The organism is Rhizobacter sp. (assembly GCF_032229685.1).
Lineage (GTDB): Bacteria > Pseudomonadota > Gammaproteobacteria > Burkholderiales > Burkholderiaceae_C > LMDS01.
The window spans coordinates 1-53929 of the sequence record NZ_JAVTWP010000038.1; the positions used below are offsets into that span (position 1 = coordinate 1).

Sequence of the window (53929 nt, forward strand, 5' to 3'; positions counted from 1 at the left end):
TGCCGCGGATCAGCTGGCACAGGTTGGTCTTGCGCGACAGGCAGAACTTGCACTGCCGGCACTCGGGTGTGTAGAGCGGGATGACGTGGTCGTCTTTCTTGAGCGTGGTCACGCCGGGGCCGACGTCGACCACGATGCCTGCGCCTTCGTGGCCCAGGATCGCGGGGAAAAGGCCTTCGGGGTCGGCGCCCGAGAGCGTGTAGTAGTCGGTGTGGCAGATGCCGGTGGCCTTCACTTCGATCAACACCTCGCCGGCGCGCGGGCCGGCCAGGTCGACGGTTTCAATGCTCAGCGGCTGGCCGGCTTTCCAGGCGACGGCGGCTTTGGTTTTCATGGGCTTGTTCTCACTGCTTGCTGCGGGATGCAGTGATTCTGGCGGAAGTGGGCCTGGGTCCCGTTTAGTGCGTGCTTTTCAACGGGTTGTGGCGTCGCGGCGTGCGGCACCCGTGGTGGTTTTAGACGAGCAAGCTCAGACGTGCCAGCAAAGGCGCGTGCGGGCAGGCTGGAGCGCGCCTCTGGGGCGCCGAGCAGCACAGGGCTCGTGGCCGCGCGCGCAGCGCGCATCAACAACTGATTTGTCGCCGCCTGTTTGAACGCAGCGAACGCAGTGAGCGAAGTGAGTTCGGCGACGGGCCACGAGACCGGGCAGCGCAGGGAAGTCGACGCGCAGCGGCGACCGCTCCAGCGAAGCGCGTAAGCCTGCCCGCCCGTGCCTTTGCCGCCACCAAGGGAGGCAGGACGCGAGGCAACTCAAGCCGAAGAACGAACCAGATCCGCCGCCTTCTCCGCAATCGCAATCACCGGCGCATTCGTGTTTCCACCGACAATGCTCGGCATGATCGACGCATCGACCACGCGCAGCGCCTGCACGCCGTGCACTCGCAACTGCGCATCCACCACGTCCATCGCGCCCGAGCCCATGCGGCAGCTGCCCACCGGGTGGTAGATCGTGTCGGCATGGCCGCGGATGAAAGCCTCGATCTGAGCGTCGGTTTGCGCCACCGCAGAGGCCGGCAGCTCGCGCCCGCGGTAGCCTGCCAGCGCCGGTTGCTGCAACACGCCCCGCATCAGCTTGAAGCCGCGCAGCAGGCGGGCCATGTCGTCGGGCTCGGCGAAGAAGTTCGGGTCGATCAGCGGCGCGGCCATCGGGTCGTTACTCGCCAGCTTCACACTGCCGCGGCTCTTCGGCCGCAGCAGGCACACGTGGCATGAATAGCCGTGGCCGAAGACGGTCTTGCGGCCGTGGTCGACCAGCTTGCCGATCACGAAGTGCAATTGCAGGTCAGGCAGCGTTTCGTTCGGTGAACTCTTGATGAACCCGCCGGCCTCGGCGAAGTTCGTCGTCAGCAGGCCGCTGCGCGCGCGCCGCCATTCGAAGATGCCCTTGATCGCGTTCAGCGCACCCGCGAGCGACAGGCCGAACAGGTCTTTCAGCTGCGGCGTGTCGACCACCTGCACCACGTCGACGTGGTCGTGCAGGTTCGCGCCCACGCCGGGCAGGTCGTGCACGGTCGTGATGCCGAGCGGCTGCAACTGCGCGCCCGGGCCGATGCCCGACAGCATCAACAGCTGCGGCGACTGCAAGGCGCCGGCGCAGAGCAGCACTTCGCGCTTGGCCTTCAACTGCTTGAGTTCACCACCGACCCGCACTTCGACACCGACCGCACGCCGGCCTTCGAGCAGGATGCGCGTGGTGTGTGCGCCCGTCATCACCGTGAGGTTCTGGCGCCCGAGGTTCGGCGTGAGATACGCCTTCGCGGCACTGAAACGCTCGCCGTTCTTGTGCGTGACCTGGTACATGCCCACGCCTTCCTGGCGCGCACCGTTGAAGTCGGGGTTGAGCGGGTAACCCGCCTGGCGCGCGGCTTCCACGAACACCGGGCCGAAACGGTTCGGGCTGCGCAGGTCCATCACGTTGAGCGGGCCGCCGGTGCCGTGGAAAGCATCGGCTCCACGTTCGTTGTGCTCAGCGCGCTTGAAGTAGGGCAGCAGGTCGTCGAAGCCCCAGCCTGCGTTGCCTTCGGCGGCCCAGCCGTCGTAGTCTTCACGCAGGCCGCGCAGGTAGATCATCGCGTTGATCGAGCTCGAGCCGCCCAGCACCTTGCCACGCGGCTGGTAACCACGGCGGCCGTTCAAGCCGGGCTGGGGCACCGTTTCGAAAGCCCAGTTGGCCTGGCTGCTCTGCGCCAGCAAGGCCAGGCCGGCGGGGCAGTGGATCAACACGCTCTTGTCGGCCGGACCGGCTTCGAGCAGGCACACGCTCACGGCCGGGTCTTCACTCAGGCGCGCCGCGAGCACACAACCGGCCGAGCCGCCGCCGATGACGATGTAGTCGAACAAATGCAGTCTCCGCAAACCAGCCGGGCGCAGGGCACGCTCACAGCGGGGCGGATCATATCGACGCGCAGGCGCCGAACTTAGGGCCGAACGCCTAAGTACACCCCGGGGAAACGCGGGTGCGCCGGCGGGGTGTTCAGCGCGTGAAGGCCTTGCGCGAGCCGTCTTCGAACAGCGCTTCGTCGCGCAGCACGCGGCCGGTCTCGTCGAGCTCACGCTCGCGGTTCACCCGCCCGCGCTCGTCGTGGAAACGCTCGAAGCGCAGGCGGCCCTGCTCGTCGAAGCCCTTCTGCGTGCCGGTGGCCTGCATGTCGTAGCGGCCTTTCACGAACGACACACCTTCGAGCGACACGCGGCCGTTGTCGTGAAAGCGCGTCTCGCGCCTTGCCGGCTGGCCGTCCTGCTGAAAGTATTCGAACTTCTCGCGTGGCTGGCCGTTCAGGTACCAATGCTGTTCGAGCTGCAACTCGCTGCCACGCTCGGTGGGCACCCAGCGGCGCTCGTGCACCAGCGTGCCGCTTTCGTGAAACTCCTGTTCGAGCGTGGTGACGCGGGTGCTGCGGCCGTTGGCCGTTTGCGTGACCCAGACCCGCTCGAGGCGCTTCACGCCTTCGGCCGAAAACCGGCGTTCGTTGCCGCCGGCGGGCTCGATGATCGACTCGTCGCGCAGCCGGCCGTTGTCCCACAGCGTTTCAATCTTGCGGCGCTCGCCGCGCTCGTGGGTGAGTCGCGAGCGCAGCGTGCCGTTCGTGGCGAAGAGTTCGACCGTGACCGGGCCCTTGCCGCGGTGGCCGCACCAGGTGGCGTCGTCGGCGTCGGGTGCGAGCAGCGGCTGCGGGCCGCAGCGCAAGTCGGCCAGCTTCGATTGCGGCGTGAATTCGGCCACCGCCTGTTCGCGGCCGTCGTCGCCGTGAAAGCTCACGCGCTTGAGCGTGCCGCTCGGCAGCCAGGTGCGCGCCAGGCCCACGGTCGTGCCGTTGCGAAGTGTCTCGTCGCGCAGCACGGGGTTGGTGGCGCCGGGCGTGGCGGCGAACTCGCGCGCGCGGCCTTCGCGGTTGCCTTTGTCGTTGGTGCTGTATTCACGTTCCAGCACCCCATCGCGAAAGCGCCGCACCAGGCCCATGAACTTGCCGTTCTGCAACTCTTCTTCGCGCATGAGCGGCCCGCCTTCGCCATCGCGGCAGCGCATCAGGCCGGTCTTGCCGGCCGTGGTGTTGCCGTTGTTCGGGTTGACCGACTGGCCGGCGATATCGCAGGCCTGAACGGCGTGGCTGAGGGCGGGCGCTGCGACGAGTGAGCACAGCAGACCGAAGCGGCAGAAAAGCGTCAGACCCATTGTTTGCATCCAGGCCATTGATCCCGCCGTATGCTTGGCAACAGCAGACATTTCGGCCGCTGCACTCGGCAAGCCCGGTTCACAGGAATTGAACATGAAAAAAGTCCTCATCTCCGCGTTCGCGGCCCTGGCGATGTCGTCGCCCGCGTGGGCGGCACTCGATGTCGGAGAAAAAGCGCCCGACTTTACAACCTCGGCCGCGCTCGCTGGCAAGGCCTTCCAGTTCTCGCTGGCCGAGACGCTGGCCAAGGGGCCGGTGGTGTTGTACTTCTTCCCGGCGGCGTTTTCGGTGGGCTGCACGGCCGAGGCGCACGAGTTCGCCGAAGCCACCGCCAAGTTCGAGGCGCTGGGTGCCACCGTGGTCGGTGTGTCGACCGACGACATCGACACGCAGATCAAGTTCTCGGCCCAGGCCTGCCAGGGCAAGTTCGCGGTCGCTTCCGATTCGACCAAGGCCGTGGTCAAGTCCTACGACGCGGCGATGATGATCCTGCCCGACTACGCGAACCGCATTTCCTACGTGATCGCGCCCGACCGTTCCATCATCTACAACTACCAGAGCCTGAACCCGAGCAAGCACGTCACGAACACGCTGACGGCTCTGCAGGAGTGGAAGAAGCTCAAGAAGTAGGCCGCGGCAGCCGCACCTCGACTTCGAGGCCCGGCGCGGCGTTGCGAACGATCAATGTGCCGCCGTGCGCTTCGGCGACGAGCCGGCACAGGTACAGACCCAGGCCCACGCCGCCGGTGCTGCGGGCGCGTGCTGCGTCGGTGCGGTAGAAGGCGCTGCCGAGTTGCTGCGCCTGCGCCTCGGTCACGCCTGGGCCGTGGTCGCGCACGCTGATCTGCAAACCAGTGTCGTTCCGTGTGGTGGTGACGGTGGGTGCCGCGCTCGCCCCGGCGCCGTGGCGCACGGCGTTGTCGAGCAGGTTGCGCAACAGCAGCCTGATGCGCGCCGGGTCGAGCGGCCACGGCGGCAGATCGGCGGCCAGCGCGAGGGTGATGCCGCGCCCGCCGAACTGCGTTTGCACCACCTCGCGCACCAGCGCGTTCAGGTCGGTCGGCTCGGTCTGCAGCGCCTGGTGCCCGCCGGCCAGGCGCTCGCTTTCCAGCAGGTCGGTGATCAGGTCGCGCATCTCAGACAGGTCGTGCAGCAGCGCGCTGCGGGCCTCGCTTTCGTCGACCAGTTCGGCATTCAGGCGCGCGCGTGTGAGCGGCGAACGCAGCTCGTGGCTGATGGCCAGCAGCAGCTGGCGCTTGGCGTCGAGCAGGTGGTGCAGGCCGTCGGCCATGCCGTTGATCTGCGCGGCCAGGTCGCCGAGCTCGTCGGCGCGGCGGGTCGGGATGGGCTGCGTGAAGTCGCCGTTGCCGTAGCGCAGCGCGCCGGCGCGGATGTCGTTCAGCGGCCGCAGCAGCCGCCGCACCGTGAGGTAGGCGAGGGCGGTCAGCACCAGCAGCACGGCCAGCGTGGCCCAGCCGATGAGGCGCGGTTCGTCTTCGGGCGAGTCGTCGTCGCGTGCCAGGTTGGCCAGACCGAAACTGATGCGGTGGCCGTCGGCCAGCAGGCGCACCGGCCGCCACGGGCTGTCTCTGCGCTCGCGATCGGGGCGCCCGAAACGGCGCTGGCCATCGTGCCGGTCGTTCGCTTGCGACGACCAGTTGACCACCGGGCCCTCGATGCGGATGCGCAGCGGCAGCCGCGCGGCGATGGCGCGGGCCTTGTCCACGTCGGGCGGCGTGCCGATCTGCACCACGAGCGAATCGACGTAGTCGTTGACCAGCGGCTGCGCGTAGTCGTGCCAGCCGGAGCGCAAGGCCGACTGCATGCCCGACAGAAAGGTGACCGTGACGGCGAGCGCGAACAGCAGGAACAGCATCACCATGCGCGCGCCCAGCGAATGGCGGGCGCGCCGCCAGCGCTGCCGCAGTGAAGGCCGCATCACTGCCGCGCCCCGGCAAAGGTGTAGCCGGCGTTGCGCAGCGTCTTGATGCAATCGAGCGGTTCGAGCTTCTTGCGCAGCCGACTCACCAGGATGTCGACGGCGCGGGTGTGCAGCTCGGCTTCGTGGCCGCGCAGCTTGTTCAGGATCTGGTCGCGGTCGAACACCTTGTGCGGCTCGCTGGCCAGCAGCACCAGCAACTCGTACTCGGTGCTGGTGAGCTCGACCTTGTTCCCGGCGCATTGCACCTGGCGGCGTTCGAGATCGATCGTCAGGCCGTCGAAGGCCAGGCGTTTGAGGTTGGTGGCCGGCGCACGGGCGCGCCGCAGCACGGTCTGCAGACGCGCCAGCAGTTCGCGCGGCTCGAAAGGTTTGGGCACATAGTCGTCGGCGCCGATTTCCAGGCCGACGACGCGGTCCATCACGTCGCCACGCGCGGTGAGCATGATGACCGGCAGGTCGCTCTCGCGGCGGATCTGGCGGCACAGCTCGAAGCCGTCGATCTCGGGCAGCATCACATCGAGGATCGCGGCGTCGAAGTGTTCGGCGCGCAGCTTGGCGAGGCCGGCGCTCGGCAGCGTGGCGCTGTCGAGGTCGAAGTCGAAGCGACGAAAGAACGCCGCCAGTGGCGGCGCCAGCAGCTCGTCGTCGTCGATCAGCAGGATGCGGCGCATGGCTCGATTGTCGCCAACGCGCCGCAGCCTCGCGAGCCGAACTCAGCCGCGATGGCCCCAGCCACGGCGCTTGGCCATGAACTCGCGCACCTTCTGCTGCTGCTCGGGCTTCAGGCTGTCGTAGAAGTCGGCCGCCGCGGCGATCACTTCGGGGCTCTTCGCCTTCACGGCCACGGTCTTGGCGTCGACGAAGGCCGTGGCCTTCTCGCGATCGAACTTGGCGCCAGAGACGAGTGCCTGCATCTCGGCGCGCGGGTCGCTGCCCTGTGGCAAGAGCGCCTTGCGCTGCTCGCCGAGCTTGTCGGCCAGCGTGGCCAGGCGAGCCTTCTGGGCTTCGTCGAGGTTCAGTTCCTTGGCCGTGCGCTCGAGCATGCGGGTGCGCATCTTGGTCGAGTCTTCTTCGCTCATCGAGTGCATGCCGCCGCGATGGTGGCCGCAAGCGCTCAAGCCGCCGACCAGGACGGTGGCGCTGAAGAGGCCGATGAGGGTTCGTTTGATCCAGGGTCGCATGGGGTTTCCTTTGAGTGGGGTGATGACGGAATGTGTTTTCAGCACGGAAGTCATCGTGCCCATGCGGGGCGCGGGTGTCCTTTCGCCGGGGTATCGGCGTGTTTCGTTTTATGTCATGCGGGCGAAGGCTTGTGCTTCGGCCACGCGCCGGTCACGCGTTCACGACGATGGTGAAGCGCGCCTGCAGGCCGTCGGCCGCGGGCTGGAAAGGCACGGTGATCGCCGCGCGGTCGGCCGCCCCCAGGCGGCGCCACAGTCCATCGCGTTCGTTGCCGGGGTCGCCTTCGACGTACAACTGCGTCGTCAGCAATTCGCGCTCGGCGAGCTTGACCTTGACGTGGATGTGGGGCGTGCGCCCGGTGTACGCCACGGGGCGGATGGTGCGAAAGCGATAGCTGCCGTCGCTGCCGGCCACGACGCGGCCGAAACCCTGGAAGGCCGGGTCGGCGCGGCCGCCGTCGCCGGGGTGGTGGTAGTGGCCTTGCTCGTCGCATTGCCAGATCTCGACGACGGCGCCGCGCAGTGGGCGGCCGCTCGTGTCGGTCACCGTGCCGGTGAGCGAGGTGGCGTTGCCGCGCGTGTAGCGCAGCCTGCCCTGGGCGAGCAGGTCGAAATCGGTGTCGTCGGGCAGCGTGACCGGGTAGAACGGGCCTTCGGTCTGCGAAGGTGTGGGCCGCAAGCTCATTTGCGCGAGCGCGTCGCGGATGAAGACCGGCAGCGCGAGTGTCGCGGCCAAGCCACCGACGATGCGGCGGCGCGAACGAAGGGCAGGGGCGAGAGAGGCGGGTGGAGCAGGTGGCGTCATGCGCAGAGTCTGCGCTCCGCGGCCGCTCAGCGCATCAGGATGCCGTAAGACCCGATCGCGTACAGGTTGTGGCGGCCGGAATCGATCTGGCGCATGCGGCGCTCGAGGTCGTAAATGTCGGAAGAGGCGGCCAGGTACTGCTCGTCGCGGTCTTGCTCCACCGAGGGAGTGACGCTGAACAGGCTCTTGATCGACTTCAGGATGGAAAACATGGAAAGATGCGTTTGGTGAGGAAGGCTGAAGAATAAGGGAAAACCCTAGACCCTGGTGCCTAACGTGGGCATCGGCGGTGCGACTTTGTTGTCGCCAGCACGTTTTTGGTGCAAATAGCGCCAGAAACAGGCGCCGTTCGACCCGGCCGGCGCCCCATCCACCCCCTGAACCCGACCACCCGAGGAGCCCCGCGCTTGTTCGCCCCGTTTGAAAAACTGCTGAACCCGTTCCCTGAAGAAACCCCTGCTGTGCCGCCGCGCGGTTTCGTCGCGTTCATGTGGGCCTGCACACGCGGCCTGCGCCACTACATGCTGTGGATGACCTTGTGCACGGCCGTGATCGGCGCGTTCGAGGCCTTGTTGTTCGCGTTCCTGGGCACCATCGTCGACGGCCTCGGCAAGGCTTCGCCGGAACGGCTCTGGGCCGATGAAGGCCACAAACTGCTGTGGCTGGGCGGCGTGCTGGCCGCCAGCGTGGCGCTGATCGCGCTGCAGTCGCTGCTCAAGCAGCAGACGCTCGCGGGCAACTTCCCGATGCTGCTGCGCTGGAACTTCCACCGCCTGATGCTCGCGCAGAGCATGCACTTCTACCAGGACGAGTTCGCCGGCCGCATCGCCACCAAGGTGATGCAGACCGCGCTGGCGGTGCGCGACACGGTGATGGTCATCACCGACATCCTGGTCTTCGTGCTCATCTACTTCGTCACCATGGTGGCGGTGGTGGGCGCTTTCGACGTCTGGATGCTCGCGCCCTTCGTCGGCTGGGTGGCGCTGTACGTCATCGCGCTCGTGTACTTCGTGCCGCGCCTGGGCAAGGTGGCGAAGGCGCAGGCCGACGCGCGCTCGCTGATGACCGGGCGCATCACCGACGCCTACACCAACATCGCGACCGTGAAGCTGTTTTCGCACGCGCGCCGCGAGGCCACTTTCGCGCGCGGCGCGATGCAGGAATTCCTCGGCACCGTGCAGCGCCAGATGCGCCTCGTCACCGCGTTCGAGATCGTGAACCACGCGCTCAGCATGGCGCTGATCGCCAGCACCGCCGGCGTGGCGCTGTGGTTGTGGATGCACGGCGCCGTGGGCGTGGGGGCGCTTGCCGCGGCCACCGCGATGGCCTTGCGCCTGAACGGCATCTCGCACTGGATGATGTGGGAGATGGCGGCGCTGTTCGAGCACATCGGCACGGTGCAGGACGGCATCAACACGCTGAGCCGCCCGCGCACCGTGCTCGATGCGCCCGACGCACTGCCGCTCGAGGTGACGCGCGGCGACGTGCGTTTCGAGCAGGTGAGCTTCGCCTACGGTGGCACGCGGCGGGTGGTCGACGGCCTGTCGCTGCACATCCGCCCCGGTGAGAAGGTCGGCCTGGTCGGGCGCTCGGGCGCCGGCAAGAGCACGATCGTGAACCTGCTGCTGCGCCTGTACGACGTGGAAGGCGGGCGGGTATTGATCGACGGCCAGGACATCGCCCATGTGACGCAGGACAGCCTGCGCGCGCAGGTCGGCATGGTCACGCAAGACACCTCTTTGCTGCACCGCTCGGTGCGCGACAACATCCTCTACGGCCGGCCCGACGCCGACGATGCGGCGATGATCCACGCGGCCACACGGGCCGAGGCTTTCGACTTCATTCAGGGCCTGACCGACCCGGCCGGGCGCCAGGCTTTCGACGCGCATGTGGGCGAACGTGGCGTGAAGTTGTCGGGCGGGCAACGCCAGCGCATCGCGATCGCACGCGTGATGCTGAAAGACGCGCCGATCCTGCTGCTCGACGAAGCGACGAGTGCGCTCGACTCCGAAGTCGAGGCCGCGATCCAGGCCAGCCTGTACCGGCTGATGGAAGGAAAGACCGTGGTGGCGATCGCGCACCGCCTGTCGACCATCGCCGCGATGGACCGGCTGGTCGTGCTCGACAAGGGCCGCGTGGTTGAGCAGGGCGACCACCGCAGCCTGCTCGCGCAGGGCGGGCTCTACGCGCGGCTGTGGGCGCACCAGAGCGGCGGCTTCCTCGGTGAAGAGGCGGAAGACGACAACGAATCGGGGCGGCTGCAGGTGGTGCGCTGAGACTGCGAGGCTGCGCAAACAGAGCGTGATGTCACATGCTCTTGCATGGTGAAGCGCCTCGGCGGGCCAACAATCGCGCATCGCCCGAACGGGCCCGAAGGACTCTGCTTGTGAACCAACCCGATCGGCGCGCTGCGCTCGCCACGCTGTCTGCACTCTGGCTCGCCGCCTGCGGTGGCGGGGGCGGCGACGGCGCGACGGCCACGTCGCCCGCACCGGCGCCCGTGCCCACGCCAGCGCCAGCCCCCACTCCGACCCCTGCACCTGCGCCAGCGCCGACCCCCGCGCCATCGCCATCGCCGGCCCCGGCGCCCGCACCCACACCGGCGCCTCCACCCCCACCGCCACCGGCTCCCGCGCCAGCTTCCACCACCTACGGCAATTTCTCCGGGGCTTCGCTCGGCATCGGCGCGGCGCTCAACGGTGCGCTGTCGTTCCCGGCGAACAACGCCTGGAACACCGACGTGTCGAGCGCCCCGGTCGACCCCAACTCCGACGCGCTGATCGCCAGCATCGGCCTCACGACCGGCCTGCACGCCGACTTCGGCTCGGGCACCTACCTCGGCGCGAAGATCGGCATCCCCTACGTGGTGGTCTCGGGCACGCAAGCGCCGGTGGCGATCAACTTCACCGACTACCCGCGCGAAAGCGACGCCGGGCCCTACCCGGTGCCCGCCAACGCGCTGGTCGAAGGTGCGCCCGACACCAGCGGCGACCGCCACGTGATCGTGATCGACCGCGACAACAACCGCCTGTACGAGCTGTACCGCGCGTTCCTGAACACCAACGGTTCATGGAGCGCCGGCTGCGGCGCGGTCTTTCACCTCGACAGCAACACCGTGCGCCCGACCGCGCAGGCCGGCTGGACCAGCGCCGACGCCGCCGGGCTGCCGATCTTCCCAGGCCTGGCGCGCTACGAAGAGGCGGCCCTCGGGCCGGGTGGCATTCGCCACGCGCTGCGTTTCACGGTGTCGCGCTCGCGCGGTGCCTATGTGCCGCCGGCTTCGCACTCGGCGTCGTCGAGCACCAGCGCCAACCTGCCGCCGATGGGCATGCGCGTGCGCCTGAAGGCGGGCTACGTGATCCCGGCGAGCTTCAGCACCGAGACTCGTGCGCTGCTCACGGCCATGAAGACCTACGGAATGATCGTGGCCGACAACGGCAGCAACTGGTACGTGACCGGCGCGCCCGACGATCGCTGGAGCAACGACGCGCTCTCGCGCGAACTCGGCCAGGTGCAGGGTAGCAACTTCGAGGTGCTGCGCATGGACGGCCTCGTCGTCGGCTGAACGTCGGCTGAACGCGGGCGCGGGCTCGCCCCGCCCTCAGCGCCTGAAGGTGATGCGGGTGGCCACCAGCCGCGTGCCGTCGCTCGACAGCCGGCCGCGCACCTCCACACTCGCCAGCGCCCGCAAGTCGGCCTGCGTGCCGTCGCGGTACTCGACCGGGCCGCTGTAGTCGACCGTCACGCCGCGCAGCGTGAATTGCAGCGCCACGGTGTCGAGCCCGGTCAGCAGCCCGCGCAGCTCGAACTCGTTCTCGACCTGCGAAGCGCTCTTGATCTGCACCCGCGTGGCGCTCAGCACACCATTGGCCACGGTGCCTTGCAGCGCCACGCGCACGCCGACGCCGAGCCCGGCCGTGCCGTCAGGGAAACTCGCCTGCGCCGCGTTCACCGGGACGCCGTCGACACTGAACACCGCACTCGACGTGAAGGCACTGATCAGGCCTTCGATGCGCACGTCGTCAAAATCACGCGGCTCCGTCACGGCCAGGCGCAGTCGCAGCGCCTCGCGCACCCCGGCCACTGCGGCAACGCGCAACACCACACGAACGAAGCTGCCGTTGGCCAGCCCGGCCGGCACTTCAGCGCCACCCAGCGTGGCATACGAAATGGCCTGGCTGCCCACGGTGAAGCTGCGGGCTCCCGTGTTCAGGTTCGCCACGACGCCGCGCAACTCATAGACCAACGCGACCGCCTTGCGCTCGATGCGGGTGGCACGGTAACGCTGCGTGGCGGTGTCGAGCAGCGCGTAGACCTCGACCACGTCGCCTACCGACAAGGCCGCGAGTGCGCCGCCCAGGCTTTCGTCGAACACCGTGGTCGTGAGCACGTCGACCGGCTGCCCGAGCACGGTGAGCGTGGCCGCGCCGGTGTCGATCGCGCTGATGGGTCCGACGATCGCACTGCCGAAGACGATGCTCGTGGCGGCGCTGCTGCCGTCGCCGGCGATCGGTGTGCCGCGCACGGTGATCGTCATGCCGAGTTTCAGGTCGTCGCGGCTGCGCGTGTCGCCTTCGGCGTCGGCGACCGCAGCGCTGGTGTCGTCGAAGCGCACGCCACCGACGATCACCGAACCGAAGCCGGTGATGGGCCCGCTGACGTACGACGCGCTGGTGTTGCCACCGGTGCCGCCGCTTTCCACGCCACCGCCGCACGCCACGAGAAACAGGCTCATCAGCAGCGTTCGGCCGAAGCTGCCCGCGTGGCGTGCCAGATGGTGCAGGTGCTGCGTGATCATGGTGCGGTTTCCTTCCTGGGGCGGCCGCGCTTGCGCTTGGGCGCTGCGTCGGCTTCGGGTGGTGAGGCGGCGGCCGGCGGCCGCTCGCTGTAGCTGTAGAGGCCCAGGCGCACCCGGCCGTCTTCGGCGCGGCCGGCAGCGCGATCGGCGTCGATCATCTGTTGCAGCGCCGGGGCCGTGGCGGCGAGCAGCGCTTTCCACTGCGTGCGCACGACCTGCTCGAAAGCGAGCAGCGACTCCGGCGACAGGCCGTCGGCCGACACCGCTTGCTCGAAGTGCGGCGGCTTGTCGGAAACCACGTTGGCCACCGCCGCTCGCAGGTGGTCGCCGACATTGCTGCCCAGGTAGCCCAGCATGCGCGCGGCGTCGCCTTCGGGCACGAACACGGTGCCGCCGACCAGGTGCACGGTCTCGCCGTCGAGCCGCGCCAGGCCGAGGCGGCACAACTCGTCGAGCAGGCTGCGCGGATGCACGTCGCGCGTGACGGCCTGCACCAGCGCCTCGAAGCTCGGCGCCGGGCCCTGACGTGGCAGCGCCAGGGGTTCACCCCGGGGATTCTTCAGCGCCGGGTCGGACTGCCAGCGTGTGAACACCTGCGAAGCCGGCGAGCGGCGGGTCGGCACCGCGGTGCGGTCGAGTTGCATGATGCGCGCCACCTCGCGCCGGTGCAGCCCGGTCACGGTGCTGATGCGGCTGACGGCGCCGTGAGCGGGCAGGGCAGGGTGGGCGCGCTGCGCGGCGTCGACGAAGGCCATCTTGACCAGGTCTTGCACCGCCGCCAGCGGCGCGCCTTGCGCCACCGCGAGCGTGGCCATCGGTTCGATCAGGGTGGCCAGTGCGGCCAGCAGGGCGCTCTGGTCGGGCCCTGCCATGACACCGCGCCCCGGCTCGCTGGGAGCCGGGGCGCGTGTCTGGCGCGGGGGCTTGGGGCTCGCGGGCATCGGCCGAGTTTAAGAGGCCGCCGGCCCGCACCCGCCGGGGCGCTTCATCACTTCTCGAACTCGATGCGCGCCGCGGCGAGCGTCTTGCCGTCGAGGTTGAGCACACCCTTCACTTCGAGCTGGGCACCCACCTTCAGGTCGGCTTCGGTGCCGTCCTTGTAGACCACGGTGCCGCCATAGTTCACGGTCACGCCGCGCAGCACGAAGGTCTTGGCCGTGGTGTCGATCGTGGTGATGGCGCCGTGCAGTTCGAAGCCGCGGATGTGGACCTCGCGCTCGTCTTCGAGCTGGACCTTGCGGGCCACGATCACGCCGTCGACGGCCTTGCCTTCGACTTCGACTCGCGCACCGAGCGCCAAGCCGGTCTGGCCGTTCGGGAACGTGGCGTTGCTCGCGTCGACCACGATGCCGTTGACGCTGAACTGAGTTGCCGAGGTGAACGCGGTGACCAGCCCGTGGATTTCGGCCTCGTCCTGGTTCTCGATCTTGCGCACGCCGCCGGCGATGCGCGAGGCGACCCACGCACCGTCGACCTGCGTGGTCTGCAGACGCACGCGCACCAGCAGGCCGTTGGCGAGCGAAGCGAACATGTCGGTGCTGGACAGGCCGGCGTAGGAGATCAGCGCGTCGCCGATCTTGAAGGTCTTGGCCGTGGTGTCGAGGCTGGCGATCACGCCGCGCAGCCGGAAGTAGGGCGCGTTGGGCCGCACCTCGATGCGCGTGGCGGTGTAGTGGCCGGTCGTCACGTTGAGTGCGCCGTTCACTTCGACCACCGAGCCGACGGTGATGCCGGCCAGGCCGCCGGTGATGCGCTCGCCGAACAGCGTGTTGTCGGTCACGTCGACGGTCTGGCCCAGGGCCGTGAGCGTCTTCGCGGTGGCATCAACCGCGCTCACCGGGCCGACGATCTCGTTGCCGATGCGGATCGCCAGCGCGCGGCCATGGCGGCCGAGGCTGTCGGTGGTGACACCGGCGCCTTGCACTTCGGCGCTCATGCCCAGGCGCAGGTCGTCGCGGCTGACGGTGCTGTCGTCATCGTCGGTGATGCGCGCCGACGAGTCGTCGAAGCGAACACCGTTGACGATGACCGAGCCGAAGCCGGTGATCGGGCCCGAGGCATAGGCGGTCGCGGTGTCTGACGAAGCGCTGCCGTCGCTGCCGCCTCCGCCGCAGGCGGCGACCAGCGCCGCCACACACAGGATCTGGGCCAGGCCCGCGCCGAGGCGGGGGGAGAGAGTCGGTCGGTTGAACATGGTCGGTTCCTTTGCGGTTGGCGAACACACCGGCCAGCCCATGCGGCCGACCATGTGTGCACTTTAAATGGGAAAATATCCCATATCAACCGCAATTACACCGTGATACGCCTGACCAGGGGGTCGGCGTGGCGCTTCAACGGCTGCCGAACACCTCGTCCAGCAGCCGGACCTTCACCTTCTTGCCTTTGACCTTTCCGTCCGACAGCCGCTGCAACGCAGCCCGCGCGATCTGCCGGTCGACGGCCACGTAGGTCGAAAACTCGTTGACGTTGATCTTGCCGATCTGTGCGCCGGTGAAGCCGGCCTCGCCGGTCAACGCGCCCAGCACGTCGCCGGCGCGGATCTTCTCCTTGCGGCCGCCGGCGATCTGCAGCGTGACCATCGGGGGCTGCAACTTGCCGCCCGGCGCGGGCGTGAGTTCGGCGAGCGGGAACCACTTCACCTCGGCGCCTTGCACCTGCTCGATCTTGCCCACGCTGCCCATCTCGTCCATGCTCGCCAGGCTCAGCGCCAGGCCTTTTTCATCGACGCGCCCGGTGCGGCCGATGCGGTGGATGTGCACCTGCGGGTCGGGCGAGGTGTCGACGTTGATCACCGCTTCGAGCTGCGCGATGTCGAGGCCGCGCGCGGCCACGTCGGTGGCCACCAGCACCGAGCAGCTGCGGTTGGCGAACTGCACCAGCACCTGGTCGCGCTCGCGCTGTTCCAGCTCGCCGTGCAGCGCCAGCGCCGAAAAGCCCTGCGCCGTCAGCACGTCGACGAGGTCGCGGCATTGCTGTTTGGTGTTGCAGAACGCGAGCGTGCTGACGGGGCGAAAGTGGTTCAGCAGCAGCGAGACGGCGTGCAGACGTTCGTCGTTCTTGACCTCGTAGAAGCGCTGCTCGATCTGGCTCGCCGTGTGCTGCGTCTGCACTTTCACTTCTTTCGGCGCGCGCATGAACTGGTGGCTCAGCTTGACGATGCCCTCGGGGTAGGTGGCCGAGAACAGCAGCGTCTGGCGATCTTTCGGGCACTGCTTCGCGACCTTCGCGATGTCGTCGAAGAAGCCCATGTCGAGCATGCGGTCGGCCTCGTCGAGCACCAGCGTGTTGAGCGCTTCCAGCACCAGGTGGCCACGCTCCAGGTGGTCGATGAGGCGGCCCGGCGTGCCCACGACCACGTGCGCGCCGTGTTCCAGGCTCGCCTTCTGCGTGTGCATCGGCGCGCCGCCGCACAGCACGAGCGTCTTCACGTTGTCTTCGCTGCGCGCCAGGCGGCGGATCTCCACGGCCACCTGGTCGGCGAGTTCGCGCGTCGGGCACAACACCAGTGCCTGCACCTTGAAGCGCAAGGCCGGGTCGTCGAGCTTCAGGCGGCTCAACAGCGCGAGCGCGAAGGCGGCGGTCTTGCCGCTGCCGGTCTTGGCCTGCGCGATCAGGTCGTGGCCGGCGAGCGCGATCGGCAGGGCGGCGGCTTGCACCGGCGTCATGCCGAGGTAGCCGAGCTGTTCGAGGTTGGCGAGCGCAGCGGCCGAGAGTGGCAACTGGCTGAAGGGCGGGGCGGTGGCGGGTTCGGTTCGGTTCATGCGCGATTATCGTGACTCGTGCGCACAGCCTCTCTACACTGCGCCGCCATGGCAGCCCGCATCTTCATCAGCTACCGCAGCAGCGACGGCAAGGACAAGGCCACGGCCCTGGCGCGCGACCTCGGGGCGGTGTTCGGCGACGCCCAGGTGTTTCTCGACAAGGACGACCTGCGCGGCGGCTCGCGCTGGCGCGACGAAGTGCAGCAGCTGATCGATCAGCGCCCCGTGCTGCTGTTGCTGATGACGCCGCAGTTGCTGTCTGCCACCGACGAAGCCGGCCGCCTGCGCATCGAAAACCCCGACGACCCGGTGCGCCGCGAACTGAGCGATGCGCTCGAAGCCGACGCCCAGGTCATCCCGCTGCTCTGCGACGGTTTCGACGCGCCCCCGGCGGCGAATGCGCTGCCGCCACCGTTCGACCAGATCGGCGAACGCACCTGGCGCAAGCTGCGCGCCTACGATTGGCAGGGCGACGTGCAACGTCTGGTCGCTGACCTTCTGGCACTCGGCGTGCCGGCGCTCGCCGGGCCGGGTGCCTTCGAGCAACAGGCCGCGGGTGCAACGACGACACGGCGGCGTGCCTGGCTCGCGGGCTCGGTCGCGGGCCTGGCCGCCATCGGCATCGCCGCCTGGTTCGTGTTTCGCACAGCGGGCGCAGAAGGTGTTTCGGGTGAGTGGGCCGCGGCCGTCGAGGGCCAGCCGCCAATGAGCTTCGTCTTCCGCCAGCAGGGCGACAAGCTCGTGCTCACGAGCAAGCCGGTGCCGGTCGCCGACCGTGCCGACTGGGCCGAATACCGCGCCTTCTGGCGCGAACGCAGCGGCGCCGAGCTGACGCATGTGGTCTACCGTGGCGAGGGCGCATGGCGCGCCGACCCCGGCGTGCGGCCGGCGATCGACGTGGCGCTCACGCTCGTCAGCTCGCCCGGCGACGTGCCGGTCGACAGCGGCAACCTGAGCGCCACCCTCGCGCCCGGTGGCGCCGTGATGAACGGCACACTCTGGCGCAACAGCGTGCAGGCCGACAAACCGGTGAGCCTGCGTCGCGTTAGCCGCTGAGCATCGACCTGCCTTTGCTGCCGACGGCCGACCCGGAATTTGTCTGACAGCCTGCAGCGCGGTGCACTGACTGCGCCGGGCCGCGCCGGCACATACGCTTCGTTCACTCGCCCTTCCACCATCGAAGGCGCGACACCGAGGGCCCGCACACCATGAACGTCGCTGTCGATTGCCGGCCGGATTCAGGCTACGAGATCCGGTTCCAGTCCTTGTTCAAACCCGGTCGGGCGCTGTCCTTCCCGTGCGACGCGCAAGGCCATGTGCAGCTCGACGCGCTCAGCGAGCGGGCGCGCGACAACTACTTCTATGCCCGTGCGGTGGTCGGCCGCGAGTTCGCTTACCCGTCGGTCCAGCTCTGCGACGCCCATTGAGCGCTCGAGCCATGCTTGTGTCCTGATGCAAACAGCGTCGGACGGCTCCGACAGCTCAAACACCGCACCGCCGACGGCGCGTTCTTCGATCGGGTTCTAAGGTTGAGGCACTTCCTTCTAGCACGCCCCGGCGTGCGAAGAAGGCCGCTGACCCCAGCCGCGCACCGCGGCAACGTTCGAGGAGAACCTGATGAACAAGCCCCTGATGACGATGACCGCCGCCGCCGTGCTCGCCGCTTTCGCGCTGGCCGGCTGCAGCAAGACCGACACGAGCGCCAGCGACATGGTGTCGCAGACCGAACAGAAGGCGAAAGAGGTCGCCGCCGATGCGTCGCAACAGGCATCGAAAGGCATGGCTGAAGTGAAGGAAGCCGGCCGAGAGATGGCGCAAGACGCGAAGCAGGCTGGCGAAGTGGTCGCCGACAAGGTGTCCGACGCCGTGATCACGTCGTCGGTTAAGGCCGAGCTCGTGAAAGACCCGAACCTGAGCGCGCTCAAGATCAACGTCGACACCGAAGCCGGCCGCGTGTTGCTGCAAGGCACCGCGCCGAGCAGCACGGCGAAGGATCAGGCGATGCGTCTGGCCCAGGCGGTGAAGGGCGTGGTGAGCGTGGACAACCAGCTCAAGGTCGAGCCGGGCAAGGGCTGACCGGGCCCGGCGCGAAGCGCGCTCAGCGCTTCGCGATTTCGAGCAGCTCGACTTCGAACAGCAGCGTGGCGTTCGGCGGGATCAAGCCCCCGCCGGCGCCACGTTCGCCGTAGGCGATGTTCGAAGGGCAGGTCAGCTTCGCCTTGCCGCCGACCTTCATCTTCTGCACGCCTTCGGTCCAGCACTTGATCACGCCGCCGAGCGGAAACTGCGCCGGCGCGTTGCGCTTGTACGAGCTGTCGAATTCCTTGCCGTCGGGGAAGGTGCCGCGGTAGTGCACTTTCACGGTGTCGGCGGCGGTCGGGCTCGCACCGTCGCCGTCTTTCAACGAGCGGTAGACGAGGCCGGTCGAGGTGACGACGGCGCCTTCTTCCTTGGCCGACGCAGCGGCCGTGGCGTCTTGCGCCATCGATGCCGGCGACAGCAGCGCGCCCGAGAGGGTGAGCGCGGCCAGCAGAGCGGTTTTCACGAGTGAAGTCATGTTGGTTTTCCGGGTGGTGTGAAAGCGACGGGCCCTGTGCCCGTCAGTGATGGTGATGGGGTGCGGCGGCTGCCGCGATGCGCTCGCGCAGCGCATCGATCGGCATGTAGCCGCTGCCCACCAGGTGCAGGTGGTCGCCGTGCTGCACCACCACGGTCGGGAAGCCGCGCACGCCCCAGGCTTGCGTCTGCTCGAAGTCGGCGGCCGTCATGTCGCGCATCTCCTGCGAGGCGAAAGCCTTGGCGAAGTCGGCGCGCGCGATGCCGAACTGTTCGGCCACGTCGGCCAGCACTTCGGGGCGTGTCACGTCTTTCGCTTCGGCATAGAACGCGTGCTGCACCGCCTTGAAGTAGCGCCACACCTTGCCCGGCCAGTGGCTGCGCACGGTCACGGTGGCACGGCTCGCGGGTTCGGTGTCGTACACGAAGCCGGGGATGTGCAGGGCGGTGTTGGGCGCCTGCGCAAAAGGCTGGCCGCTGGCTTCGGCCACGTGGTGCCAGTGGCCGAAGATTTCGTCGGCTTTGCCGGGCGCCATCGGCTCGGTGGTGAACGGGCGCAGGCCGCCCATGATCAGGGCGAGCTGCAAAGGGGCGGTGTCGCGCGGGTCGGCGAGCAATTCGTCCATCGGTTTGGCGAAGCCATAACACCACGAGCACATCGGGTCGCCGATGTAGATCAGGTTCATCGTCGGTCCTTGAAAACAGTTCGCGGCGACTGTATCGCAAGGCCGCCTGCGCGCGCCGGCAGGGGGTTCTTACACTAGCGGCCCATGACACCGCGATGTTCCGCTCCCCGATGACGCTCTTGCTCGCGCCCATGGAGGGCCTGCTCGACTTCACGCTGCGCGACATCCTCACGCGCGTCGGGGGCATCGACCGCTGCGTGTCGGAGTTCATCCGCGTGACCGGCACGCTGCTGCCCGAGCGCGTGTTCACGCGCATCGTGCCCGAGCTGTTGAATGGCGGCCGCACGCCGGCCGGTGTGCCGGTGCGCGCGCAACTGATGGGCTCGGACGCCGTGTGCCTGGCCGAAAACGCGGCCCGTCTCGCCGGCCTGCGCCCGGCCGGCATCGACCTGAATTTCGGCTGCCCGGCCAAGGTGGTCAACCGCCACGGCGGCGGCGCGGCGCTGCTCGCCGACCCCGAGCTTCTGCACGCCATCGTGGCCGCGGTGCGCCGCGCGGTGCCTCGCGAGCTGCCGGTCTCGGCCAAGATGCGCCTCGGCGTGAACGACCCGAGCCGTGCGCTCGACTGCGCGCTGGCCATCACGGCCGCCGGTGCCGACGAACTGGTCGTGCACGCGCGCACCAAGCTCGACGGCTACCGCCCGCCGGCCTACTGGGAACACATCCACGAAATCCAGCGCAGCGTGGCGATCCCCGTGGTGGCCAACGGCGAAATCTGGAGCGTCGCTGACGCGCGCCGCTGCCGTGCGCTGTCGGGCTGCCACGCGCTGATGCTTGGCCGTGGCATGGTGCGCGACCCCGGCCTGGCGCTCGCGATCCTCGCCGACCGGCAGCCGCTCCTGGCGCCGCACGACGGCCCCGGCGTGCCCTGGCAGACATTGCTGCCCTTGATCCGCGAATTCTGGTGGCTGGTCGAAGCGAAGCTCGAACCCAAGGCGCGTGCCGGGCGCCTCAAACAATGGCTGAACTTCCTGCGCCGCCGCCACCCGCAGGCCGAGGCGGCCTACGCCGCGGTGCGCACGATCAACGACCCCGCGCTCGTGGCGCTGCACCTGAACCTGTCGTGGCCTGCCGAACGGCACGCCCCGACCATCGACGCGCCCGAAGCGCTTCTGGAGACTCTCACGTGAAAACCTGGAACATCGAATTGCAGCGCGTCAAGGCGATGAACAACGCCAACGGCCTGATCCGCATGCAGGTCGACGCGCTGGTGCAGCCGAGCGCGGCGCGCGACGAAGGCATGCCGACCACCGTGCTCAGCGTCACCGAAGCCGACGCGCGCGTGCTGCTGCTGCTGTTGAAAGCGCAGATCGCCGAGTTCGACAGCCGCAAGGCGAAGAGCCGGCGCTGACGCGGGCCAGGCATGCCGATGGCCAGCACGCCCGCCCCGACCGACACCCCGTTGCAGTTCGCCGGGCCCGCGCAGTGGGCCGCCTGGCTGCGCAAGCACCATGCGACATCGAGTGGTGTGTGGCTGCGCATCGCGAAGAAGGGGGTGCAGGACACGTCGGTCACTCACGCCGAAGCGCTCGAGCTCGCGCTGTGTTTCGGCTGGATCGACGCGCTGAAGAAGAACGACGGCCCGCAGCACTGGGTGCAGCGCTTCACACCGCGTTCGAAACGAAGCATCTGGTCGAAGGTGAACCGCGAGAAAGCCCTGAAGCTGGTCGAGCTCGGCCGCATGCAGCCGGCCGGCCTGGCAGAGATGCAGCGTGCCCAAGCCGACGGCCGCTGGCAGGCGGCCTACGACCCGCAGAGCGTGGCCACCGTGCCGCCCGACCTGCAGGCGGCGTTCGACGCCGAACCCGCCGCGCAGGCCTTCTTCGAGACGCTGGACTCGAAGAACCGCTACGCTGTGCTGTTCCGCCTGCAGACGGCGAAACTCGCGGCCACCCGCGCGCGCCGCATCGAGGCCTTCGTGGCGATGCTCGCGCGGGGCGAGAAGCTCCACCCCTGAGGGGCGGGGCTCAGGCCTTGCGCGCGCGCTGGATCAGCGCGTCGGCCACCGCAAGTGCGCGCTCCGAGCTGCCGGCCATCGAGGGCGAGGTGACGAAGCGGCCGTGGATGCCGAGCGCCGGCACGCCGTCGATCTTGTAGTCGGCCAGCAACTTCTTCGCGCGGCCCACGTTCGTGGCCACCGAGAAAGAGTTGAAGGCGTCGAGAAACTTCTTCTCGTCGCCACCGTTCTTGGCGACCAGCGCGGCGATGTCAGTGGGCTTGTCGAGACGCAGGCGGTCGACGTGCACGGCGGTGAAGATCTTGCGCTGCATCGTGCCGACCAGCCCCAGCGTTTCGAGCGCGAAGTAGGTGCGCTGAAAGTTTTCGGCGTTCATCAGGAAAGGCACCGGCACCCGCTTGAGCACCACGTCGGCGGGCAGGTTCTTGGCCCAGGCTTCGAGCGTGGGCTCGAAGGCGCTGCAGTGCGGGCAGGCGTACGAAAAGAACTCGAGCACTTCGATCTTCGTGCCGGCCGCCGGTGCCAGCGGCGGGTTGATGCGGGTGAAGTCGGTGCCTTCTTTCGGCTCGGGGCCCTGGGCCCGGGCGGGGTTGGCGAGCACGAAGCCCAGGCTGCCCAAACCGGCACTGGCGCCGGCGACCCGTGCAGAAAACTCGCGTCGATTCATGTTCATGGGTGGTTTCGAGAAAGATTGGCAGCCGTAAAGACCGGCGGGGAGTGGAAAAGTTCAGCAGCGCCACGTGCGCCATTGCGCGCCCGTGCTGCCCTTCGAACGCGGCAGAGGGTGTCCCGGTGGACAGCCGCGTCGCGCCGCGGCCGAATTGTCCACCAGCCGTGGAACCCCGTTGGTGTAGGCTGCATCCGACACCCGATCGCGTTACCTCCCGTCACGCCGGCCCCGCGACTTGCGGCACCATGCCGGGCACACCATGGAACCCCTTCCCGAACCCGAACTCCCCCCGGCGCCCCGCCCGTTCTGGCACTTCGCCCGCCCCTGGCGCGCGCCGCACTGGTCGGCGATCGGTGCCGGTTCGGCCGTGGCCGCGGTGCTGGTTTACCTCGGCGTGCTGGTGTGGACGACGCCTGGCGTCGACGCATTGCAGAAGGCGCAAGGCCTGCGCCCGAGCGTGATCGTCTCTGCCGACGGCGAAGTGATCGGCCGGTTCGCCACCGCCTACCAGGCCCCGGTGGCGCTCAAAGACGTGTCGCCCGAGCTCGTGAAGGCACTGATCGCCACCGAAGACCACCGCTTCTACGAACACGGCGGGCTCGATTTCAAGCGCACGCTCGCATCGGCCTGGAACACGATGAAGGGCGACATGCAGGGCGGCTCCACGCTCACGCAGCAGCTGGCCCGCAACCTCTTCCCGCAGGAGATCGGCAACGAGCGCAGCCTGAACCGCAAGCTGCGCGAAGCCATCACCGCGCTGCGCCTGGAGCGCCACAGCAGCAAGGACCAGATCCTCGAGAGTTACCTGAACAGCGCGCCGTTTCTCTACAACGTGCGTGGCATCGAGATGGCGGCGCGAACCTACTTCGGCAAACCGGCGGCGCAGCTCGACACCGCGCAGGGCGCCACGCTCGTCGGCATGCTCAAGGGCACGCAGCGCTACAACCCGGTGCGCAACCCCGAGCGCGCGCTCGAGCGGCGCAACGTGGTGCTGGCGCAAATGGTCAAACGCGGCTCGCTCGACGAAGCGCGTTTCGAGCGCCTGAAGAAGCAGCCGCTCGCGCTCGACTTCAGGCGCCCCGAAGACGGTGGCATCGGCCAGGCCCGGCATTTCGTCGAGACGATCCGCGAGCGGCTCGTCGAATGGGCAGACGCCCACGATGTCGACCTCGACCGCGACGGCCTCGTGATCCGCACCACGCTCGACAGCAAGCTGCAGCGTTTGGCGCAAGACGCGGTCGCGCAGCAGGTGGCGATGTTGCAACGGGTGGCTGCCATCGAATGGAGCGAGCAGCGCATGCGCTCGGCCAACGCGCGCTCGCCCGAACCGAAGACTCCGTTCGCGCATTTCTGGAAGACGCACGTGGCGATGGCCGAAGAGATCGGGCGTGACAGCGCGGTCTTCCGCGAGGCCCGCCAGGCCGGCGCGAGCGAAGAAGAAGCGATGGCCAAGGCCCTGGCCGACACCGAGGCGATGCAGAAGCTGCGCGACAGCAAGACCCGCCTGTCGGCCGGCTTCGTGGCGATCGACCCGGCCAGCGGCGCCGTGAAAGCCTGGGTCGGCAGCCCCGACTTCGCTCGCGAACAGTTCGACCACGTGGCCCAGGCCCGGCGCCAACCCGGCTCCACTTTCAAGCCCTTCGTCTATGGCGCGGCGCTGCAGCGCGGTTTTTCGACCGCACGCAGCTACATGGACGGCGACATCGAGATCCGCCTGGCCGACGGCAAGCTCTGGAAACCCACCGACGGCGGCGGCCCGAGCTTCGAGCCGATGACGATGCGCCAGGGCCTGGTGCAGTCGAAGAACACCATCACCGCGCAGGTCATGCAAGAGGTGGGCGCCGAGGCCGTCGTCAACTTCGCGCAGGCCGCCGGCGTGCGCGAATCCAAACTCGACCCGGTGCCTTCGCTCGCGCTCGGCACCAGCCCGGTCACGCTGCTGGAGATGGCCAACGCCTACGCCACGCTGGCGGCGATGGGTGTGCGCCGCGAGCCGCTGCTGGTCACCAGCATCGAAGACCGCAACGGCCGCTTGCTGGCGGCGTTCGACAGCGCCCCCGGGCGTGTGGCCGAGCAGGTGCTCGAACCGGGTCTCGTGGCCCGCCTCGTCGACATGATGCGCGGCGTGGTGCAAACCGGCACCGGCGCTGCGATGCGCGGCGAATGGGGCCTGCGCGGTGACGCTGCCGGCAAGACCGGCACCACGCAAGACAACACTGACGGCTGGTTCATGCTGATGCAACCCGGGCTCGTGGCTGGCGCGTGGGTCGGCTTCAACGACCCGCGCGTCACGATCCGCAGCAACTACTGGGGGCAGGGCGGGCACAGCGCGCTGCGCATCGTGGGCGACTTCTGGCGCCAGGGCCAGAAGGCCAAGCTGATCGACACCAAGGCCGAGTTCCCGGCGGTGGCGCCTGAAGCGCCCGAACCGCTCGAGACCGACCCGGCGAACGCCCCCGAGGCCGCACCGGCCGAAGGGCCGATCGGTGCGGCGCTGGTGCGTTTGCTCGGGCTCACGCCGTCGATGCCACGCAGCCAGACGAGCCAGGCCGAGGCCGACGCCATCCGCCAGCAGCAAGACCAGGCGCGCGGGCGCTGAGCGCGGCGCGCGCGGGCGCTACGGTGCGAGAAACAGCGCCGGGTCGACCATCGTGCGGTTCAGCATCACGCCCCAGTGCAGGTGCGGGCCGGTCGCGCGGCCGGTGGCGCCCACGGCACCGATGGCCGTGCCTTCAGCAACCGTGTCGCCCACCTTCACGTTCACCGCCGAAAGGTGACAGTACATCGTGAGCCAGCCCGCGCCGTGGTCGAGCCACACCGTGTTGCCGTTGAAGAAGTAGTCGCCGGTGTCGATCACGCGGCCCGGCGCCGGCGCGAGCACCGGCGTGCCCTGCGCTGCCGCGATGTCCATGCCGCTGTGCGGGTTGCGCGACTGGCCGTTGAACACGCGCCGCAGGCCGAACGAGCTCGAACGCGGCCCGGGCACGGGCGGGCGCAGTTGCAGGCTCGAAGGCAGCGTGTCGCTGAAGGTGGCGATCACCTGTGCGTTGTGGGCGCGCTCACGCTCGAAGCGTGCGAGATCGTCCTTGGCCAGATCGACCTGGCCGGGCGCGACCTTCAGGCGTTGCTCGGCGTAGTGCCAGGGTTTGACCGTGAACGACACGCTGGTCTCGGCCGCGCCGGCGCGCTGCACCTGCAGCGCGGCGCGCCCCGGTGCGGTGGCGAGCGCGAGGCCGAGCACGGCCGTCCACTGCGCGCCGTCCTTGACGACCAGCACCGGCACGCCGTTGAAGCTGGCCCGTGGCGCTTCAGCCGACGCGCCGAGCGCGATGCGCGCCACGCCGCCGGGCGCCAGGCGTTGTTGCGGAAGTTCTGCCGAGCAGACGGCCGAAGACCACAGCGCCAGGCAGCCCAGCGCCAGCGCGATCGACCGCGCTTTGCCGAAGATCATTTAGCCCAACTGTCTTTCAGCCCGGCGATGCGGTTCATCACCGGCTGGCCAGGCGTGTGGTCGACCCGATCGGCCACGAAATAACCGTGGCGCTCGAACTGGAACTTGTCGTCGGGCTTGGCGTTCGCAAGCGAGGGCTCGAGGTAACCCCGCACGACCTTCTTGCTGTTCGGGTTCAGGCTCGCCTTGAAGTCCTTGCCGCCGGCATCGGGCTGTGCTTCGGTGAACAGGCGGTCGTAGAGGCGCAGTTCGACCGGCAGCGCGTCGTGCACGCCGACCCAGGTGATCGTGCCTTTCACCTTCACCGCGTCGGCGCCGGGCGTGCCGCTGCGGGTGTCGGGCACCACGGTGGCGAGCACGGCGGTGACCTGGCCTGCCGCGTCTTTTTCGCAGCCGGTGCATTCGACCACCAGGCCGTACTTGAGCCGCACCTTGTTGCCGGGGAACAAGCGGAAGAAACCTTTGGCCGGCACCTCGGCGAAGTCGTCACGCTCGATCCAGACTTCGTGGCCGAGCCCGAATTCGCGCAGGCCGAGCTCGGGCTTCTGCGGGTGGTAGGGCGCGTGGCAGGGCTCGCGATGCTCGGCGCTGCCGAACTGCTCGGCCCAGTTCGTCAGCTTCAGCTTGACGGGGTCGAGCACGGCCATCGCACGCGAGGCCTTGCCTTCCAGGTCTTCGCGCAAGGCGAAGTCGAGGCTCGTGTAGTCGGTCCAGCCGCCGGCCTTGCTGGTGCCGGCGCGTTCGCACATCAGGCGCACCGCCTCGGGCGTGTAGCCACGCCGGCGCAGGCCCACGATGGTGGGCATGCGCGGGTCGTCCCAGCCGTCGACGATGTGCTCGTCGACGAGCTGGCGCAGCTTGCGCTTGCTGGTGATCACGTAGGTCACGTTCAGGCGCGCGAACTCGTACTGGTGCGGGCGCGGTTGCGCCAGCAGGCCGAGCGTGCACAGCGTGTCGAGCAGCCAGTCGTACCAGGGCCGCTGGTCTTCGAATTCGAGCGTGCAGATGCTGTGGGTGATGCCTTCGAGCGCGTCTTCGATCGGGTGCGCGTAGGCGTACATCGGGTAGATGCACCAGGCGTTGCCGGTGTTGTGGTGCTCGGCGTGCTTGATGCGGTAGAGCGCCGGGTCGCGCAGGTTGATGTTGGGGCTCGCCATGTCGAGCTTGGCGCGCAGCACGGCGGCGCCGTCGGGCAATTGGCCGGCACGCATCTCGCGGAACCGCGCGAGGTTTTGTGCAGGCGTGCGGCTGCGGAACGGGCTGTCGGTGCCGGCATGGCCGAAGTCGCCGCGGTTCGCGCGCATCTCTTCGGCGCTCTGTTCGTCGACGTAGGCCAGGCCCGCTTCGATCAGCGCTTCGGCGGCGCGGTACATGAAGTCGAAGTAGTTGCTGGCGTAGTAGAGGTGGCTCGAGCCATTGGCGTGCCAGCTGTAGCCGAGCCACTGCACCGCGTCGAGGATGCTGTCGACGTATTCCTGCTCTTCTTTCTCGGGGTTGGTGTCGTCGAAGCGCATGTGGCACACGCCGCCGTACTCGGCCGCCAGGCCGAAGTTGAGCGTGATGCTCTTGGCGTGGCCGATGTGCAGGTAACCGTTCGGCTCGGGCGGGAAGCGCGTGCGGATCTTCGCCGGGTCGGGCTGACCCGCGGCGTGGTGCGCGGCATCACCTGGGGTGCCGGCGAAGCGGCGCTGCGCGTAGGTACCGGCGGCGAGGTCACGCTCGACGATCTGGCGCAGGAAATTGCTGCCGGGTTTGGTGCTGTGGTCTGCTGGAGAAGTCATGGGGGCGGCGCGGGGCGCACACGGCGCGAAGAGTGGGGCGATTCTATCGGCGCCACCCTGCGGCCCCGTGCTGTGCGCCGGCGGCGCAGCAACCCAGTTTTACCTTGCAACAGGAAGCACGCGTCAACGATGGCCCCGAGGGGGCGTTGTGGTGAAGGAGCGCGCCACTTCCTGGCTCGCACGAAGGAGAACTCTCCATGAACAAGCCCCTCGTCCTTGCGCTGGCCGCCGCCGGCACGCTGATGGCTGCAGGTGCCGCCCATGCCGGAAACACCCAGTGGTCGGTCGGCATCAGCCTGCCCGGCATCGTGCTGCCGCTGCCGCCGCTGCCCGGCTTGGTGATCACCGGTGGCCCGGTGTATCAGGAGCCCGTGCGCAGCTACCGCCCCGAGCCGGTGTACGTGCCGGCGCCGGTGTATGCCCCGGAGCCGGTCTACTACGCCCCCGAGCCCGTGTACTACCCCGCCCAGCCGCAGTGGCGTCACCACTATCGGCCAGCGCCAGTGCCGGTGGTGAGCGTGCCGCGCTACCAGCCCGGTTGGGCGCCGATGGCGTACCCGCGCCACGGCGACGGGCGTTGGGAGCGCCGTGACGGCCGTGGTGACGATCGTCGCCCCGACCGCCGCGAAGACAGGCGCGACGATCGCCACGACCGACGTGACTGAACGCTGAACATGGCCCGCCCCGCGCGGCTGTCGGCCCCGGCCTACAGCCGCCGCGCGCGGGCACCGACGTGCAGCGCGCGGCCTGTCCGATTCAGCCTTCACCACGTTGCGGCGAGCATCGTGGCTCCAGCGAAGCGCGCAGGCACCACACCCGCGCACCGCGACCACCGGAGTGACCCATGAACCTTCTTCGACCCTTTGCCACCGCCGTCTGCATCACCAGCCTGGCTGCGATCACGGCCTGTTCTTCCCAGCCGCAGCGCCCCGAAGTGGCGCAAGCGCCGGTGCCTGCCTATGCACCAGTACCGGTCTACGCCGAACAAGGCCGCGTTCGTTCGATCGAAGTGATCCCGGTCGCGAGCCGCAGCAGCGGCGGCGGCGCTGTGCTTGGCGCCATCATCGGCGGCGTGATCGGCCACCAGGTCGGCGGCGGCACGGGCAAGGCGCTGGCCACCGGCGCCGGCGCCGTGGGCGGTGCCGTGGCCGGCAACGCGATCGAGATGCACAACAAGCGCGACGACGAGGTCTACCGCGTCAGCGTGCGCTTCGAAGACGGCAGCATCCGCAGCTATGACTTCCAGCGCATCGACGACTTGCGTGTGGGCGACCGCGTGAAGCTCGAAGGCGGGCAGATCCACCGCCTCTGACGGCTTGCGCCGGCGGTGTGGCGCCACGCGCGTCACATCGCCTTGAAAAGGTGAGCGTAGAGGCGGCTCGCGGTCAGCTTGTCTTGGTGGCCGCGCAGCGTCAGCACCACCTTGCCCGATTCGTCGCGCACGGCCGTGGCGATGGCGTCGGCACGCACCACGGTCCCGCGGTGAATCTGCCAGAACCGCTGCGCATCGAGTTGCGGCAACAGCTCGCGCAGCGAGATGCGCACCAGGTATTCGCGTTGGGCCGTGATCACGCGAACATACTTGTCGGCGGCTTCGAAATACAGCACGTCGAGCACCGGCACCATGTGGATGGCACTTCCGACGGCGGCCTGGATCACGCTCAACTGAGGCTGAGCCTGCGCCGCGTTCGGCCCCGCTGCGAGCAGCCCGCGCAGTTGCGCCAGCGTGGTTTCGAGCGCCTGCGACGGGTTCTCGCTGCGCTCGCGCCGCTGCTGCAACGCAGCCTGCACCCGCGCACAGGTTTGCGCCAGGCGCTCGGGCAGGACCGGCTTCAACACATAGTCGACGGCCGCGCGCTCGAAGGCCTGCAAAGCGTACTGGTCGTAGGCCGTCACGAACACAATCAGCGGCAGTGGCGTGTGCTCGGGCCAGTCTTCCGACAAGGCCTGCGCCGCCTCGAGCCCGGTCATGCCCGGCATCTGGATGTCGAGAAACACCACGTCGGGGCGTTGCGCCAGCGCGGCTTCAACGGCGGCCGCACCGTGGCGAACATTGGCCACGACTTGCAGCGCGGGCCAGGCCCGCGCGAGCTCGGCCTGCAGGTTGGCCGCGAGCAGGGGCTCGTCTTCGGCGATCAGCGCGGTCGCGTTCATGGTGTTGCTGGCGCAGCTGGCAGCGGCAATCGCAGCGTGGCGCGCGTGCCACCCTCGGCGTCGCCGGCGTTCACGAGTTCGAAAGAAGCCTTCGGGCCATACAGCGTGGCCAGCCGCTCGCGCACCTGCAGCAGGCCGAACTGCGTGCCGTCGCTGCGCGCGTCTGACAAACCGGCGCCGGTGTCACGCACTTCGAGCACGAGTTGATCGCCCTCGCGCCGTGCACGCACGTCGATGCGCCCGCCGTCGACCTTCGGTTCGAGGCCGTGCTTGATGCTGTTCTCGACCAGCGGCTGCAGCAGCAGCGGCGGCACCGGCAAGGTGGCGAGTTCGTCGGGCAGGTCGAAGAGCGTGTGCAGGCGCTCGCCCATGCGCACCTGCATCAGTGCCAGGTAATCGGCCAGGCGCGCGAACTCGGTGCCCAGCGGGTGGCTGGCCACGCGCGACGCGCCGAGCGTGGCGCGCAGAAAGGCGATCAACTGGTCGAGCATGGCCTGGGCGCGTAGCGGGTCGACACCGATCAAGACCCGCAGGTTCGCCAGCGTGTTGAACAGCATGTGCGGTTCGAGCTGCGATTCGAGCAGCTTCAGCTGATGCTCCGCGGCCTGGCGCTGCGCGGTCTGGACCGCGGCTTCTTTCGCGGCGATGGTCTCGCGCGAATAGAACCAGTAGGTGATCACGACGCCGGGGATCAGCGACATCAGCAGCAGCACCAGCGCTTCGCTCCAGCCGGCCCGCAGAAAGCCCGGCGTGTGGGTGCCGCTGATCCAGTCGCCGAATGACCCTCCGACGCTGAAGCCGACGATGGTGCCGACCAGAATGATCGGCACCATCCAGGGCCAGCCCGGCCAGCTGCTGGCGGGTTGGCCGGCGGAAGGCGCGTCATGACGATGCATCCACAAGACCGCGGCAGTGCGCCCGAGGTCGATCGTGAACCAGCTCACGATCGAGATGCAGACCGAGTGCGCCAACGTGGACCGGAACGAGAAGCCGAAACCGAGCGTGAGGCAGATCGCGATGATCACGCCGAAGCCCGCGCTGCGCAGCCCGCGCATGGCAAAGCGCCTGCCCATCCGGGCGCGCGGAACGATGGGTGGGGGCGCGGCTTCGGCGAGAGGCGTCATGGTGTGATTCTGGCCTGTCGGCGCGGTTCAGGCCGCCTGCATCGCAGCCGGCTGCGTGGCCAGGCTGCGCAGCGAAAGGGCGCGCGCCAGGAACAGGCCGCTGAAGGTGCCGTAGGCCAGGCTGCACAGGCCGGCAAAGGTGGTGTCGTGCGCCAGCTGCGGGGCCAGCGCCAGGCTGACCCCGGCGCCGTACTTGACCGCGAACAGGCTCACGATGAGCGCCAGCGGCAGCCAGCTGCCCGGCACGTGCAACATGGCGCGGCTCGCCGACCACGACGCGCCGGGTACGCTCACGAACCGCCGTCCCAGCGCGAGCGCCGCGGTGACACCGGCCGCCCAGGCGGCCAGCGCGACCGGCATGTGCGCGAACTTGCTGAGCACGCCGACGAGCGACAGCGCCGTGAGCACCAGCGGCAGCACGGTCATGCGGGTCAGGCTCATCTCGAGCGGTCGGGTCTGCCACAGGCCGAGCGCCACCAGCGCGGCGAGCAGGCCCCAGACCCAGGCGGGGGTGTGTTGAACGATGGCGATGAAAGACATGGTGCGGCTCCTTGCGGCGGGGTGTGTGGAGCGCACTGTGGCGTCGGCGGCGCCCGCCGGCGAGCGTGCTGCGACCGGCAGCCCCTGGCAGGCGCGAAACGGCGCGCGGGCGGCGCGAACGGTGGCCATCCGGCCCGCGCGCCGCGAGACCGGCGTAAGGCGGGCCGGCCCGGAACGACGAAAAAGCCATGGGTCGCAGGCCCGAGCCTGCGATGATCGGTCGCCCGAACCGGAGGATGCGCATGAACGACTCACTGACCTCGCCCGATGATCCGCCCGCGGACGCCAGGGCGGCCCGGCGCTTCTACCGCCACCGCCTGCCCGTGCGGCTGATGCACTGGATCAACGTGCTGTGCCTGAGCGTGCTGCTGATGAGCGGCCTGACGATCTTCAACGCGCACCCGGCGCTCTACTGGGGCAAGGACTCCAGCTTCGACAAACCCTGGCTGCTGATCGGCTCGGTGCCGATGCCGGGCGGCGGGGTGGTCGGCGTCACGCGGGTGGCCGGGCACGAGTTCGTGACCCACGGCGTGCTCGGCACCTCGAAGCTCGACGGCCAGTGGGCCACCCGTGCCTTTCCGGCGTGGGCCACGGTGCCGAGCGGGCAGTGGCTCTCGATGGGCCGGCACTGGCACTTCTTCTTCGCCTGGCTGTTCGTGATCAACGGGGTGGCCTACGTGCTCTATGGCCTGTTCAGCGGTCACCTGCGGCGTGACCTGCTGCCCACGCGCACCGAGCTCGCCAACATCGGCCGCTCGATCAAGGACCACCTGCTGTTCCGCCACCCGAGCGGCGAAGCGGCGAAGCGCTACAACGTGCTGCAGAACCTGGCCTACCTCGTGGTGATCTTCGGCCTGCTGCCGCTCGTGATCGTGGCCGGCCTGGCAATGTCGCCGAGGCTCGATGCCGTGTGGCCGGGCTGGGTCGACCTGCTCGGCGGCCGGCAGTCGGCGCGCACGCTGCACTTTCTGGCCGCGAGCGGGCTGCTGCTGTTCGTGTGCGTGCACGTGTTCGAAGTGCTGATCAGCGGCGTCTGGAACCAACTGCGCTCGATGGTCACGGGCTGGTACACCGTGCCGGCCGAGAAGGAAGCCAAATGAGCATCACCAGGAAACCCATCGCCAGCGGCCACCCTTCAGGCCTTCGTGCGAACACCAGCCGGCGCAGCGCGCTGCGCACGGCACTCGCTTCGGCGGGCGCGTTGTCGCTGGCCGGCTGTGACAGGCTCTCGAACAACGCGGCTTTCGTCGACGTGCTCAAGAGCGCTCAGCACCTCAGCCACGCCGCGCAGCGCGCGGTGGCCGGCCGCAAGGCAATGGCGCAAGAGTTCAGCCAGGCCGACGTGGCCGCGCATTTCAAGGCCAACGGCACGCTCGTGCCACGCGACGCCGAGTACCAGGCTTTGCTGAAGGGAGCTTTCAGCGAATGGACGCTGCAGGTCGGCGGCCTCGTCGCCCAGCCGGCCGCGTTCACGCTCGCGCAGCTGCGCGCCATGCCGTCGCGAACCCAGATCACGCGCCACGACTGCGTGGAGGGCTGGAGCTCGATCGGCAAGTGGAAGGGCGTGCCGCTCGCCCACGTGCTCGAACAGGTCAAACCCTTGCCGAACGCGAAGTACGTGGTCTTCCGCTGCGCCGACTCGATGGAAGGCCCGTCGCTCGACGGGCGCGATTCGAAGTACTACGAGAGCGTGGACCTCGACGACGCGTACCACGTGCAGACCGTGCTCGCCTACGAGCTCAACGACCAGCCGCTGCCGGTCAACAACGGCGCGCCGCTGCGTGCGCGCATCGAGCGCCAGCTCGGCTACAAGCATGCCAAGTACCTGATGCGGATCGAGCTCGTCGAGTCGTTCGAGAAGATCCGCGGCGGCCACGGCGGCTACTGGGAAGACAACGGCTACGAGTGGTACGCCGGCATCTGAACCACCCGATCCGGCCGATGTCTGTAAGCTCGGCGGGCCGCCAACGACTCAGCGGTGTCGGGCCCCCGCGGCCCCAAGGAGATGTCATGCGCAGATTGCTTCGGTCCGTGTTCGTCGCTGCCGGCCTGGGCCTGGCGGCCCTGGCCACCTTCGCGGCCGAGATGCCGTTCAACAAGGCCGCGTTCGACAAGGCGCTGGCCGCCGGCCAGCCCGTGGTCGTCGACTTCGCCGCCAGCTGGTGCCCGACCTGCAAGGCGCAAAAGCCAGTCGTGCAGGCGCTGCTGGCCGAGCCGCAGCGCAAGTCGCTGACGGTCTTCGTGGCCGACTTCGACAACGAAGCCGCCTTGAAGAAGCAGCTCAACGTGACCATGCAAAGCACGCTGGTCGCTTTCAAGGGTGGCAGGGAAGTGGCGCGCTCGACCGGCCAGACCGGCAAGGCTGAGCTCGGCGCCCTGCTCGACAAAGCACTCTGACGCAACGGCAGGGCCTGCGCCGTGGACTTCGGCCCGGCGACTTTCGCGCTCGGCTACCTCGCCGGCGTGCTGTCGACACTGTCGCCGTGTGTGCTGCCCCTGCTGCCGATCCTGATCGCCAGCGCGACCACGCAGCACCGCTTCGGGCCGCTCGCGCTGGCGCTCGGCCTGACGCTCTCGTTCGCCAGCGTGGGCCTGTTCATCGCGACACTCGGCGCGTCGGTCGGGCTCGACGCCGCCGTGCTGCGCCAGGGCGCCGCGGTGCTGCTGATCGTCTTCGCGCTGTTGTTGCTGTCTGCCCGCGGTCAGGCGCGCTTCGCGCACGCCGCCTCGGGCTTGAGCGCCGCGGGCGATAACCTGCTGGGCCGCCTGGGCGGATCGGGCTGGCACGGGCAATTCATGATCGGCCTCGTGCTCGGGGTGGTCTGGAGCCCGTGTGTCGGCCCGACGCTCGGCGCCGCCAGCACGCTTGCGGCGCAAGGCAGCCACCTGCCGCAGATTGCGCTGCTGATGCTGCTGTTCGGGCTGGGCGCCGGCACGCCGCTCGTGGTGGTGGGGAGCCTCTCGCGTGAAGCGATGCAGCGCCTGCGCGGCCGCCTGCTCGCTGCCGGCCAGCGCGGGCGCTGGCTGCTCGGCGGCGTGATGCTGGTGCTCGGCCTCGCGATCCTGACCGGCTTCGACAAGGCCTTCGAGGCCTGGGTCGTCGAGCATTCGCCCGACTGGCTCACGGCCTTGACGACGCGGTTTTGAACCGCGCGTTCAGCGCCGCTTGCCACCGCCCAGAATGCTGCCGAGCACGCCGCGGATGATCTCGCGGCCGACGCTGGAGCCGATGCTGCGCACCGCGGAGCGTGCTGCCGCTTCGGCCAGGCCTTCGTGCTTGCCGCCGCGCGGGCCGGTGCTGCCGAAGAGCACGTCTTTCAGGCCGCCGAGCATGCCGCCGCCATCGTCGGCCGGCTGGCCGGCGGTGGGCGTGGGCAGGGGCCGCGAGGTGCTGCCGCCCGCCGTGGGGGCCGGTGAAGGCGCGCCAGCGGGGCTGGCGGCAGCGCGGCCCTTGATCTTTTCGTAGGCCGACTCGCGGTCGACCGCCTTCTCGTACACGCCCGCGACCAGCGAGCCGTCGATCAAGGCCTTGCGCTGTTCCGGCGTGATCGGGCCGATCTGGCTGCCGGGCGGCACCACGAAGACCCGCTGTGTCACGCTCGGCCGGCCTTTTTCGTCGAGCAGGCTGACCAGCGCTTCACCGACCGCGAGTTCGGTGATCGCGGTTTCGATGTCGAGCCCCGGGTTCGCGCGCATCGTGCTCGCCGCGGCCTTCACCGCTTTCTGGTCACGTGGCGTGAAGGCGCGCAGCGCGTGCTGCACGCGGTTGCCGAGCTGGGCCAGCACGGTGTCGGGAATGTCGAGCGGGTTCTGCGTCACGAAGTACACGCCCACGCCCTTGCTGCGCACCAGCCGCACGACGAGCTCGATGCGTTCGACCAGCGCGGCAGGCGCTTCCTTGAAGAGCAGGTGCGCTTCGTCGAAGAAGAAAACGAGCTTGGGTTGCTCGAGGTCGCCGACCTCGGGCAACTGCTCGAAGAGCTCGGAGAGCATCCACAGCAGGAAGGTGGCATACAGGCGCGGGCTGTTCATCAGCTGGTCGGCGGCCAGGATGTTGATCACGCCCTTGCCGGCGTCGGTCTGCATGAAGTCGGCGATGTTGAGCATGGGCTCGCCGAAGAAGCGGTCGCCGCCCTGCTGGTCGATCTGCAACACGCCGCGCTGAATGGCGCCGATGCTGGCGGCGCTCACGTTGCCGTATTCGGTCGTGAACTGGCTCGAGTTGTCGCCCACGTACTGCAGCATCGCGCGCAGGTCTTTCAGGTCGAGCAGCAAGAGGCCGTTGTCGTCGGCGATCTTGAACACGAGTTGCAGCACACCCTGCTGGGTTTCGTTGAGCGCCAGCATGCGGGCCAGCAGCAGCGGGCCCATGTCACTGACCGTGGCACGCACCGGGTGGCCCTGGGCTGCGGTGGTGCTGGCGAACACGTCCCAGAGCGTGGCCGGGCAGGCGGCCGGGGGCGAGGGCTCGATGCCGCGCTCTTTCAGGATCGCCGCCAGCTTGGGGCTCACCTTGCCGGCCTGGGTGATGCCGGTCAGGTCGCCTTTCACGTCGGCCATGAAGACCGGCACGCCGCGCTGGCTGAAACTTTCGGCCAGCGTCTGCAGCGTGATGGTCTTGCCCGTGCCGGTGGCGCCGGTGATCAGCCCGTGGCGGGTGGCCAGTGCCGGCAGCAGGAAGCACTCGATCGTTTCCTTCTCGGAAACGACGTGTTTGGCGATCAGGATGGGCTCGGCCATGAGGGTGCTCCGGTGGGCGGGAAAAGTGGCACGTAAAATTGCAGTCTAGCGAACAGCGGGCCGCAATCGGGCGGCCTGCTCCAAAGGGAGCCTCATGGCCGGTCATTCCAAGTGGGCCAACATCCAGCACCGCAAAGGTCGTCAAGACGAAAAGCGCGGCAAGATCTGGACCCGCGTCATCCGTGAAATCACCGTGGCCGCGCGCCAGGGCGGCGGCGATCTGGCGATGAACCCGCGCCTGCGCCTGGCGGTCGAGAAGGCCAAGGCCGCGAACATGCCGGCCGACACCGTCAAGAAGAACATCGACAAGGCGACCGGCAACCTCGAAGGCGTGAGCTACGAGGAAATCCGCTACGAAGGCTACGGCATCGGCGGCGCCGCGATCATCGTCGACTGCATGACCGACAACCGCGTGCGCACGGTGGCCGAAGTGCGCCACGCGTTCAGCAAGTACGGCGGCAACATGGGCACTGAAGGCTCGGTGGCGTTCCAGTTCAAGCACTGCGCGCAGTTCGTCTTCGCGCCCGGCACCAGCGAAGACAAGGTGATGGAAGTGGCGCTCGAAGCCGGCGCCGACGACGTGCTCACCGACGACGACGGCGCGATCGAAGTGCTGTGCGCGCCGCCGCAGTTCGAGGCGGTGAAGGCGGCGCTCGAAGCCGCCGGCCTCAAACCCGAGGTGGCCGAGGTCACGATGCGGGCCGAGAACACGATCGCGCTGAGTGGCGAAGACGCACAGCGCATGCAGAAGCTGCTCGACGTGATCGAAGACCTCGACGACACGCAAGACCTGTATCACAACGCCGAAATGAACGCGGAATGAAGGTCCTCGTCATCGGCAACGGCGGCCGCGAACACGCGCTGGCCTGGAAGCTCGTGCAGTCGCCCAAGGTGCAGAAGGTGTTCGTGGCGCCCGGCAACGGCGGCACGGCGGCCGACGTGCGGCTCGAGAACGTGGCCATCACCGACCACGCCGCCCTGGCCGACTTCGCGCTCGCCGAGAAGATCGCGCTCACCGTCGTCGGCCCCGAAGCGCCGCTGGCCGCGGGCATCGTCGACCTGTTCCGCGCGCGCGGGCTGCGTGTGTTCGGGCCGACGAAGGCGGCCGCGCAGCTCGAAAGCTCGAAAGCCTTCGCCAAGGAGTTCATGCAGCGTCACGGCATCCCGACCGCCGCGTTCGCGAGCTTCACCGATGCGACCGCCGCGCACGCTCACGTGGATGCGAAGGGCGCTCCCATCGTCATCAAGGCCGACGGCCTGGCCGCCGGCAAGGGCGTGGTCGTGGCGATGACCCTCGCGCAGGCCCACGAAGCGATCGACTGGATGATCGGCGGCACCGACAACAAGCTCGGCGTGCAACACAACGACGGCCAGGCTCGCGTGGTGATCGAGCAGTTTCTCGAAGGCGAAGAAGCGAGTTTCATTGTGCTGTGCGACGGCAAGAACGTGTTGCCGCTCGCGACGAGCCAGGACCACAAACGCCTGCTCGACAACGACGAAGGCCCGAACACCGGCGGCATGGGCGCGTATTCGCCGGCGCCGGTGGTCACGCCCAACGTGCACGCGCGCGCGATGCACGAGATCGTGCTGCCCACCATCGCCGGCATGGCAAAAGACGGCATCACCTTCACCGGTTTTCTCTACGCCGGCTTGATGATCGACGCGCACGGCCAGCCGCGCACCGTGGAGTTCAACTGCCGCCTCGGCGACCCCGAAACCCAGCCGATCATGATGCGGCTCAAGAGCGACCTGTTCGACGTGCTGATGCACGCCACCGACGGCACGCTCGACCGCGTCGAGCTCGAATGGGACCGGCGTGTCGCGCTCGGCGTGGTGATGGCCGCCAGCGGCTACCCGCTTTCGCCGCGCAAGGGCGACACCATCACTGGCCTGCCGGGCGAGGCGCCCGACGCGATGGTGTTCCACGCCGGCACCGAGCCGCGGTCCGACGCGGCCGTCACGTCCGGCGGCCGGGTGCTGTGCGTGACGGCGCTGGGTGACTCGGTGAAGCAGGCTCAGCACCGCGCGTACGAAGTGCTCGACGGCATCCGTTTCGATGGTGCGCTGTTCCGCCGCGACATCGGGCACCGGGCGGTCAAGCGTTGATTCGAAACCCGCTGCATGCAAGAGATCGTTGAGCGGCCGGTGCAACTGCACGGCAGCAGCGTGGCGCGCTGGCTGTTGCGGCTGGCCGGCTGGCGGCTGCGGTTCGAGGGCCTGCCGGGAAAGCAGGGCGTCCTGATCGTCTACCCGCACACCTCGAACTGGGACTTTCCGCTCGGCCTGCTGGTGAAGTGGGCGGTCGGCATCCAAATTACGTTCTGGGGCAAGGACAGCCTGTTCCGCGTGCCGCTCTTCGGCGCCTGGCTTCGCTGGCTCGGCGGCGTGCCGGTCGACCGCCATGCCAGCCACGGCATCGTCGGCCAGATGGCGAAGGAACTGGCCTCGGCGCGCGAGCAAGGGCGCTTTCTCTGGCTCGCGCTCGCGCCCGAAGGCACGCGCCGCCACGCCAGCGGCTGGCGCTCGGGCTTCTACCATGTGGCGCTGCAGGCACAGGTGCCGGTCGGGCTGGTGTTTCTTGATTTCGGTCAGCGTGAAGCAGGGGTGCAACAGTTCATCATGCTGAGCGGCGACGTGCGGACCGACCTGAAGCGGATAGCCGAAGAACTCGGCTACCGGGTCGGCAAGCGGCCGGCGCTGGCAGCACCGATCCGTTTCGACGACATGGGCAGCGAGACATGAACACATCAACCGTCAAAGACTACCTGCTGGGTTTGCAGGACCGCATCGTCACCGGCATGGAAGCGGCCGACGGCCAGCGTTTCATCACCGACGCGTGGCAGCGCGAGCCGGGTGGCAAGCTCGAAGGCGAGGGCCGTTCGCGCTTGCTCGAAGGCGGCAACCTTCTCGAGCGCGGCGGCTGCAGCTTCTCGCACGTGAAGGGCAAGACGCTGCCACCTTCGGCCACGCAGCACCGGCCCGAACTGGCCGGCGCGCCCTTCGAGGCGATGGGTGTCTCGCTCGTGTTCCACCCGCGCAACCCGTATGTGCCCACGGTGCACATGAACGTGCGCATGCTGGCCGCGTTCCCGAACGGCGGCCAACCCGTCACCTGGTTCGGCGGCGGCATGGACCTGACGCCGTACTACGGCTTCGAGGAAGACGCGGCGCACTTTCACCGCACGAACCGCGACGCGCTCGCGCCCTTCGGCGCCGACAAATACCCGCGCTTCAAGACCTGGTGCGACGAGTACTTCTTCCTGAAGCACCGCGACGAACCGCGGGGTGTGGGTGGCGTGTTCTTCGACGACTTTTCAGAGCTCGGCTTCGAGCAAGGCCTCGCGATGACGAGCGCGGTCGGTGATGCGCTGCTCGGCGCCTACCTGCCGATCGTGCAGCGCCGCAAAGCCATGCCTTACGGCGAGCGCGAGCGTGACTTCCAGGCTTACCGGCGCGGGCGCTACGTCGAGTTCAACCTCGTGTTCGACCGCGGCACATTGTTCGGGCTGCAGTCGGGTGGCCGCACCGAAAGCATCCTGATGTCGATGCCACCGATCGTGAAGTGGCGCTACGACTGGAAGCCCGAAGCCGGCACGCCGGAAGCGCGCCTGTACAGCGACTTTCTGCGCCCGCGCGACTGGGCCGATTGGGTGCCCGCTTGACGGTGAAGAAAAAGACGCCTCGCCGAATCGGCATCTTCGGCGGCAGCTTCGACCCGGTGCACAACGCGCACGTCGCGCTGGCGCGACTGGCTCTGGCCGAGCTCCAGCTCGATGAGTTGCGCTGGGTCCCGGCCGGGCAGCCTTGGCAGAAAGCGCGCCCGATGACGCCGTCCGTTCACCGCGAAGCGATGGTGCGGCTCGCGATCGAAGGGGTTCCGCACTTCCTGCTCGACCGCTGCGAACTCGAACGCACCGGCCCGAGCTACACGCTCGACACGGTGCGCGCCTTGCAGGCCACCGAGCCCGGTGCCGAGTGGTTCCTCGTGATCGGGCAAGACCAGTACGCTTCCTTCCACACGTGGCACGGCTGGCAAGAACTGCTCGGCCGCATCACGCTCGCCATCGCCAATCGGCCCGACGCGCCGGTGACGGCCGACTTGCAGGTGCTGCGCGTGCCGCACGCGGCCGTGTCGCTGCCGATGATGGACGTGTCTTCCACCGACATCCGAGAGCGCATTCACGCCGGGCTGGCCATCACCGATCTGGTGCCGCCGGCCGTGGCAGGCTATATTGACCAACACCACCTTTATCAAGGGCAACCCGGGAGCTGAATGGACATTCGTAAACTGCAACGCGCCATCGTCGATGGTCTGGAAGACGTGAAAGCCCAGAACATCGTCGTCTTCAACACCGAGCATCTGTCGGCCTTGTTCGAACGCGTGATCATCGCGTCGGGCACGAGCAACCGGCAGACCAAGTCGCTGGCCTCCAGCGTGCGCGAAGCGGTCAAGAAAGCAGGGTTTTCGGTGCCACGCACCGAGGGTGAAACCAACGGTGAATGGATCATCGTCGACTGCGGCGCCGCGGTGCTGCACGTGATGCAGCCGACGATCCGCGAGTACTACCACCTCGAAGAAATCTGGGGTGGCAAGCCGGTCAACATGAAGCTCGATTCCGGTGTGACGAAGCTCGTGAAAGCCGCCGAGCCTGACAAGCCGGGCAAGGCGCGCAAGCCGGCCGCGAAGAAGGTGGCGGCGGCTCCGGCTGCGAAGAAGGCGGCCGCCAAGGCGCCTGCGGCGAAGGCATCGGCTGCGAAGGCCTCAGCGCCGAAAACCGCCGCGAAGAAGTCAGCCACCGCGACCCGCGCCGCGCCCAGGAAGCCCACCGCCCCCGCGCCACGCGCCACCGTGACGCGCGTGGTCGGCGTCAAGAAGGCCACCGCCAAGTCACCGGCCGCGAAGAAGGCATCGGCCGCGCGGAAGCCGGTGGGTGGCAAGACGACCGCGAAGAAGGCTCCGGCCCGGAAGACCTCTTCCCGGGCATGAAGCTGCTGCTGGTCGCGGTCGGCCAGCGCCAACCGGCGTGGGCCGACACCGCCTACGCCGATTTCGCCAAACGGTTCCCGCCCGAGATGCGGCTGGAACTGAAGGCCGTGAAAGCCGAAGCGCGTGGCTCGAAGACCGCCGAGCAGCTGATGGCCGCCGAGGCCACGCGCCTCGAAGCCGCCTTGCCACGCGGGGTGCGCCGCGTGGTGCTCGACGAACATGGTGACCGTGTCACCACGCTCGCCCTGTCGGCGCGTATGCAGGCCTGGCAGCGCGACGGGCGCGACGTGGCCTTGCTGATCGGCGGGCCCGACGGCCTGGACGCGTCGTTGAAGGCCAGCGCCGACGAAACCCTGCGCCTGTCGGAGCTGACCCTGCCGCACGCCTTCGTACGCGTGCTGCTGGCCGAAGCCTTGTACCGCGCCTGGACCGTGATGGTGAACCACCCGTACCACCGCGAATGACCGCCATGAGTGACACACCACCCGACACGCCGTCGTTCATCTACCTCGCTTCGCAAAGCCCGCGCCGGCGCCAGCTGCTCGACCAGATCGGCGTGCGCCACGAACTCCTGCTGCCGCGCGAAGACGAAGACGCCGAGTCGCTCGAAGCCGAAAAGCCCGGCGAGCTCGCAGCCGCCTACGTCGAGCGCGTGGCGCGCGACAAACTCTGGGCCGCTCGCCTTCGCCTGCGCAAGAGCGGCCTGCCCGATGCGCCGATCCTGTGTGCCGACACGACCGTGGTGCTCGGCCGGCGCATCCTCGGCAAACCCGCCGACGCGGCCGACGCGGCGCGAACGCTGCGCCTGCTGTCCGGCAAGACGCACCGCGTGATCACCGCCGTGGCGGTGGGTTCGGCTGCCGGAGAATGGCGCGTTGCCAGCACCTCGCGCGTGCGCTTCGCAGCGATGAGCGATGCGGTGATCGACGCCTACGTGGCCAGCGGTGAACCTTTCGGCAAGGCCGGTGCCTACGCGATCCAGAGCAGCGTGGCGGCGTGGATCGAGCGCATCGAAGGCAGCCACTCCGGTATCATGGGTTTGCCCCTGTACGAGACGGCACAACTGCTGAAAAAAGCGGGCGTCGGCGGCTTCTGAACCGCAGCGAACGCCGGCCACAACAAGAGACAGGCCCAGCGCTCATGCAAGACATCCTCATCAACTGGGCTCCCCAGGAAACACGCGTGGCCGTGGTCGAGAACGGCGCGGTGCAAGAGCTGCACATCGAGCGCGCGCTCGAGCGCGGCCTGGTCGGCAACATCTATGCCGGCCGTGTGGCGCGTGTGTTGCCGGGCATGCAGTCGGCCTTCATCGACATCGGCCTGGAGCGCGCAGCGTTCCTGCACGTGGCCGACGTGCAAGTAGCGGGTGTCACGCCGCGTGGCGACCATGGCCACAACAACGTGCCGCCCACGCCGATCGAACGCCTGGTGTTCGAAGGCCAGACGCTGACCGTGCAGGTCATCAAGGACCCGATCGGCACCAAGGGTGCGCGGCTCTCCACGCAGATCAGCATCGCCGGGCGGCTGCTCGTGTTCCTGCCGCAAGACGACCACATCGGCATCTCGCAGAAGATCGGCTCGCCAGAATTGCGCGAGCAGTTGCGTGCCCGCATGGGTGTGCTGGCGCAGGTGCCCGAAGGCGGCGGGCCACAGGGCGGCTTCATCCTGCGCACCAATGCCGAAGAAGCGACCGACGAGGAGCTTTCGGACGACATCCGCTACTTGCGCAAGACCTGGGCCGGGGTGCGCGAGCGCAGTTTCAAGTCGCCGCCGGGCACCTTGTTGCACCAGGACCTGAACCTCGTGCAGCGTGTGCTGCGCGACCTGGCGCACGACGCCACGCAGACGATCCGCATCGACTCGCTGATGCAGTTCGACCTGCTCTCGAAGTTCGGCCACGAGTTCACGCCGACCTCGGTCGCCAAGCTCGCGCACTACGCCGGCGAGCGGCCGATCTTCGACCTGTTCAACATCGACGAAGAGATCGCGCGCGCGCTGACGCGGCGTGTCGAGCTCAAGTCGGGCGGTTACCTCATCATCGACCAGACCGAAGCGCTGACCACGGTCGACGTGAACACCGGCGGTTTCGTCGGCGCGCGCAACTTCGACGACACGATCTTCAAGACCAACCTCGAGGCCGGCCAGGCCATCGCGCGCCAGCTGCGCCTGCGCAACCTGGGCGGCATCATCATCATCGACTTCATCGACATGACGCGCGAGGACCACCAGAACGCGGTGCTCGCCGAACTGCGCAAACAGCTCGCGCGCGACCGCACCAAGATCACGGTGAGCGGCTTCACGCAGCTCGGGCTGGTGGAGATGACGCGCAAGCGCACGCGCGAGTCGCTCGCGCACATGCTGTGCGAGGTGTGCCCCACCTGCGAAGGCAAGGGCCAGGTGAAAACACCGCGCAGCGTGTGCTACGACATCCTGCGCGAGATCCTTCGCGAAGCGCGCCAGTTCAACCCGAAAGAGTTTCGCGTCATCGCGTCGGCGGCCGTGGTCGAGATGCTGCTCGACGAAGAGAGCCCGCATCTGGCGGGCTTGAGCGACTTCATCGGCAAGCCGATCTCGCTGCAGGCCGAAGCGCTGGGCTCGCCTGAGCAGTACGACATCGTGCTGCTGTAGCCGGCCGGCGCGCACGCCCAGGAGTTCACCCGACGATGTTTTCGATCCTGATCCCGACCTGGAACAACCTCGACTACCTGCGCCTGGTGGTGCAGAGCATCCGGCGCCATTCGGCGCACGCGCACCAGATCATCGTGCACGTGAACGACGGCAGCGACGGCACGCGCGAGTGGGTGATGCAGCAGCAGCTCGACGCCACGTTCTCGACCAGCAACGTCGGTATCTGCCTCGCGGTGAACGAGGCAGCGCAGCTCGCCGAGCACGACTACATCGTCTACCTCAACGACGACATGTACTGCCTGCCGGGCTGGGACACGGCGCTGCTCAAGCGCGTCAGGGCAATGCCTGACGATCTCTTCATGCTTTCGGGCACGATGGTCGAGCCCAAGAACAGCGGCAACCCCTGCGTGGTGGTCGCCGACCATGGCGACACGGTGGCGGGCTTTCGCGAAACCGAGCTGCTGAAGGCCGCGCCCGGCCTGAAGCGTGCCGACTGGGCCGGCGCCACCTGGCCGCCGACGCTGGTGCATCGCAAGTGGTGGTTCAACCTGGGCGGCTACAGCACCGAGCTGTCGCCGGGCATGAGCAGCGACAACGACTTCTCGATGAAACTCTGGCACGCCGGCTGCCGGCGCTTCATCGGCGTGGGCGATTCGCTCGTGTACCACTTTCAATGCAAGTCGACCGGCAAGGTCGTGAAGAACGACGGCCGCAGCCAGTTCCTGCACAAGTGGGGCATGACGCAATCGACCTTCGACCGGTTCTATCTGCGGCGTGGCGAGACGCTCGCGAACGACGTGTTGCCCGAACCCGACCCGAAGACCACGAAGGGCCTGAAATGGGCGCTGCGCAAGAGCGCGTGGCGGCGGCGCTTCGGTTGAACCGGAGGTGAAACCATGTTCAGACCTGCTTCTGTGGCCATGAGTGCCGCGGCCTGGTGCCTGGCGCTGTCGGCCCACGCGCAGACGCCGCCCGAGACGGACAAGCCGGCCTTCGATGCCGAACTCGCGCGTTCGCTCGGCGCCAACGAGAACGGCATGCGCAGCTACGTGTTCGTGCTGCTGAAGACCGGGCCGAACAAGGTGCCGCCCGGGGCCGAACGCGACGAAATGTTCAAAGGGCACTTCGCGAACATGAGCCGGCTGGGCAACGAAGGCAAGCTCGCCCTCGCCGGGCCGCTCGACGGGGTCGACGGCTGGCGTGGCCTCTACGTGTTCGCGGTGACCGAGATCGAGGAAGCACGCCTGCTCGTGGCCACCGACCCGGTGATCATCAAGGGCGAAATGGTGGCCGAGTACCACCAGTACTTCGGTTCGGCAGCGCTGATGCTGGTCAACGACGCCCACAAGAAGATCGCGAAGAAGCGCTTCTGAGCGCAGTTGCGGGCGGGCCTAACGCGTTCGACGGACTGACCGCTTGAGCCAGAAGAAGGGCGCCAGCAGCGCCGGGCAGGCCGCGTAGACGAACAGGCGCAGTCGCAGCGCGAGCGGCACGCTCCGTGCGCCCAGCACCACGCGGCAGCGGGCCGACAAGGAGCCAGCCGCGAACAGGTCACGAACGAAGTGCTCGCGTGCCAGGCGCGCCAGCAGCGCGGGTTCGACTGCAGCGAGTTGGCCCGCCTTGCGTGCGTCGGCCAGCAGCAGCGGCAATTCGACGAGCGAACTGCGGTTGTTCTTCAGCAAGGCTTTCACCACGTCCCCGGCCGACTGTGCGCGGCGCCGGAACGACAAGCCGCCACGCCGGTAGCGCACCAGCGGTTCGGCCAGCGTGACGGCGCCGCCGCTCATCACCGCGCGCAACACCATCACCAGGTCTTCGGCGACCACGCCTTTGGGCAGCGGGCCGAAGCGGTCGAACACACGCCGTGTCCAGGCCTGCGCGGCGCCGACGACAAAAGGCGGGCGGGCCAGCCAATCGGCGGCGTTGCGGCAGGTGGCGAGATCGCTCGGCGTGATCACGGCGCCGGCCTGACCGGCTTCGTCCACGTCGATCAGCGCCGCGGCGATCAGGTCGAGGCGTTGTTCCGAAGCGCGCCATGCTTGCATCACTGTTTCGCAGCGCTGCGGCAGTGACACGTCGTCACCCGCAGCGACGAACAGCAAGTCGCCTTTCGACAAACTCACCAGGTGGCTCAGGTGCGCACCGATGCCGAGGTTGTGCGGGTTTCGGTTCAGCACGATCCGGTGCGGGCCGGTGTAGCCGGCCACGGCGGCCTGCATCGCGGCGAACGTGCCGTCGCTTGAGGCGTCGTCCGAGAGGATGATTTCGAGGGGTGAGTAAGTCTGGCTCAAGGCGCCGGCCACGGCGTCGGCAACGGTCTTTTCCTGCTGGTAGGCGATCAGCAGGATGCTCGCCAGCGGCGCGTGGTCGCCGCTCACCGGGCGCGCACCTGCTCGGCCAGCGCCAGCAGCGCCTTCACGTGCACCTCGACCGAGGGGTCATAGCCGAGCGCGGCCAGCGGGTCGGCGATGCGGTGGGTGTTGGCCCGCCACGCGCCGACGGCTTTGTCGATCGCCTCACCCAGGCTCTGTGGCTGCGCCAGGCTGAACGCGTACTGGCCCGGCGCACGGATCACCTCGGCGCAGCCCACGTTGTCGGCCGCCACGATCGGCGTGCCGCACAGCACCGATTCCACGCCGACGAGGCCGAAAGGTTCGAAGATCGAGGCCAGCACCGTGAAGTCGACTGCGCGGAACACGTTGTGCAGGTCGTTGCGGTAGCCGAGGTAGCGGATGTGCGGCGCATCGATGTCGACGGGTCGGCCGGCGACGACCAGGCAGACGGGCAGGTCGGTCTTCGCGAAGAAGTCGGCCAGCAGGTCGAGGCCCTTGCGGCGGTGGCCGGTCGAAGCGAGCAGGAAGACGGCCTTGTCGTCGGGCAGCTTCAACTCGGCGCGCAGGCGGGTGCGTTCGGCAGCAGGAACCGTCGAGAAACGCTCGCCGTCGACCGGCGGGTACATCAGGCGGATCTTGTCGGCGCTGATGCCGTAGTAGCGCTGCACCTCATCGGCCATGCGCTGCGAATGCGCCACGATGAACTGCGCGTTCGTGAGGTGCGCGCGTTCGAGCGCGATCTTCCAGCCGTCGGAGCGGCGTTCGCGTTCGCCCATGGCCGCCAGATAGCCCGGGTGCGTGCTGCCGCAGATCGCGATGTCGGCCGCGCCGGTCTGGTTGCAGGCGATCAGGGCCCCAAGCTCGCGGCGCTGCTTGAAGCGGCGGATGCGCCAGTCGAAATACAGGTCGCGCAGCTTCGAGGGCACGCCGGTCATGCGCACCGGCAGCGCGTCGACCCACGCGTATTCGGGCAGCGTGGTGTCGAAGGCCTTGGCGATGACGGTCGGGCGCACGCCGAGCGCGTGCAGGCCGCGCACCAGCGTGACCGCATAACGCTCGATGCCGCCGCTGTGGCGCAGGCCGTGGTTGCTGAGGCAGAGTTTCATTTACCGCGCAGCCGTGCTTTCACCCGCTTGATGGCGGCCGCCTGCTCGGTGAACGAGAAGGTCATGAACTTGCGCACGCGCCAGCCCAGCGGCAGCTGCGGGTTCGCCATCGCGGCACGCCAGCGGGCACCGCGGCCTTGCGCGTCGAGCATGGCGCGCAGGTAAGTCTCGCGCTGCAGCGTGGGCGCCAGAGACGCGGCCACTTCGGCTTCGCAGCCGGCGATGCGCGCGTCGTGCGTGAGCTGCGCGATCTCGGCGAGCACGCGCCGGTTCTGCGTGCGCGTCCAGTTCAGCAGGCGTTCGCCGGTGTGGGTGTGGGGCTGGTGCGAGCTGCCGCCGACACGGTAGTGCACCAGCGGCTCCTTCACCGTGAGCGCGCCGCCGCTCGTGATGGCGCGCAGCACCATGATGCGGTCTTCGTACCACACGTCGTCGATGAACGGCCCGAAGCGCCGCATGATGCGGCGCGTGAAGGCGTGTGTGGCGCCGACCGTGTAGGGCGTCTTCTTCACCCAGCTGTCGAGCGTGACCCGCGCCAGGTCGTCGGTCGTGATGCGCTGGCCGAGTGCGCCCTCGGGCGACACCTCGACGAAGTGGCTGGCGATCAGGTCGGCACACTGCTTCGATGCGTCCCAGGCCTGCGCCAGCCGCTGTACACGCTGCGGCACCGAGAGGTCGTCGCCGGCGGCGGTGACGATCAATGCGCCCGCGGTTTCGAGCATCAGCTGGTTGTAGTGCGCGCCGATGCCCAGGTTGTGCGCGTTGCGCCGTGCACGCACCTGGTGGGGGCCTCGGTAGGCGTCGGCCATGGCCTGCAGTTCGGCAAAGGTGTCGTCGCTCGACGCGTCGTCGGAGAACACGATCTCGAGCGGCTCGCCGACCTGCGCGAGGCAGCTCTCGGCGGCGGCGCGCACCGTCGCCTGCTGGTTGCACGCCAGCAGGATCAGGCTGATGCGCGGCGCGTCCGACATGCGTGAGTCAGGCCGCTGCCTTGACCGCTTCGAGTTCCCACAGAAAGTAGGCGAGCCGCCCGCTCCTGGCCTTGCGTTGGCGCTTCCATTCCTGCTGCCAGGTGAGCGGCACGGCGTTCTGCGAATGTTCGGGGATCACCCACTGCGCGCGCTTCGCGTTGAAGCGGCCGTTGAAGCCGTACATGCGCGCCAGCGGCTTCTCGCCGCAGAAGTAGGCGTGCGTGCCTTCGGTGATGATGTTGACGTGCGTCGGATCCTGAAACGCCTCGCGGCTCGGAAAACATGGCGTCAGTGCGTAGAACAGGCCACCGGGTGCGAGCACGCGCCAGACCTCGTCCATCAGCCGCACGAACGGGAAGCACGTGGTGTTCGGCTCGGTGCCGTTCAATACGCGCGGCATGTGCTCGATGAAGTCGAAGGCCGAGACCGAGCCGAACATGTCGGCGGCAAAAGGGATCGGCTCGAACGCGAGGTTGGCCGCGGCGAACTCGAACTGCGCGTTCGACTCGAGCCGGCGTAGGTCCACGCCGTAGAGCGAACGTTTGCCATAAGGGTTGCGCGGCGTGGTGCCGCAGCCCAGGTCGAGGTGGCGCTCGAAAGCGGCCGCGGCCGGCGCGCTCACTTCTTGGCTTTGGGCACGCGGCCCATCAGGTAGAACTCGTCGTTCGGGCGCATGCCGCTGAAGTTGGCCATGCGGTTCGACAGGCCGAAGAGCGCAGTGATGCCGGCGATGTCCCAGGCGTCTTCGTCGGTGAAGCCGTGCTCGTGCAGTGCGGCGAAGTCTTCGTCGCCGAGCGCATACGACGCGTTGCAGACCTTCATCGCGAAGCCGAGCATCGCCTTCTGGCGCGGCGTGATGTCGGCCTTCAGGTAGTTCACCGCGAGCTGGTCGGCGATGAGAGGGTTCTTCTCGTAGATGCGCAGGATCGCGCCGTGCGCCACCACGCAGTACAGGCAGCCGTTCGCGCCGCTGGTGGCGACGATGATCATTTCCTTCTCGCCCTTGGAGAGGCCCGACTCGCGCAGCAACAGCGCGTCGTGGTAGGCGAAGAACGCGCGGAACTCGTCGGGCCGGCGCGCGAACGCGAAGAACACATTGGGCACGAAGCCGGCCTTTTCCTGCACTTCGAGGATCTTGTGGCGCAGGTCTTCAGGCAGGTTCTCGATCGGCGGGAACGGGTAACGCGGGGCAGCGATGTTCGACATGGTTCAGCTCCTGAATTGCAAGGCGTGCAGCCGTGCATACAAACCGCCGAGAGCCAGTAGCTCGGCGTGGCTGCCGGTTTCGATGACACGCCCGCCGTCGAGGGCGATGATGCGGTCGGCACGCTCGATGGTCGACAGGCGGTGCGCGATCACGAGGCTGGTGCGGCCTTTCATCAGCGTCTCGAGCGCCTGCTGCACGAGGCGCTCCGACTCCGAGTCGAGCGCCGACGTGGCTTCGTCGAGGATCAACACCGGCGCGTTCTTGTAGATCGCGCGGGCGATCGCCAGGCGCTGGCGTTGCCCGCCCGAGAGCTCGCCACCGTTGTGGCCGATGACGGTGTCGATGCCGTAGGGCAGGGTGTCGGTGAAGGCGGCGAGGTTGGCGCCGATCAGCGCTTCACGCACCCGTTCACGGTCGACTTCGGCGCCGAGCGCCACGTTGGCGACCACCGTGTCGTTGAACAGCACCACGTCCTGGCTCACCATCGCGAACTGTTTGCGCAGCGCCGCCACGTTCCATTCCGGCAGGGCGTAGCCGTCGAGGTAGACCGCACCCGAAGTCGGCTCCAGAAAGCGTGGCAGCAGGTTCACGAGCGTGGTCTTGCCGGCGCCCGAGGGGCCGACCAGCGCCACCGTTTCGCCGGGCTTGAGTTCGAGCGTCACGGCGTCGAGCGCTGGCGCCTGGTCTTCGCGGTAACGCAGCGTGACCCAGCGCATCTCGATGTGGCCGGCGCACTTGTCGGGCGCATGCGTGCCGCCCACTTCGCGCGGAGCGGTTTCGATCAGCGACACGCCCCGGTCCATCGAGGCCATACCACGCGTGATGGGCCCGGCCACTTCAGACAGGTGCTTCATGGGCGCGACCATCATCAGCATCGCGGTCACGAACGAGACGAAACCACCGACCGAGCCGCCGCTCTGGCCGCTTTGCCACAGTGCCACCACGATCACCGCCGAGAGCGCACACGCGGCCAGGATCTGCGTGATCGGTGTCATCGTGGCCGCGGCCACCACCGACTTCATCGACAGGCGGCGCAGCACGTCGCTCACCCGGCCGAAGCGCGCGGCCTGAAAAGCCTCGCCCGCATGCAGCCGCACGCTGCGCCAGGCGAGCACGTTTTCTTCGACCACGTACGCCAGTTCGTCGGTGGCTTTCTGGCTCTCCACCGTGAGGCGGTGAAGGCGCTTGCTGAGCACGCGCATCACGAGCGCCACCGCCGGGAACAACACGCCGACGAAGAGTGTGAGCTGCCAGTTCTGCCACAGCAGGTAGAACAGCAGCGCGACGACGGTGAGCGAGTCACGCACCAGCGACTGCACCGAATACACGAGCTGGTTCGCGCCGCCCTGGATCTCGAAACTCAGCGTGTTCACGAGGCTGCTCGCGGTGTGCTGGCTGAAGACCGCCGGCTGCGCGTCGAGCAGGCGCTCGAACATGGCCTGGCGCAGCGCCAGCGTGCTGCGGTTCGCGGCCCAGGCCAGGCCGTATTGCGAGACGAAGCCGGCCAGGCCGCGCAGCGCGAACAAGCCGATGATGGCCACCGGCACCAGCCACAGAGGCAGCTTGCCGGCCTGGAAGCCGGTGTCGAGCAGCTGCTTGAGCAGTTGCGGAATGGCCGGCTCGGTGGCCGCGCCGATGGCGGCGCCCACGAAGGCGAGGATGAACCCGTTCCGGCTGCCCTTGAAGTAGGGTGCGATGCGCTGCAGGCGCGCTTTGAAAGGCAGCTCGGGGGCGGTCATGGAGCGGCATTATCGGGGCGCGCTGGCGGGGCCCGCGCGGGGCATCCCTACAATCGCGCAGCCCCGACTTCCTGCGCTGCATGAGCCCACCCCTGCTCTCGGTCATCCTGATCACCAAGAACGAAGCGGCCAACGTGGCTGGCTGCCTGGCTTCGGTCGCCTTCGCCGACGAATGGATCGTGGTCGATGCCGGCAGCACCGACCACACCGCGCAGATCGCCCGCGCGCACGGCGCCACCGTCATCACCACCGACGACTGGCCCGGCTTCGGGGTGCAGAAGAACCGGGCCCTCGCCGCTGCCACGGGGCGCTGGGTGCTCAGCATCGACGCCGACGAGCGTGTCACGTCCGAGCTGGCGCAGAGCATCCGGGCCGCGATCGGCGCAGAGACATCCGGTCACCTTGCCGACACCGAATCACGAAGCAGCCGTGGCAAGCTCGCGGGCCATGAAATTTCGCGCCTTTCCAGTTTCTGCGGCCAGTGGATGCGCTACGGCGACTGGTACCCCGACCGTGTGTTGCGCCTTTTCCTGCGCGAGAACGGGCGCTTCTCCGACGACCTGGTGCACGAACGGCTGATGGTGAACGGGCCGATCGGCAGGCTTGATGGCGAGCTGTTGCACGACAGCATGCCCACGCTCGAAGGTGCGCTCGACAAGATGAACCGCTACAGCAGCGGGCGCGCGCTCGACAAGGTGCGCGCCGGCGGGCAAGGCGGTTTGCTCGCGGCGTTCACGCACGCCCTGTGGGCTTTCGTGCGCTGTTATGGCGTGCGGCGCGGCTTTCTCGACGGGCGCCTCGGCTTCGTGCTGGCCGTCTACGTGGCCGAGGGCACCTGGTATCGCTATCTGAAAATGGGTTTGCTGAACAAACCGCCGAAACCACCGTTCGATTGAACCAAGCGCAAAAAACAGGATCACGAGAAGTCATGCTCAACAGACGCCAGTTCATCAGCCGCCATGGCGCCACCGGCGCCGGCCTCGTCATCGCCTCGGCGGCCTTGCCGGCCTGGGCTCAGTTCCGGGTCGAGATCTCGGGCGTGGGTGCCACGCAATTGCCGATCGCGATCGTCAAGTTCCGCGACGAAGACCGTGCCACGCCGTCGTTGTCGCTCTCGGCCATCGTGCGTGCCGACCTCGAGCGCAGCGGTGCCTTCCGCGGCATCGACGCACCCGGTGCGCTCGACGAGGCTTCGCGCCCCGTGATGACCGAGTGGCGCAGCCGCGCCGCCGACGCGCTGGTGGCCGGCTCGATCGGGCGGCTGGCCGACGGCCGCTTCGATGTGCGCTTCAAGCTCTGGGACGTGGTCAAGGGCACCGAGCTCGGCGGGCAGGCCCAGGCCGTCGACGCGAGCGACCTGCGCCTGGCGGCACACCGCATCGCCGACTTCATCTACGAAAAACTCACCGGCGACAAGGGCGTGTTCTCGACCCGCATCGCCTATGTGACCAAGGGCGGCGGCCGTTTCACGCTGCGTGTGGCCGACAGCGATGGCGAAGGCGGGCAGGTGGCGCTGAGCAGCCCAGAGCCCATCATCTCGCCGGCCTGGTCGCCCGACGGCAAGCAGCTCGCCTACGTGTCGTTCGAAAGCCAGAAGGCCGTGGTGTACACGCAAGACGCCTCGAGCGGCGCGCGCCGGGCGATCGCCAACTTTCGCGGCTCGAACAGCGCGCCGGCCTGGTCGCCCGATGGGCAGCAACTGGCCGTCACCTTGTCGCGCGACACCGGCTCGCAGCTCTACCTGATCCCCAGCACCGGCGGCACGCCGCGGCGCCTGACCACCAGCTCGGCGATCGACACCGAGCCGGCGTTCGCGCCCGATGGCCGCGGCCTTTATTTCGTGAGCGACCGCGGCGGCGGCCCGCAGATCTACCGCACCAGCCTGAGTGGCGGCAGCGTCGAGCGCATCACCTTCAACGGCGCCTACAACATCAGCCCGGCCGTAAGCCCCGACGGCCGCACGCTCGCCTACATCTCGCGCCAGGGCGGCGGCTACCGCCTCTACACGCTCGACCTGACCGGCAGCGCCCAACCGGTGGCGCTGACCGACAGCAACGACGACGAGAGCCCGAGCTTCGCACCCAACGGCAGGCTCATCATCTACGCCTCGCGCGCGCAAGGGCGCGACGTGTTGATGACGACCACGCTCGATGGCAAGATCAAGGCGAGGCTCATTTCCACCACGGCCGATGTGCGCGAGCCCGTGTGGGGCCCGTACGGCCGATAAGTTTCCAACGACGAGGATGAACCCATGAACACACAAAAAACTCTCTCGAACCGCCACACCCTCATGGCGGCGCTGGCTGCCGCCGCGCTCGTCACGCTGGCCGGCTGCTCCACCACCAAGCTCGACACGCCGGTGCCGGTCGAATCGCGCACCGGCAGCAGCGCCAGCTCGGGCAGCACGTCTGGGGCCAACACGGCCGGCACGAGCCAGAGCGCGGTCACGCCGGTCGACCTGAGCAAGAGCGCGACCGACGGCAGCATGGGCCGCGTCGTCTACTTCGACTTCGACAGTTTCGCGCTGAAAGACGAGTACCGGCCGACGGTCGACGCCTATGCCAAGGCACTCACGGCCGACCGCAAGAAGCGTGTCGCCATCGAAGGCCACACCGACGAGCGCGGCGGGCGTGAATACAACCTGGCGCTCGGCCAGAAACGTGCCGAGGTCGTGGCCCGCGCGATGACGCTGCTGGGCGCGACAGACGCGCAGGTCGAGGCCGTGAGCTTCGGCAAGGAGCGCCCGGCCGTGCAAGGCAGCGACGAGGCCGCCTGGGCCAAGAACCGCCGCGCCGAGCTCAACTACAAGTGATGAAGGGCGCGATGCAGAGCCTGCCGCGCGCGGTCGGCAGCGCATTGAGCGGCTTGTGCCTCGGTGCCGCGCTGTTCGCGGCACCGGCGCATGCCGGCTTGTTCGACGACGACGAAGCGCGCAAGGCGATCCTCGACCTGCGCCAGCGCATCGAGCAGGGCAACGAATTGCAGCGCACGCGCTCGGCCGAGCAGACCGCGCTGCTCACCGAGCAGATCAACACGCTCAAGCGCAGCCTGCTCGAACTGAACAACCAGATCGAGCTGCTGCGCGGTGACAACGCCAAGCTGCGCGGCCAGAACGAACAGCTCGCGCGCGACCTGTCG

The 53929-nt window shown here is 68.4% G+C and carries 58 protein-coding genes (1 of these 58 cut by a window edge); 31 read left to right on the forward strand and 27 right to left on the reverse strand.

From position 1 onward, the window contains the following. The 3 genes from AC30PD_RS16090 to AC30PD_RS16100 form a co-directional block, all read right to left on the reverse strand. Positions 1 to 334, reverse strand: a 334-nt coding sequence (locus AC30PD_RS16090; RefSeq protein ID WP_489536677.1) for an alcohol dehydrogenase catalytic domain-containing protein, incomplete at its 3' end; no start/stop codon positions are given. 416 nt (positions 335 to 750) lie between these two features. Then, positions 751 to 2340: a GMC family oxidoreductase gene (locus tag AC30PD_RS16095; RefSeq protein WP_489536678.1), complete on the reverse strand. Its 1590-nt coding sequence runs from the start codon at positions 2338 to 2340 to the stop codon at positions 751 to 753. A 133-nt stretch (positions 2341 to 2473) separates the two neighbouring features. Continuing rightward, positions 2474 to 3673, reverse strand: a complete 1200-nt coding sequence (locus AC30PD_RS16100) for a toxin-antitoxin system YwqK family antitoxin (RefSeq protein ID WP_489536679.1) — start codon at positions 3671 to 3673, stop codon at positions 2474 to 2476. Between the two features lie 94 nt (positions 3674 to 3767). On the opposite strand from AC30PD_RS16100, the gene AC30PD_RS16105 reads away from it, so the two are divergent. Beyond that, positions 3768 to 4304: a peroxiredoxin gene (locus tag AC30PD_RS16105; protein WP_489536680.1), complete on the forward strand. Its 537-nt coding sequence runs from the start codon at positions 3768 to 3770 to the stop codon at positions 4302 to 4304. Here AC30PD_RS16105 and AC30PD_RS16110 read toward each other — a convergent pair. The 5 genes from AC30PD_RS16110 to AC30PD_RS16130 form a co-directional block, all read right to left on the reverse strand. Then, positions 4294 to 5613 (reverse strand): sensor histidine kinase, encoded by a 1320-nt coding sequence (locus tag AC30PD_RS16110; RefSeq protein ID WP_489536681.1) that lies wholly within the window; start codon positions 5611 to 5613, stop codon positions 4294 to 4296. The two genes, AC30PD_RS16105 and AC30PD_RS16110, sit on opposite strands and share 11 nt — an antisense overlap. Further along, the gene (locus AC30PD_RS16115) at positions 5613 to 6287 is read right to left on the reverse strand and encodes a response regulator transcription factor (protein WP_489536682.1); all 675 of its coding nucleotides are present in this window, start codon (positions 6285 to 6287) and stop codon (positions 5613 to 5615) included. Before AC30PD_RS16115 ends, AC30PD_RS16110 begins: the two co-directional genes overlap by 1 nt. 42 nt (positions 6288 to 6329) lie before the next feature. Next, entirely contained in the window at positions 6330 to 6797 is a 468-nt protein-coding gene (locus tag AC30PD_RS16120; protein ID WP_489536683.1) for a Spy/CpxP family protein refolding chaperone, read from the reverse strand. Positions 6798 to 6948: 151 nt separating this feature from the next. After that, complete coding sequence (locus AC30PD_RS16125; RefSeq protein WP_489536684.1) at positions 6949 to 7602, reverse strand: dioxygenase family protein; 654 nt, start codon at positions 7600 to 7602, stop codon at positions 6949 to 6951. A gap of 26 nt (positions 7603 to 7628) precedes the next feature. Further along, positions 7629 to 7814, reverse strand: coding sequence for a DUF3563 family protein (locus tag AC30PD_RS16130; RefSeq protein WP_489536685.1), 186 nt, complete (start codon positions 7812 to 7814; stop codon positions 7629 to 7631). A gap of 195 nt (positions 7815 to 8009) precedes the next feature. Here AC30PD_RS16130 and AC30PD_RS16135 point away from each other — a divergent pair, with 195 nt between their 5' ends. Continuing rightward, on the forward strand, positions 8010 to 9878 hold the full coding sequence (locus tag AC30PD_RS16135) for an ABC transporter ATP-binding protein (RefSeq protein WP_489536686.1): 1869 nt from the start codon (positions 8010 to 8012) through the stop codon (positions 9876 to 9878). A gap of 110 nt (positions 9879 to 9988) precedes the next feature. Then, entirely contained in the window at positions 9989 to 11167 is a 1179-nt protein-coding gene (locus AC30PD_RS16140; RefSeq protein ID WP_489536687.1) for a hypothetical protein, read from the forward strand. Positions 11168 to 11203: 36 nt separating this feature from the next. Here AC30PD_RS16140 and AC30PD_RS16145 read toward each other — a convergent pair whose 3' ends face one another. The 4 genes from AC30PD_RS16145 to dbpA all read right to left on the reverse strand — a co-directional run bounded on the left by AC30PD_RS16145 (position 11204) and on the right by dbpA (position 16161). Then, positions 11204 to 12400: a DUF5666 domain-containing protein gene (locus AC30PD_RS16145; protein WP_489536688.1), complete on the reverse strand. Its 1197-nt coding sequence runs from the start codon at positions 12398 to 12400 to the stop codon at positions 11204 to 11206. Then, complete coding sequence (locus tag AC30PD_RS16150; protein ID WP_489536689.1) at positions 12397 to 13272, reverse strand: DUF6502 family protein; 876 nt, start codon at positions 13270 to 13272, stop codon at positions 12397 to 12399. Before AC30PD_RS16150 ends, AC30PD_RS16145 begins: the two co-directional genes overlap by 4 nt. A gap of 116 nt (positions 13273 to 13388) precedes the next feature. Next, positions 13389 to 14594 (reverse strand): DUF5666 domain-containing protein, encoded by a 1206-nt coding sequence (locus AC30PD_RS16155; RefSeq protein ID WP_489536690.1) that lies wholly within the window; start codon positions 14592 to 14594, stop codon positions 13389 to 13391. Positions 14595 to 14730: 136 nt separating this feature from the next. Beyond that, positions 14731 to 16161 carry an ATP-dependent RNA helicase DbpA gene (gene dbpA, locus AC30PD_RS16160; RefSeq protein ID WP_489536691.1) on the reverse strand — a complete coding sequence of 477 codons (1431 nt, stop codon included), beginning with the start codon at positions 16159 to 16161 and terminating at the stop codon, positions 14731 to 14733. Positions 16162 to 16209: 48 nt separating this feature from the next. Here dbpA and AC30PD_RS16165 point away from each other — a divergent pair, with 48 nt between their 5' ends. The 3 genes from AC30PD_RS16165 to AC30PD_RS16175 all read left to right on the forward strand — a co-directional run bounded on the left by AC30PD_RS16165 (position 16210) and on the right by AC30PD_RS16175 (position 18237). Next, complete coding sequence (locus AC30PD_RS16165; RefSeq protein ID WP_489536692.1) at positions 16210 to 17217, forward strand: TIR domain-containing protein; 1008 nt, start codon at positions 16210 to 16212, stop codon at positions 17215 to 17217. 152 nt (positions 17218 to 17369) lie between these two features. Then, on the forward strand, positions 17370 to 17588 hold the full coding sequence (locus AC30PD_RS16170) for a hypothetical protein (protein WP_489536693.1): 219 nt from the start codon (positions 17370 to 17372) through the stop codon (positions 17586 to 17588). A 190-nt stretch (positions 17589 to 17778) separates the two neighbouring features. Next, positions 17779 to 18237 carry a BON domain-containing protein gene (locus tag AC30PD_RS16175; protein ID WP_489536694.1) on the forward strand — a complete coding sequence of 153 codons (459 nt, stop codon included), beginning with the start codon at positions 17779 to 17781 and terminating at the stop codon, positions 18235 to 18237. A gap of 22 nt (positions 18238 to 18259) precedes the next feature. On the opposite strand, the gene AC30PD_RS16180 is transcribed toward AC30PD_RS16175, so the two are convergent. Together AC30PD_RS16180 and AC30PD_RS16185 are read right to left on the reverse strand one after the other, a co-directional pair. Beyond that, complete coding sequence (locus AC30PD_RS16180) at positions 18260 to 18718, reverse strand: FKBP-type peptidyl-prolyl cis-trans isomerase (protein WP_489536695.1); 459 nt, start codon at positions 18716 to 18718, stop codon at positions 18260 to 18262. A 43-nt stretch (positions 18719 to 18761) separates the two neighbouring features. Beyond that, positions 18762 to 19403: a DsbA family protein gene (locus AC30PD_RS16185; protein ID WP_489536696.1), complete on the reverse strand. Its 642-nt coding sequence runs from the start codon at positions 19401 to 19403 to the stop codon at positions 18762 to 18764. 110 nt (positions 19404 to 19513) lie between these two features. Here AC30PD_RS16185 and AC30PD_RS16190 point away from each other — a divergent pair, with 110 nt between their 5' ends. Genes AC30PD_RS16190 through AC30PD_RS16200 form a run of 3 tightly spaced genes read left to right on the forward strand, consistent with a single transcriptional unit; the run spans position 19514 to position 21360 of the window. Continuing rightward, positions 19514 to 20533, forward strand: coding sequence for a tRNA dihydrouridine synthase (locus AC30PD_RS16190; RefSeq protein WP_489536861.1), 1020 nt, complete (start codon positions 19514 to 19516; stop codon positions 20531 to 20533). Then, complete coding sequence (locus AC30PD_RS16195) at positions 20530 to 20754, forward strand: hypothetical protein (protein WP_489536697.1); 225 nt, start codon at positions 20530 to 20532, stop codon at positions 20752 to 20754. Before AC30PD_RS16190 ends, AC30PD_RS16195 begins: the two co-directional genes overlap by 4 nt. 18 nt (positions 20755 to 20772) lie before the next feature. Further along, positions 20773 to 21360: a YdeI/OmpD-associated family protein gene (locus tag AC30PD_RS16200; RefSeq protein ID WP_489536698.1), complete on the forward strand. Its 588-nt coding sequence runs from the start codon at positions 20773 to 20775 to the stop codon at positions 21358 to 21360. Positions 21361 to 21370: 10 nt separating this feature from the next. Here the strand turns inward: AC30PD_RS16200 and AC30PD_RS16205 are convergent, their stop codons facing one another. Then, positions 21371 to 22033 carry a thiol:disulfide interchange protein DsbA/DsbL gene (locus AC30PD_RS16205; protein ID WP_489536699.1) on the reverse strand — a complete coding sequence of 221 codons (663 nt, stop codon included), beginning with the start codon at positions 22031 to 22033 and terminating at the stop codon, positions 21371 to 21373. Positions 22034 to 22289: 256 nt separating this feature from the next. On the opposite strand from AC30PD_RS16205, the gene AC30PD_RS16210 reads away from it, so the two are divergent. Next, a complete protein-coding gene (locus AC30PD_RS16210) occupies positions 22290 to 24629 on the forward strand; it encodes a penicillin-binding protein 1A (RefSeq protein WP_489536700.1) in 2340 nt (779 codons plus the stop codon). Positions 24630 to 24647: 18 nt separating this feature from the next. On the opposite strand, the gene AC30PD_RS16215 is transcribed toward AC30PD_RS16210, so the two are convergent. Together AC30PD_RS16215 and AC30PD_RS16220 are read right to left on the reverse strand one after the other, a co-directional pair. Then, positions 24648 to 25481 carry a peptidoglycan DD-metalloendopeptidase family protein gene (locus tag AC30PD_RS16215; RefSeq protein ID WP_489536701.1) on the reverse strand — a complete coding sequence of 278 codons (834 nt, stop codon included), beginning with the start codon at positions 25479 to 25481 and terminating at the stop codon, positions 24648 to 24650. Beyond that, a complete protein-coding gene (locus AC30PD_RS16220; RefSeq protein ID WP_489536702.1) occupies positions 25478 to 27262 on the reverse strand; it encodes a glutamine--tRNA ligase/YqeY domain fusion protein in 1785 nt (594 codons plus the stop codon). Before AC30PD_RS16220 ends, AC30PD_RS16215 begins: the two co-directional genes overlap by 4 nt. 197 nt (positions 27263 to 27459) lie before the next feature. Here AC30PD_RS16220 and AC30PD_RS16225 point away from each other — a divergent pair, with 197 nt between their 5' ends. Together AC30PD_RS16225 and AC30PD_RS16230 are read left to right on the forward strand one after the other, a co-directional pair. Next, positions 27460 to 27927, forward strand: a complete 468-nt coding sequence (locus AC30PD_RS16225) for a hypothetical protein (RefSeq protein ID WP_489536703.1) — start codon at positions 27460 to 27462, stop codon at positions 27925 to 27927. A 179-nt stretch (positions 27928 to 28106) separates the two neighbouring features. Next, positions 28107 to 28574: a glycine zipper 2TM domain-containing protein gene (locus tag AC30PD_RS16230; protein WP_489536704.1), complete on the forward strand. Its 468-nt coding sequence runs from the start codon at positions 28107 to 28109 to the stop codon at positions 28572 to 28574. A 32-nt stretch (positions 28575 to 28606) separates the two neighbouring features. Here the strand turns inward: AC30PD_RS16230 and AC30PD_RS16235 are convergent, their stop codons facing one another. The 3 genes from AC30PD_RS16235 to AC30PD_RS16245 are packed head-to-tail and all read right to left on the reverse strand — an operon-like array spanning position 28607 to position 31080. Next, entirely contained in the window at positions 28607 to 29416 is an 810-nt protein-coding gene (locus AC30PD_RS16235; protein ID WP_489536705.1) for a LytR/AlgR family response regulator transcription factor, read from the reverse strand. Continuing rightward, complete coding sequence (locus AC30PD_RS16240; protein WP_489536706.1) at positions 29413 to 30540, reverse strand: sensor histidine kinase; 1128 nt, start codon at positions 30538 to 30540, stop codon at positions 29413 to 29415. The genes AC30PD_RS16235 and AC30PD_RS16240 overlap by 4 nt, the downstream gene beginning before the upstream one ends. Positions 30541 to 30567: 27 nt before the next feature. Continuing rightward, complete coding sequence (locus AC30PD_RS16245; protein WP_489536707.1) at positions 30568 to 31080, reverse strand: DUF6622 family protein; 513 nt, start codon at positions 31078 to 31080, stop codon at positions 30568 to 30570. Positions 31081 to 31322: 242 nt separating this feature from the next. Between AC30PD_RS16245 and AC30PD_RS16250 the strand changes: the two genes are divergently transcribed. The 4 genes from AC30PD_RS16250 to AC30PD_RS16265 all read left to right on the forward strand — a co-directional run bounded on the left by AC30PD_RS16250 (position 31323) and on the right by AC30PD_RS16265 (position 34227). Next, a complete protein-coding gene (locus AC30PD_RS16250) occupies positions 31323 to 32180 on the forward strand; it encodes a cytochrome b/b6 domain-containing protein (RefSeq protein WP_489536708.1) in 858 nt (285 codons plus the stop codon). Then, the gene (locus tag AC30PD_RS16255) at positions 32177 to 33004 is read left to right on the forward strand and encodes a molybdopterin-binding protein (protein ID WP_489536709.1); all 828 of its coding nucleotides are present in this window, start codon (positions 32177 to 32179) and stop codon (positions 33002 to 33004) included. The genes AC30PD_RS16250 and AC30PD_RS16255 overlap by 4 nt, the downstream gene beginning before the upstream one ends. Positions 33005 to 33090: 86 nt before the next feature. Continuing rightward, on the forward strand, positions 33091 to 33477 hold the full coding sequence (locus tag AC30PD_RS16260) for a thioredoxin family protein (RefSeq protein WP_489536710.1): 387 nt from the start codon (positions 33091 to 33093) through the stop codon (positions 33475 to 33477). Positions 33478 to 33498: 21 nt separating this feature from the next. Further along, on the forward strand, positions 33499 to 34227 hold the full coding sequence (locus AC30PD_RS16265; protein ID WP_489536711.1) for a cytochrome c biogenesis CcdA family protein: 729 nt from the start codon (positions 33499 to 33501) through the stop codon (positions 34225 to 34227). 9 nt (positions 34228 to 34236) lie between these two features. On the opposite strand, the gene AC30PD_RS16270 is transcribed toward AC30PD_RS16265, so the two are convergent. Continuing rightward, positions 34237 to 35820: a helicase HerA-like domain-containing protein gene (locus tag AC30PD_RS16270; RefSeq protein WP_489536712.1), complete on the reverse strand. Its 1584-nt coding sequence runs from the start codon at positions 35818 to 35820 to the stop codon at positions 34237 to 34239. 94 nt (positions 35821 to 35914) lie between these two features. Between AC30PD_RS16270 and AC30PD_RS16275 the strand changes: the two genes are divergently transcribed. The 11 genes from AC30PD_RS16275 to AC30PD_RS16325 are packed head-to-tail and all read left to right on the forward strand — an operon-like array spanning position 35915 to position 44808. Then, positions 35915 to 36643, forward strand: a complete 729-nt coding sequence (locus tag AC30PD_RS16275) for a YebC/PmpR family DNA-binding transcriptional regulator (RefSeq protein ID WP_489536713.1) — start codon at positions 35915 to 35917, stop codon at positions 36641 to 36643. Beyond that, positions 36640 to 37926, forward strand: a complete 1287-nt coding sequence (gene purD, locus AC30PD_RS16280; protein WP_489536714.1) for a phosphoribosylamine--glycine ligase — start codon at positions 36640 to 36642, stop codon at positions 37924 to 37926. The genes AC30PD_RS16275 and purD overlap by 4 nt, the downstream gene beginning before the upstream one ends. Positions 37927 to 37941: 15 nt before the next feature. Then, on the forward strand, positions 37942 to 38562 hold the full coding sequence (locus AC30PD_RS16285) for a 1-acyl-sn-glycerol-3-phosphate acyltransferase (protein WP_489536715.1): 621 nt from the start codon (positions 37942 to 37944) through the stop codon (positions 38560 to 38562). After that, positions 38559 to 39482: an oxygen-dependent coproporphyrinogen oxidase gene (gene hemF, locus AC30PD_RS16290; RefSeq protein WP_489536716.1), complete on the forward strand. Its 924-nt coding sequence runs from the start codon at positions 38559 to 38561 to the stop codon at positions 39480 to 39482. Before AC30PD_RS16285 ends, hemF begins: the two co-directional genes overlap by 4 nt. A gap of 2 nt (positions 39483 to 39484) precedes the next feature. Beyond that, positions 39485 to 40093, forward strand: coding sequence for a nicotinate-nucleotide adenylyltransferase (nadD, locus tag AC30PD_RS16295; RefSeq protein WP_489536862.1), 609 nt, complete (start codon positions 39485 to 39487; stop codon positions 40091 to 40093). Next, positions 40094 to 40807, forward strand: a complete 714-nt coding sequence (gene rsfS / locus AC30PD_RS16300) for a ribosome silencing factor (protein ID WP_489536717.1) — start codon at positions 40094 to 40096, stop codon at positions 40805 to 40807. It abuts the gene before it with no gap. After that, positions 40804 to 41271: a 23S rRNA (pseudouridine(1915)-N(3))-methyltransferase RlmH gene (gene rlmH, locus AC30PD_RS16305; protein ID WP_489536718.1), complete on the forward strand. Its 468-nt coding sequence runs from the start codon at positions 40804 to 40806 to the stop codon at positions 41269 to 41271. Before rsfS ends, rlmH begins: the two co-directional genes overlap by 4 nt. Positions 41272 to 41276: 5 nt before the next feature. Next, positions 41277 to 41903, forward strand: a complete 627-nt coding sequence (locus AC30PD_RS16310; RefSeq protein WP_489536719.1) for a Maf family protein — start codon at positions 41277 to 41279, stop codon at positions 41901 to 41903. 44 nt (positions 41904 to 41947) lie between these two features. Beyond that, positions 41948 to 43435, forward strand: a complete 1488-nt coding sequence (gene rng / locus AC30PD_RS16315; RefSeq protein WP_489536720.1) for a ribonuclease G — start codon at positions 41948 to 41950, stop codon at positions 43433 to 43435. Positions 43436 to 43470: 35 nt separating this feature from the next. Next, entirely contained in the window at positions 43471 to 44316 is an 846-nt protein-coding gene (locus AC30PD_RS16320; protein WP_489536721.1) for a glycosyltransferase family 2 protein, read from the forward strand. A 15-nt stretch (positions 44317 to 44331) separates the two neighbouring features. Beyond that, positions 44332 to 44808: a YciI family protein gene (locus tag AC30PD_RS16325; protein ID WP_489536722.1), complete on the forward strand. Its 477-nt coding sequence runs from the start codon at positions 44332 to 44334 to the stop codon at positions 44806 to 44808. 18 nt (positions 44809 to 44826) lie between these two features. Here AC30PD_RS16325 and AC30PD_RS16330 read toward each other — a convergent pair whose 3' ends face one another. Genes AC30PD_RS16330 through msbA form a run of 6 tightly spaced genes read right to left on the reverse strand, consistent with a single transcriptional unit; the run spans position 44827 to position 50791 of the window. Next, positions 44827 to 45813 (reverse strand): glycosyltransferase family 2 protein, encoded by a 987-nt coding sequence (locus AC30PD_RS16330; RefSeq protein WP_489536723.1) that lies wholly within the window; start codon positions 45811 to 45813, stop codon positions 44827 to 44829. Beyond that, entirely contained in the window at positions 45810 to 46874 is a 1065-nt protein-coding gene (locus AC30PD_RS16335) for a glycosyltransferase family 4 protein (RefSeq protein WP_489536724.1), read from the reverse strand. The genes AC30PD_RS16330 and AC30PD_RS16335 overlap by 4 nt, the downstream gene beginning before the upstream one ends. After that, complete coding sequence (locus AC30PD_RS16340; RefSeq protein ID WP_489536725.1) at positions 46871 to 47845, reverse strand: glycosyltransferase family 2 protein; 975 nt, start codon at positions 47843 to 47845, stop codon at positions 46871 to 46873. Before AC30PD_RS16340 ends, AC30PD_RS16335 begins: the two co-directional genes overlap by 4 nt. 7 nt (positions 47846 to 47852) lie before the next feature. Then, positions 47853 to 48467, reverse strand: a complete 615-nt coding sequence (locus AC30PD_RS16345) for a hypothetical protein (protein ID WP_489536726.1) — start codon at positions 48465 to 48467, stop codon at positions 47853 to 47855. Then, entirely contained in the window at positions 48464 to 49051 is a 588-nt protein-coding gene (locus AC30PD_RS16350; protein WP_489536727.1) for a peroxidase-related enzyme, read from the reverse strand. The genes AC30PD_RS16345 and AC30PD_RS16350 overlap by 4 nt, the downstream gene beginning before the upstream one ends. A gap of 3 nt (positions 49052 to 49054) precedes the next feature. After that, positions 49055 to 50791 carry a lipid A export permease/ATP-binding protein MsbA gene (gene msbA, locus AC30PD_RS16355; RefSeq protein ID WP_489536728.1) on the reverse strand — a complete coding sequence of 579 codons (1737 nt, stop codon included), beginning with the start codon at positions 50789 to 50791 and terminating at the stop codon, positions 49055 to 49057. Between the two features lie 80 nt (positions 50792 to 50871). On the opposite strand from msbA, the gene AC30PD_RS16360 reads away from it, so the two are divergent. The 4 genes in view from AC30PD_RS16360 to ybgF are tightly spaced (at most 32 nt apart) and all read left to right on the forward strand, a layout consistent with a single transcriptional unit that may run on beyond the window. Further along, positions 50872 to 51687: a glycosyltransferase family 2 protein gene (locus tag AC30PD_RS16360; RefSeq protein ID WP_489536729.1), complete on the forward strand. Its 816-nt coding sequence runs from the start codon at positions 50872 to 50874 to the stop codon at positions 51685 to 51687. 32 nt (positions 51688 to 51719) lie between these two features. Continuing rightward, positions 51720 to 53018, forward strand: a complete 1299-nt coding sequence (gene tolB / locus AC30PD_RS16365) for a Tol-Pal system beta propeller repeat protein TolB (RefSeq protein ID WP_489536730.1) — start codon at positions 51720 to 51722, stop codon at positions 53016 to 53018. A gap of 24 nt (positions 53019 to 53042) precedes the next feature. Further along, on the forward strand, positions 53043 to 53603 hold the full coding sequence (pal, locus tag AC30PD_RS16370; RefSeq protein WP_489536731.1) for a peptidoglycan-associated lipoprotein Pal: 561 nt from the start codon (positions 53043 to 53045) through the stop codon (positions 53601 to 53603). An 11-nt stretch (positions 53604 to 53614) separates the two neighbouring features. Beyond that, on the forward strand, positions 53615 to 53929 hold the beginning of the coding sequence (ybgF, locus tag AC30PD_RS16375; RefSeq protein WP_489536732.1) for a tol-pal system protein YbgF. It continues 480 nt past the right edge of the window; 315 of the gene's 795 nt are visible here — the first part of the coding sequence; the start codon lies at positions 53615 to 53617; its stop codon lies off the right edge, out of view.

Bases quoted from the DNA above. Each gene is read 5' to 3' on its own strand.
- AC30PD_RS16130 (WP_489536685.1), bottom strand. From the start codon at position 7,814: ATGTTTTCCATCCTGAAGTCGATCAAGAGCCTGTTCAGCGTCACTCCC.
- AC30PD_RS16150 (WP_489536689.1), bottom strand. From the start codon at position 13,272: ATGGCAGGGCCCGACCAGAGCGCCCTGCTGGCCGCACTGGCCACCCTG.
- rlmH (WP_489536718.1), top strand. From the start codon at position 40,804: ATGAAGCTGCTGCTGGTCGCGGTCGGCCAGCGCCAACCGGCGTGGGCC.
- AC30PD_RS16350 (WP_489536727.1), bottom strand. From the start codon at position 49,051: ATGTCGAACATCGCTGCCCCGCGTTACCCGTTCCCGCCGATCGAGAAC.
- rng (WP_489536720.1), top strand. From the start codon at position 41,948: ATGCAAGACATCCTCATCAACTGGGCTCCCCAGGAAACACGCGTGGCC.
- AC30PD_RS16205 (WP_489536699.1), bottom strand. From the start codon at position 22,033: ATGAACATGAATCGACGCGAGTTTTCTGCACGGGTCGCCGGCGCCAGT.
- AC30PD_RS16240 (WP_489536706.1), bottom strand. From the start codon at position 30,540: ATGACGCCTCTCGCCGAAGCCGCGCCCCCACCCATCGTTCCGCGCGCC.
- AC30PD_RS16190 (WP_489536861.1), top strand. From the start codon at position 19,514: ATGACGCTCTTGCTCGCGCCCATGGAGGGCCTGCTCGACTTCACGCTG.
- AC30PD_RS16255 (WP_489536709.1), top strand. From the start codon at position 32,177: ATGAGCATCACCAGGAAACCCATCGCCAGCGGCCACCCTTCAGGCCTT.
- pal (WP_489536731.1), top strand. From the start codon at position 53,043: ATGAACACACAAAAAACTCTCTCGAACCGCCACACCCTCATGGCGGCG.
- AC30PD_RS16340 (WP_489536725.1), bottom strand. From the start codon at position 47,845: ATGTCGGACGCGCCGCGCATCAGCCTGATCCTGCTGGCGTGCAACCAG.
- AC30PD_RS16110 (WP_489536681.1), bottom strand. From the start codon at position 5,613: ATGCGGCCTTCACTGCGGCAGCGCTGGCGGCGCGCCCGCCATTCGCTG.
- AC30PD_RS16185 (WP_489536696.1), bottom strand. From the start codon at position 19,403: ATGAACCTGATCTACATCGGCGACCCGATGTGCTCGTGGTGTTATGGC.
- purD (WP_489536714.1), top strand. From the start codon at position 36,640: ATGAAGGTCCTCGTCATCGGCAACGGCGGCCGCGAACACGCGCTGGCC.
- AC30PD_RS16200 (WP_489536698.1), top strand. From the start codon at position 20,773: ATGGCCAGCACGCCCGCCCCGACCGACACCCCGTTGCAGTTCGCCGGG.
- rsfS (WP_489536717.1), top strand. From the start codon at position 40,094: ATGGACATTCGTAAACTGCAACGCGCCATCGTCGATGGTCTGGAAGAC.
- AC30PD_RS16215 (WP_489536701.1), bottom strand. From the start codon at position 25,481: ATGATCTTCGGCAAAGCGCGGTCGATCGCGCTGGCGCTGGGCTGCCTG.
- AC30PD_RS16165 (WP_489536692.1), top strand. From the start codon at position 16,210: ATGGCAGCCCGCATCTTCATCAGCTACCGCAGCAGCGACGGCAAGGAC.
- AC30PD_RS16145 (WP_489536688.1), bottom strand. From the start codon at position 12,400: ATGATCACGCAGCACCTGCACCATCTGGCACGCCACGCGGGCAGCTTC.
- AC30PD_RS16310 (WP_489536719.1), top strand. From the start codon at position 41,277: ATGAGTGACACACCACCCGACACGCCGTCGTTCATCTACCTCGCTTCG.
- AC30PD_RS16260 (WP_489536710.1), top strand. From the start codon at position 33,091: ATGCGCAGATTGCTTCGGTCCGTGTTCGTCGCTGCCGGCCTGGGCCTG.
- AC30PD_RS16180 (WP_489536695.1), bottom strand. From the start codon at position 18,718: ATGACTTCACTCGTGAAAACCGCTCTGCTGGCCGCGCTCACCCTCTCG.
- AC30PD_RS16170 (WP_489536693.1), top strand. From the start codon at position 17,370: ATGAACGTCGCTGTCGATTGCCGGCCGGATTCAGGCTACGAGATCCGG.
- AC30PD_RS16270 (WP_489536712.1), bottom strand. From the start codon at position 35,820: ATGGCCGAGCCCATCCTGATCGCCAAACACGTCGTTTCCGAGAAGGAA.
- hemF (WP_489536716.1), top strand. From the start codon at position 38,559: ATGAACACATCAACCGTCAAAGACTACCTGCTGGGTTTGCAGGACCGC.
- tolB (WP_489536730.1), top strand. From the start codon at position 51,720: ATGCTCAACAGACGCCAGTTCATCAGCCGCCATGGCGCCACCGGCGCC.
- AC30PD_RS16155 (WP_489536690.1), bottom strand. From the start codon at position 14,594: ATGTTCAACCGACCGACTCTCTCCCCCCGCCTCGGCGCGGGCCTGGCC.
- AC30PD_RS16120 (WP_489536683.1), bottom strand. From the start codon at position 6,797: ATGCGACCCTGGATCAAACGAACCCTCATCGGCCTCTTCAGCGCCACC.
- AC30PD_RS16225 (WP_489536703.1), top strand. From the start codon at position 27,460: ATGAACAAGCCCCTCGTCCTTGCGCTGGCCGCCGCCGGCACGCTGATG.
- AC30PD_RS16245 (WP_489536707.1), bottom strand. From the start codon at position 31,080: ATGTCTTTCATCGCCATCGTTCAACACACCCCCGCCTGGGTCTGGGGC.
- AC30PD_RS16285 (WP_489536715.1), top strand. From the start codon at position 37,942: ATGCAAGAGATCGTTGAGCGGCCGGTGCAACTGCACGGCAGCAGCGTG.
- AC30PD_RS16125 (WP_489536684.1), bottom strand. From the start codon at position 7,602: ATGACGCCACCTGCTCCACCCGCCTCTCTCGCCCCTGCCCTTCGTTCG.
- AC30PD_RS16250 (WP_489536708.1), top strand. From the start codon at position 31,323: ATGAACGACTCACTGACCTCGCCCGATGATCCGCCCGCGGACGCCAGG.
- AC30PD_RS16235 (WP_489536705.1), bottom strand. From the start codon at position 29,416: ATGAACGCGACCGCGCTGATCGCCGAAGACGAGCCCCTGCTCGCGGCC.
- AC30PD_RS16105 (WP_489536680.1), top strand. From the start codon at position 3,768: ATGAAAAAAGTCCTCATCTCCGCGTTCGCGGCCCTGGCGATGTCGTCG.
- dbpA (WP_489536691.1), bottom strand. From the start codon at position 16,161: ATGAACCGAACCGAACCCGCCACCGCCCCGCCCTTCAGCCAGTTGCCA.
- AC30PD_RS16220 (WP_489536702.1), bottom strand. From the start codon at position 27,262: ATGACTTCTCCAGCAGACCACAGCACCAAACCCGGCAGCAATTTCCTG.
- AC30PD_RS16360 (WP_489536729.1), top strand. From the start codon at position 50,872: ATGAGCCCACCCCTGCTCTCGGTCATCCTGATCACCAAGAACGAAGCG.
- AC30PD_RS16100 (WP_489536679.1), bottom strand. From the start codon at position 3,673: ATGGGTCTGACGCTTTTCTGCCGCTTCGGTCTGCTGTGCTCACTCGTC.
- msbA (WP_489536728.1), bottom strand. From the start codon at position 50,791: ATGACCGCCCCCGAGCTGCCTTTCAAAGCGCGCCTGCAGCGCATCGCA.
- AC30PD_RS16230 (WP_489536704.1), top strand. From the start codon at position 28,107: ATGAACCTTCTTCGACCCTTTGCCACCGCCGTCTGCATCACCAGCCTG.
- AC30PD_RS16320 (WP_489536721.1), top strand. From the start codon at position 43,471: ATGTTTTCGATCCTGATCCCGACCTGGAACAACCTCGACTACCTGCGC.
- AC30PD_RS16115 (WP_489536682.1), bottom strand. From the start codon at position 6,287: ATGCGCCGCATCCTGCTGATCGACGACGACGAGCTGCTGGCGCCGCCA.
- AC30PD_RS16175 (WP_489536694.1), top strand. From the start codon at position 17,779: ATGAACAAGCCCCTGATGACGATGACCGCCGCCGCCGTGCTCGCCGCT.
- AC30PD_RS16275 (WP_489536713.1), top strand. From the start codon at position 35,915: ATGGCCGGTCATTCCAAGTGGGCCAACATCCAGCACCGCAAAGGTCGT.
- AC30PD_RS16325 (WP_489536722.1), top strand. From the start codon at position 44,332: ATGTTCAGACCTGCTTCTGTGGCCATGAGTGCCGCGGCCTGGTGCCTG.
- AC30PD_RS16210 (WP_489536700.1), top strand. From the start codon at position 22,290: ATGGAACCCCTTCCCGAACCCGAACTCCCCCCGGCGCCCCGCCCGTTC.
- AC30PD_RS16335 (WP_489536724.1), bottom strand. From the start codon at position 46,874: ATGAAACTCTGCCTCAGCAACCACGGCCTGCGCCACAGCGGCGGCATC.